Annotated in this window: 49 protein-coding genes and 6 pseudogenes (2 of these 55 running past the window's edge); 24 read left to right on the top strand and 31 right to left on the bottom strand. The window is 57.5% G+C overall.

Going from position 1 to position 57,671, the window contains the following annotated elements; all coding sequences use genetic code 11:
* On the top strand, positions 1 to 626 hold the 3' portion of the coding sequence (locus ACVIGB_RS41515; RefSeq protein WP_456718294.1) for a hypothetical protein. 1,057 nt of this gene lie to the left of the window's left edge; 626 of the gene's 1,683 nt are visible here — the last part of the coding sequence; its start codon lies beyond the left edge, outside the window; the stop codon is at positions 624 to 626.
* Between the two features lie 327 nt (positions 627 to 953).
* Here ACVIGB_RS41515 and ACVIGB_RS41510 read toward each other — a convergent pair whose 3' ends face one another.
* A complete protein-coding gene (locus ACVIGB_RS41510; RefSeq protein ID WP_456718295.1) occupies positions 954 to 3,464 on the bottom strand; it encodes a ComEC/Rec2 family competence protein in 2,511 nt (836 codons plus the stop codon).
* Between the two features lie 307 nt (positions 3,465 to 3,771).
* Positions 3,772 to 5,586 carry a hypothetical protein gene (locus ACVIGB_RS41505; protein WP_456718296.1) on the bottom strand — a complete coding sequence of 605 codons (1,815 nt, stop codon included), beginning with the start codon at positions 5,584 to 5,586 and terminating at the stop codon, positions 3,772 to 3,774.
* Between the two features lie 938 nt (positions 5,587 to 6,524).
* Here ACVIGB_RS41505 and ACVIGB_RS41500 point away from each other — a divergent pair.
* The 6 genes from ACVIGB_RS41500 to ACVIGB_RS41475 all read left to right on the top strand — a co-directional run bounded on the left by ACVIGB_RS41500 (position 6,525) and on the right by ACVIGB_RS41475 (position 13,169).
* Entirely contained in the window at positions 6,525 to 6,671 is a 147-nt protein-coding gene (locus tag ACVIGB_RS41500) for a hypothetical protein (RefSeq protein WP_456718297.1), read from the top strand.
* A complete protein-coding gene (locus tag ACVIGB_RS41495; protein ID WP_456749301.1) occupies positions 6,659 to 7,675 on the top strand; it encodes a patatin-like phospholipase family protein in 1,017 nt (338 codons plus the stop codon). Before ACVIGB_RS41500 ends, ACVIGB_RS41495 begins: the two co-directional genes overlap by 13 nt.
* Positions 7,676 to 7,924: 249 nt before the next feature.
* Positions 7,925 to 9,676 carry a peptidase M4 gene (locus tag ACVIGB_RS41490; protein WP_456718298.1) on the top strand — a complete coding sequence of 584 codons (1,752 nt, stop codon included), beginning with the start codon at positions 7,925 to 7,927 and terminating at the stop codon, positions 9,674 to 9,676.
* 2 nt (positions 9,677 to 9,678) lie between these two features.
* Positions 9,679 to 11,106, top strand: a complete 1,428-nt coding sequence (locus ACVIGB_RS41485) for an MBL fold metallo-hydrolase (protein WP_456718299.1) — start codon at positions 9,679 to 9,681, stop codon at positions 11,104 to 11,106.
* A 16-nt stretch (positions 11,107 to 11,122) separates the two neighbouring features.
* Positions 11,123 to 12,427 (top strand): hypothetical protein, encoded by a 1,305-nt coding sequence (locus tag ACVIGB_RS41480; RefSeq protein WP_456718300.1) that lies wholly within the window; start codon positions 11,123 to 11,125, stop codon positions 12,425 to 12,427.
* Between the two features lie 616 nt (positions 12,428 to 13,043).
* Positions 13,044 to 13,169, top strand: a complete 126-nt coding sequence (locus ACVIGB_RS41475; RefSeq protein WP_456718301.1) for a hypothetical protein — start codon at positions 13,044 to 13,046, stop codon at positions 13,167 to 13,169.
* A 75-nt stretch (positions 13,170 to 13,244) separates the two neighbouring features.
* On the opposite strand, the gene ACVIGB_RS41470 is transcribed toward ACVIGB_RS41475, so the two are convergent.
* The 3 genes from ACVIGB_RS41470 to ACVIGB_RS41460 all read right to left on the bottom strand — a co-directional run bounded on the left by ACVIGB_RS41470 (position 13,245) and on the right by ACVIGB_RS41460 (position 15,572).
* On the bottom strand, positions 13,245 to 14,126 hold the full coding sequence (locus ACVIGB_RS41470) for a hypothetical protein (protein WP_456718302.1): 882 nt from the start codon (positions 14,124 to 14,126) through the stop codon (positions 13,245 to 13,247).
* A 187-nt stretch (positions 14,127 to 14,313) separates the two neighbouring features.
* Complete coding sequence (locus tag ACVIGB_RS41465; protein ID WP_456718303.1) at positions 14,314 to 14,685, bottom strand: hypothetical protein; 372 nt, start codon at positions 14,683 to 14,685, stop codon at positions 14,314 to 14,316.
* A 68-nt stretch (positions 14,686 to 14,753) separates the two neighbouring features.
* Positions 14,754 to 15,572 (bottom strand): restriction endonuclease, encoded by an 819-nt coding sequence (locus ACVIGB_RS41460; protein WP_456718304.1) that lies wholly within the window; start codon positions 15,570 to 15,572, stop codon positions 14,754 to 14,756.
* A 437-nt stretch (positions 15,573 to 16,009) separates the two neighbouring features.
* On the opposite strand from ACVIGB_RS41460, the gene ACVIGB_RS41455 reads away from it, so the two are divergent.
* From ACVIGB_RS41455 to ACVIGB_RS41440, 4 genes are all read left to right on the top strand, one after another.
* Positions 16,010 to 16,327: a hypothetical protein gene (locus ACVIGB_RS41455; RefSeq protein WP_456718305.1), complete on the top strand. Its 318-nt coding sequence runs from the start codon at positions 16,010 to 16,012 to the stop codon at positions 16,325 to 16,327.
* Positions 16,328 to 16,629: 302 nt separating this feature from the next.
* On the top strand, positions 16,630 to 17,076 hold the full coding sequence (locus ACVIGB_RS41450; protein ID WP_456718306.1) for a hypothetical protein: 447 nt from the start codon (positions 16,630 to 16,632) through the stop codon (positions 17,074 to 17,076).
* Between the two features lie 552 nt (positions 17,077 to 17,628).
* Positions 17,629 to 17,907, top strand: a complete 279-nt coding sequence (locus ACVIGB_RS41445; RefSeq protein WP_456718307.1) for a type II toxin-antitoxin system HigB family toxin — start codon at positions 17,629 to 17,631, stop codon at positions 17,905 to 17,907.
* 10 nt (positions 17,908 to 17,917) lie between these two features.
* Complete coding sequence (locus ACVIGB_RS41440) at positions 17,918 to 18,298, top strand: helix-turn-helix domain-containing protein (protein ID WP_456718308.1); 381 nt, start codon at positions 17,918 to 17,920, stop codon at positions 18,296 to 18,298.
* Positions 18,299 to 18,390: 92 nt separating this feature from the next.
* Here the strand turns inward: ACVIGB_RS41440 and ACVIGB_RS41435 are convergent.
* From ACVIGB_RS41435 to ACVIGB_RS41425, 3 genes and pseudogenes are all read right to left on the bottom strand, one after another.
* Positions 18,391 to 18,650, bottom strand: a pseudogene (locus tag ACVIGB_RS41435) (integrase core domain-containing protein); the annotation flags it as partial.
* Positions 18,648 to 18,737, bottom strand: a pseudogene (locus ACVIGB_RS41430) (transposase); the annotation flags it as partial. The pseudogenes ACVIGB_RS41435 and ACVIGB_RS41430, both read right to left, overlap by 3 nt.
* A 174-nt stretch (positions 18,738 to 18,911) precedes the next feature.
* Positions 18,912 to 19,169 (bottom strand): hypothetical protein, encoded by a 258-nt coding sequence (locus tag ACVIGB_RS41425; RefSeq protein WP_456718309.1) that lies wholly within the window; start codon positions 19,167 to 19,169, stop codon positions 18,912 to 18,914.
* A 1,903-nt stretch (positions 19,170 to 21,072) separates the two neighbouring features.
* On the opposite strand from ACVIGB_RS41425, the gene ACVIGB_RS41420 reads away from it, so the two are divergent.
* A complete protein-coding gene (locus ACVIGB_RS41420; RefSeq protein ID WP_456718310.1) occupies positions 21,073 to 21,438 on the top strand; it encodes a hypothetical protein in 366 nt (121 codons plus the stop codon).
* A gap of 2,104 nt (positions 21,439 to 23,542) precedes the next feature.
* Here the strand turns inward: ACVIGB_RS41420 and ACVIGB_RS41415 are convergent.
* Together ACVIGB_RS41415 and ACVIGB_RS41410 are read right to left on the bottom strand one after the other, a co-directional pair.
* Positions 23,543 to 23,698: a winged helix-turn-helix transcriptional regulator gene (locus ACVIGB_RS41415; RefSeq protein WP_456724953.1), complete on the bottom strand. Its 156-nt coding sequence runs from the start codon at positions 23,696 to 23,698 to the stop codon at positions 23,543 to 23,545.
* A 42-nt stretch (positions 23,699 to 23,740) separates the two neighbouring features.
* Positions 23,741 to 24,406 carry a dethiobiotin synthase gene (locus ACVIGB_RS41410; protein WP_456718311.1) on the bottom strand — a complete coding sequence of 222 codons (666 nt, stop codon included), beginning with the start codon at positions 24,404 to 24,406 and terminating at the stop codon, positions 23,741 to 23,743.
* Positions 24,407 to 25,174: 768 nt separating this feature from the next.
* On the opposite strand from ACVIGB_RS41410, the gene ACVIGB_RS41405 reads away from it, so the two are divergent.
* The 4 genes from ACVIGB_RS41405 (at position 25,175) to ACVIGB_RS41390 (ending at position 32,342) form a co-directional block, all read left to right on the top strand.
* The gene (locus ACVIGB_RS41405; RefSeq protein WP_456718312.1) at positions 25,175 to 25,636 is read left to right on the top strand and encodes a Dabb family protein; all 462 of its coding nucleotides are present in this window, start codon (positions 25,175 to 25,177) and stop codon (positions 25,634 to 25,636) included.
* Positions 25,637 to 25,746: 110 nt separating this feature from the next.
* Positions 25,747 to 27,141, top strand: coding sequence for an aminodeoxychorismate synthase component I (pabB, locus tag ACVIGB_RS41400; protein WP_456718313.1), 1,395 nt, complete (start codon positions 25,747 to 25,749; stop codon positions 27,139 to 27,141).
* Entirely contained in the window at positions 27,138 to 27,722 is a 585-nt protein-coding gene (locus tag ACVIGB_RS41395; protein ID WP_456718314.1) for an anthranilate synthase component II, read from the top strand. The genes pabB and ACVIGB_RS41395 overlap by 4 nt, the downstream gene beginning before the upstream one ends.
* A 1,542-nt stretch (positions 27,723 to 29,264) precedes the next feature.
* Complete coding sequence (locus ACVIGB_RS41390) at positions 29,265 to 32,342, top strand: phosphorylase family protein (RefSeq protein ID WP_456718315.1); 3,078 nt, start codon at positions 29,265 to 29,267, stop codon at positions 32,340 to 32,342.
* A gap of 9 nt (positions 32,343 to 32,351) precedes the next feature.
* Here ACVIGB_RS41390 and ACVIGB_RS41385 read toward each other — a convergent pair whose 3' ends face one another.
* The 4 genes from ACVIGB_RS41385 to ACVIGB_RS41370 all read right to left on the bottom strand — a co-directional run bounded on the left by ACVIGB_RS41385 (position 32,352) and on the right by ACVIGB_RS41370 (position 35,851).
* Positions 32,352 to 32,603, bottom strand: coding sequence for a hypothetical protein (locus ACVIGB_RS41385; RefSeq protein WP_456718316.1), 252 nt, complete (start codon positions 32,601 to 32,603; stop codon positions 32,352 to 32,354).
* A 408-nt stretch (positions 32,604 to 33,011) separates the two neighbouring features.
* A complete protein-coding gene (locus tag ACVIGB_RS41380) occupies positions 33,012 to 33,293 on the bottom strand; it encodes a hypothetical protein (RefSeq protein WP_456718317.1) in 282 nt (93 codons plus the stop codon).
* A gap of 299 nt (positions 33,294 to 33,592) precedes the next feature.
* A complete protein-coding gene (locus tag ACVIGB_RS41375; RefSeq protein ID WP_456718318.1) occupies positions 33,593 to 34,264 on the bottom strand; it encodes an HAD family hydrolase in 672 nt (223 codons plus the stop codon).
* Between the two features lie 12 nt (positions 34,265 to 34,276).
* Positions 34,277 to 35,851: a hypothetical protein gene (locus ACVIGB_RS41370; protein WP_456718319.1), complete on the bottom strand. Its 1,575-nt coding sequence runs from the start codon at positions 35,849 to 35,851 to the stop codon at positions 34,277 to 34,279.
* Between the two features lie 172 nt (positions 35,852 to 36,023).
* Between ACVIGB_RS41370 and ACVIGB_RS41365 the strand changes: the two genes are divergently transcribed.
* Positions 36,024 to 36,455 (top strand): hypothetical protein, encoded by a 432-nt coding sequence (locus tag ACVIGB_RS41365; protein WP_456718320.1) that lies wholly within the window; start codon positions 36,024 to 36,026, stop codon positions 36,453 to 36,455.
* On the opposite strand, the gene ACVIGB_RS41360 is transcribed toward ACVIGB_RS41365, so the two are convergent.
* Both ACVIGB_RS41360 and ACVIGB_RS41355 read right to left on the bottom strand, forming a co-directional pair.
* Positions 36,452 to 37,009 (bottom strand): hypothetical protein, encoded by a 558-nt coding sequence (locus tag ACVIGB_RS41360; RefSeq protein WP_456718321.1) that lies wholly within the window; start codon positions 37,007 to 37,009, stop codon positions 36,452 to 36,454. The genes ACVIGB_RS41365 and ACVIGB_RS41360 overlap by 4 nt on opposite strands.
* A 780-nt stretch (positions 37,010 to 37,789) precedes the next feature.
* Positions 37,790 to 38,268, bottom strand: a pseudogene (locus ACVIGB_RS41355) (transposase); the annotation flags it as partial.
* Here ACVIGB_RS41355 and ACVIGB_RS41350 point away from each other — a divergent pair.
* Together ACVIGB_RS41350 and ACVIGB_RS41345 are read left to right on the top strand one after the other, a co-directional pair.
* Positions 38,260 to 38,930, top strand: a pseudogene (locus ACVIGB_RS41350) (transposase); the annotation flags it as partial. The pseudogenes ACVIGB_RS41355 and ACVIGB_RS41350 overlap by 9 nt on opposite strands.
* A complete protein-coding gene (locus ACVIGB_RS41345) occupies positions 38,927 to 39,400 on the top strand; it encodes a hypothetical protein (RefSeq protein WP_456718322.1) in 474 nt (157 codons plus the stop codon). The pseudogene ACVIGB_RS41350 and the gene ACVIGB_RS41345, both read left to right, overlap by 4 nt.
* A gap of 165 nt (positions 39,401 to 39,565) precedes the next feature.
* On the opposite strand, the gene ACVIGB_RS41340 is transcribed toward ACVIGB_RS41345, so the two are convergent.
* A complete protein-coding gene (locus ACVIGB_RS41340) occupies positions 39,566 to 39,943 on the bottom strand; it encodes a DUF5677 domain-containing protein (RefSeq protein ID WP_456749300.1) in 378 nt (125 codons plus the stop codon).
* Positions 39,944 to 40,131: 188 nt separating this feature from the next.
* On the opposite strand from ACVIGB_RS41340, the gene ACVIGB_RS41335 reads away from it, so the two are divergent.
* A complete protein-coding gene (locus ACVIGB_RS41335) occupies positions 40,132 to 40,341 on the top strand; it encodes a hypothetical protein (protein ID WP_456718323.1) in 210 nt (69 codons plus the stop codon).
* Here the strand turns inward: ACVIGB_RS41335 and ACVIGB_RS41330 are convergent.
* The 7 genes from ACVIGB_RS41330 to ACVIGB_RS41300 all read right to left on the bottom strand — a co-directional run bounded on the left by ACVIGB_RS41330 (position 40,306) and on the right by ACVIGB_RS41300 (position 45,845).
* Positions 40,306 to 41,103 carry a nucleotidyl transferase AbiEii/AbiGii toxin family protein gene (locus ACVIGB_RS41330; protein ID WP_456718324.1) on the bottom strand — a complete coding sequence of 266 codons (798 nt, stop codon included), beginning with the start codon at positions 41,101 to 41,103 and terminating at the stop codon, positions 40,306 to 40,308. The genes ACVIGB_RS41335 and ACVIGB_RS41330 overlap by 36 nt on opposite strands.
* A complete protein-coding gene (locus ACVIGB_RS41325) occupies positions 41,096 to 41,740 on the bottom strand; it encodes a type IV toxin-antitoxin system AbiEi family antitoxin domain-containing protein (RefSeq protein ID WP_456718325.1) in 645 nt (214 codons plus the stop codon). Before ACVIGB_RS41325 ends, ACVIGB_RS41330 begins: the two co-directional genes overlap by 8 nt.
* A 167-nt stretch (positions 41,741 to 41,907) precedes the next feature.
* Positions 41,908 to 42,273, bottom strand: coding sequence for a hypothetical protein (locus ACVIGB_RS41320; protein ID WP_456718326.1), 366 nt, complete (start codon positions 42,271 to 42,273; stop codon positions 41,908 to 41,910).
* Positions 42,225 to 43,139, bottom strand: coding sequence for a phospholipase effector Tle1 domain-containing protein (locus ACVIGB_RS41315; RefSeq protein ID WP_456718327.1), 915 nt, complete (start codon positions 43,137 to 43,139; stop codon positions 42,225 to 42,227). The genes ACVIGB_RS41320 and ACVIGB_RS41315 overlap by 49 nt, the downstream gene beginning before the upstream one ends.
* A gap of 217 nt (positions 43,140 to 43,356) precedes the next feature.
* Entirely contained in the window at positions 43,357 to 44,559 is a 1,203-nt protein-coding gene (locus ACVIGB_RS41310) for an ImmA/IrrE family metallo-endopeptidase (RefSeq protein ID WP_283805581.1), read from the bottom strand.
* Positions 44,560 to 44,570: 11 nt separating this feature from the next.
* On the bottom strand, positions 44,571 to 45,263 hold the full coding sequence (locus ACVIGB_RS41305) for a hypothetical protein (protein ID WP_456718328.1): 693 nt from the start codon (positions 45,261 to 45,263) through the stop codon (positions 44,571 to 44,573).
* 234 nt (positions 45,264 to 45,497) lie between these two features.
* The gene (locus tag ACVIGB_RS41300; protein ID WP_456718329.1) at positions 45,498 to 45,845 is read right to left on the bottom strand and encodes a hypothetical protein; all 348 of its coding nucleotides are present in this window, start codon (positions 45,843 to 45,845) and stop codon (positions 45,498 to 45,500) included.
* Here ACVIGB_RS41300 and ACVIGB_RS41295 point away from each other — a divergent pair.
* The 3 genes from ACVIGB_RS41295 (at position 45,844) to ACVIGB_RS41285 (ending at position 50,287) form a co-directional block, all read left to right on the top strand.
* Positions 45,844 to 46,611, top strand: coding sequence for a hypothetical protein (locus ACVIGB_RS41295; RefSeq protein ID WP_456718330.1), 768 nt, complete (start codon positions 45,844 to 45,846; stop codon positions 46,609 to 46,611). The two genes, ACVIGB_RS41300 and ACVIGB_RS41295, sit on opposite strands and share 2 nt — an antisense overlap.
* Before the next feature lie 349 nt (positions 46,612 to 46,960).
* Positions 46,961 to 49,318, top strand: a complete 2,358-nt coding sequence (locus tag ACVIGB_RS41290) for a hypothetical protein (RefSeq protein ID WP_456718331.1) — start codon at positions 46,961 to 46,963, stop codon at positions 49,316 to 49,318.
* A 234-nt stretch (positions 49,319 to 49,552) separates the two neighbouring features.
* Complete coding sequence (locus ACVIGB_RS41285) at positions 49,553 to 50,287, top strand: gasdermin (RefSeq protein WP_456718332.1); 735 nt, start codon at positions 49,553 to 49,555, stop codon at positions 50,285 to 50,287.
* Positions 50,288 to 51,170: 883 nt separating this feature from the next.
* Here ACVIGB_RS41285 and rplM read toward each other — a convergent pair.
* The 6 genes and pseudogenes from rplM to ACVIGB_RS41255 form a co-directional block, all read right to left on the bottom strand.
* Positions 51,171 to 51,629, bottom strand: a pseudogene (gene rplM / locus ACVIGB_RS41280) (50S ribosomal protein L13); the annotation flags it as partial.
* Positions 51,629 to 52,729 (bottom strand): CHAT domain-containing protein, encoded by a 1,101-nt coding sequence (locus tag ACVIGB_RS41275; protein ID WP_456718333.1) that lies wholly within the window; start codon positions 52,727 to 52,729, stop codon positions 51,629 to 51,631. The pseudogene rplM and the gene ACVIGB_RS41275, both read right to left, overlap by 1 nt.
* A 28-nt stretch (positions 52,730 to 52,757) precedes the next feature.
* Positions 52,758 to 54,008: a hypothetical protein gene (locus tag ACVIGB_RS41270; RefSeq protein WP_456718334.1), complete on the bottom strand. Its 1,251-nt coding sequence runs from the start codon at positions 54,006 to 54,008 to the stop codon at positions 52,758 to 52,760.
* A gap of 562 nt (positions 54,009 to 54,570) precedes the next feature.
* Positions 54,571 to 54,885, bottom strand: coding sequence for a helix-turn-helix domain-containing protein (locus tag ACVIGB_RS41265; RefSeq protein ID WP_456718335.1), 315 nt, complete (start codon positions 54,883 to 54,885; stop codon positions 54,571 to 54,573).
* Positions 54,886 to 55,296: 411 nt separating this feature from the next.
* Complete coding sequence (locus ACVIGB_RS41260) at positions 55,297 to 55,587, bottom strand: group II intron maturase-specific domain-containing protein (RefSeq protein ID WP_456718336.1); 291 nt, start codon at positions 55,585 to 55,587, stop codon at positions 55,297 to 55,299.
* 42 nt (positions 55,588 to 55,629) lie between these two features.
* Entirely contained in the window at positions 55,630 to 56,616 is a 987-nt protein-coding gene (locus ACVIGB_RS41255) for a reverse transcriptase domain-containing protein (RefSeq protein WP_456718337.1), read from the bottom strand.
* 485 nt (positions 56,617 to 57,101) lie between these two features.
* On the opposite strand from ACVIGB_RS41255, the pseudogene ACVIGB_RS41250 reads away from it, so the two are divergent.
* Positions 57,102 to 57,308: pseudogene (locus tag ACVIGB_RS41250) on the top strand (ATP-binding protein); the annotation flags it as partial.
* Between the two features lie 9 nt (positions 57,309 to 57,317).
* Here the strand turns inward: ACVIGB_RS41250 and ACVIGB_RS41245 are convergent.
* Positions 57,318 to 57,671 carry the end of a hypothetical protein gene (locus tag ACVIGB_RS41245; RefSeq protein ID WP_456718338.1) on the bottom strand. It continues 465 nt past the right edge of the window, so the window shows 354 of its 819 coding nt (coding positions 466-819); the start codon falls outside the window, past its right edge — the gene reads right to left on this strand; it ends in the stop codon at positions 57,318 to 57,320.

Below are 57,671 nucleotides of genomic sequence, written 5' to 3'. Positions count from 1 at the left end.
TAGACGTTTGGGCACACACCGCGGAGAATCAAATCGTGCCACGCGAACTGCAGGCGGTGGAGAAGGATCTCGGTGCAATGCAGGTCGCAGTGCGCAACCTCATGGGGCCCATTGACGTCGTCGCAGCAGGAAGGTCCGCTTCCGGCTGGATCGACCCGAACAGGGTCGTGATGGAAGCTATGAACACGGCAAGACACCTCGACCCGAGTATCCATGCGACCGCATCGTTCGGCAAAGTTCCAAAAATTCGTGTTGCGGAGTCCTTGCGCATGGTCCTCAGTCACATGGTCATCATAGGCACTCGTCATGGCGCATACGATTTTCATGGCACGTTGAAAGGATCCAACCTGGTCACAACGGTACGCGTCAAAAGCCCCGAAGAGCACGCGCAGCGCACGCCGTTCGAGGCGGTGTCGAGTTCCGGTCTTGGCTATTGTCGTTCAATTGTAGAAACCAACGGCGGAGCTTTCGAAGTACGGGAAGCCGGTTCGGGATCTGACACTATGATCGTCTTTTCTTGGCCTGTAGAGGGGACGATGACCCATCACGGAGGCAAGATAAAGTTCGGAGCAACGGCCAAGACGATCAAATTGCGCAAGCGCTCTGTTCGCGGAGCCATCGATTAGCCGCTGAGGCTGCGGCTCGATGATTGGCTTGAGCCTGCAATTTACCGGACCACGCCTTCAGGTCATCCAATCCATTGAGCTCATCTTTCTTCAACTCAATGAATGCCATTCTCGAGCTAGCCAGGCTTGACGAAACACCCTCGTTGCGCTCCTCATAATGAGATGCATGCAAGATACGAGATCGTTTCACTGTGGATCATTGCTCCAGGTTTCGCCTGACGAGCACTCGCTCCAGCGCGGAGACTTCGTTTAACTCCCGGATGGGAAGAGCGGAATAGCCGCAGCGATGGATCGTGCAGAAAAAGTCCGCCATCGGCACGCTGCCAGCTACCTAAATACCAAGTTCGATTTCCACTCGTCTGTCCACAAGGCGTTCACGTCCTTGTCAAAAGCTGAATGGATGAACGTGACTATATCCCTATAGCGTTGGCTGGTGTGTGAGACATGGCCTTTGTTCGAAAAGACATATGTATGCGCCGCGACCGCTGAGAGGAAGCGGTTCAAGTCGGCGCGCGGACTGGAGTGTTCTTTTGGAAACCACAGATGATGTGGCCATTTCAGATAGCCTGCAGACAGCGATCCCGGCGGCAGGGCAAGAAGCATCGTCCTCATCGTGCTTGCGCTTATATCGTCGGTCAAAAGCCAGCTCGTCCCCCTGTTCACGAGTTTGACCACGATCCCAGCATCGTTCGGCTCCTTGCTATCCGACACATGATGCAGGGTAATTGTCGTGTCGTTGCCGGGATAAAGCGTGAAGGTCTCAACTCCATCTCTTTCGACTACATTCTCCAGATTGATCCAAGGCGTTACGCCGTCGCGAACGAAGTGGCCGATTGAATCTGTCGACTGGTCGTTGTATCCCGCGCTCTTCAAGCGTTTTTGTAGATTGGCAATAACCCCATCGTCCGCCAAGTCTTGCATGGATTTGCCGACTAAAATCTCATCAATGCGGAACCCAGCATCGATGAGAGCGTCAAGCCCGCCGATATGGTCCTGATGCGAATGAGTAATGATCAATTTGATCTGCGGCTTCTCATTCCTGTAGTTCCGAACGAGAAACTTCCTCAATTGCTGGACGATGTCGCGGCTTCGTCCGGTATCGACTATGACGATGGATCCATCCTCCAGCTTAATCACGCCTGCATCGCCATTTCCGTCCAGCTCGAGTATGGAGACGTCGGTCGAGCGCTCTCCTGCCTTCGCTCTCTGCACGATCTCAACATCGGGCCTTTTGCCCGGCTTCCCTGTCGGCATTCGGACAGAACTTGCCGCGAGCCGCAATCTCGCGTTAACGAGGTTTTGAGCCTCGGCGCCGGCCGCGCTGAGCAACTCGTCCAGAGCGCCATCACTTCCGTCTGTGATGAATACGGCGGGACCGAAGCTTGACACGAAGCGGCCCCCGAATTCCTCTCGCGGTATCTTCCTTGTATTTAGCTTTCCATGATCATCGAACCACTGGAAACAAATATGAGTATCGTTGCTCGACACCTTCACCTTGCGCGATTTACCAAATTCGTCAGCGTAGAGATGCAGTTGACGAGCCAAAGCCTGCAGCGGAACAATCGATACGGCTGCAGCTTGTTCGTTGCGAACGAATAGCCTGCCGCCAAAAAGGCCTGCGGCTGCATCCTCCCGATCCAATTCAGCCGCGCATTGCAAGTCCTGCAGAAGATCGTATTCAACCTGGCCGCTTGCCACATCAAGCGGATTGAATCGCTGATAGGCTGCGATCCGAAGCGCCTTTGCGAAAGACTGACGGCCCTGGGTCCGGATGGCGTAAAACGACCGCAAAATGCCGGGCCCCGAGGCGAGACCGACCTCGCTCTCAGCAGAAAATATTCGAGAAGGTTGAAGCGCCCGAGCGCGATCCAGAGCCATCAGTCTGTTGACGCTTGCAAGCATCGAAAGAGTTTCGGGCTGATCGATGTCATTCGGCAAAGCGATTTCCGTGCCGATATCAGACATCACTCGCGAAAGCTGCTCTCCCTCAGAAGCTGGAACATTGCCGCCCTTCGCGAACGTTATCCAGTCGCCGCGATCGCGCGCCTTCAACACGCCGCCTCGGGGCGCAAAATCCGCTGCCACCAGGCGATCAACTGCGGCCCGAACTACAGGCAAATTCACTTTGGCGCCCGCCACGTCCGCACCGGACGATTGGTTTCCGAAGAAGCGCCACTCCAGCCCCTGCCTCACGTTCTCAATCCTATCGAGAGTCTCGTATGGATCTGGCGCCGATGCGACGACCGTCCTCATTACATCGAAGGTGCTGGAGACCCTCAGAACTCCTTCATTCCCCCTCCACTCCTGGGAGGCCTTGGCAACATCGTTGGCGTCGGTCCCAGCAATCGCCAAGCCCTGGACGTGGACCGCGTAGTCGTAACGACCATCAAGCGGGGTGATCGCAATTCTTATTGCAGATCCCTCTTTGCCCGCACCGTCTTGCCCCGAGACAGAGACCCAGGGCATTGGTCCCGAAATGGCATCGGCAAATGGCTTCTCTGCGATGAGCCGGCCCTTTTCGTACCATTGAATTCGGACGTCACCACTGAACGCCGTGATCGGGTGACCGCTGTTTGGTGCCGACCGCCCCTTGTCGATGCAGTAGGCGGGCATGCTGAAGGTCGAACGTCCGTCGCTATTGGCCGTGCGGTCCAGCCGCAGGTGCCCCGACGGGAGGTCGCCGCCTCCGCCACCCCCAATCCAATAGCTGCCGACCGGCAGCCTCATTCGTTGCGGCAGGTCGTCCGCGGATGCTGAGGTGCCTAAGAGCGGCAACGCTACAAGGATGGATAGAAACACCGCAAGTGACCCGAAACGGGCCGTGATCCGACCGAGCATATGGATTTCCTGAAATCGAGATAACAGACAAAATGGCTTAGTTTATGCTAGGTTGTGATGTACGCAAAAACAACCCTTGAACTGAATGTAATCGACTGAGGGTTACGCAGTCGCCACTCATCCGATGCTGGATTGCCATGGCCCGCGGTAGCAGGTTAGTGTAGCAGCGGCACTCTCCTCTGTTCTTTGGCCTCTACGACGCGACAGCAGACCAAGGCTTCTGGAATGCTCCAATCTGGAACGAGCCAAGGCTAAGTCGAAATGCAGCTTGACCATTTCATCATGTCGCTGAGGGGGATGCTGCTCTCTAATCCTGACAGACGACATAGCCGTGCGCATTCATTTCCGTGCAGGCTGAAAAAAACGACATCAGAAGCCAGTAGAGTTGAACAAAATACGGGTCCGCTGCGTGACCAGCCTTAACGCGCTCAAGAGCAGCTTCGACCGCACTTCGGCTGAGCGATGACGTCACGATAAAGACCCGGCGGATTGCATCGGGAGCAGTTCGCGCACGTGCGAATTCGGTGGCGAGCTGACCTGCGCTTCCCCGGAGGGTCCGCGGGATCTTGGTTGTTGCCCCGCCGTTGCTATAGTTCTTTTGCCACCTGCGGATTTTTGCTCCCATCACGTCTGCCGGCAAGCTCATGCGCTGCAAATTCTTGATAGCTTGACTGACCGAAATATGAAACTGACCGGCGCCCAGCGAAGGCTGCCCGTGTTTAGCATGATAAAAGGTGATGCGAGGTGGACTGCTGGAATTATTCAGCCCGATGAAGTCCGCCCATTCGTCGCCCAAATCGTCGCATACAAGAACTTCGTCTCCATCGGCGACACTTTTTTCGATAACTCCGAACGTTGAATCGGAATCAAACGTCGCATGTGCAGCCGTAAACTTTCCCTTCTCATCGACAACACCGCCGAGGAGAGTGTTCGCGCGCAAATAACGTAGCAAAGCCACGCCACCGTCGGTGAACCCCTCATCCCTGAATAGCGTGCCGTCTATATACGCCAGCGAGGGCGAGTCGAACAATACGATGAAATAATCCTCCCGTTCTACGTAACGTCGAAGCGAGATTCGATCTGGATCTTCGCCCAGCGGACGATCAGGATCTTCAATCTCAACGTCGGCGCTGAGAGGCAGGCGTAGGTCACGCAGCGCAATCCGACTCTGATTGATCGCTATGGCACCGAGCTTGCTGCTGGTGGCGCTATCGACCAGATCCAGCAGCTTACCTTGGCCGTCGATCTTTAGCACGCAGTCCAGCTCCGATAACACCTGGTCGACTTCGGGCTTTGAGAGGGCGACATAGTTCTGGTTGCTCTTCCGCACCAACCTGATATCGCCTCGCTCGTGGACGGCGTCTGTCAGGCTAGCTACGTCAACCGCAAACGCAGTCGGACTGACGCTTCCTTGGATGCTCGACAAGTCAATCGCACGGGCGAATGTACCGATGAATCTGGCTGGGGCTCCCTGAGCGTCGACCAGCTGATCAATTACGGAGGTCGCATAAACGATCAAATCCTCGTGGCCGACACGATCGGATCGTTGACCAATCCGGCCCGTGCGAGGGGTTGTCGAATAGTGGCCGGCATTCGATCGGACTGTGTAACCTTGTGGCACGTACCGGCTCGCCCCGGCCGGTCCCACAACGTTGCTTAGATCGTTAGCTTCAAATGTCTTGCTTCGCATCACGTCTTTTGAAATCGACATGTTGCGGAGCCGGATCTTTTCGAACACGGCGTCGTTACGCGCGATAGCGATATCCACTCGTTCGGACGGTACCCGCGCAAAGTATCGGGTCGAGAATTCCGCGGGGAGATCAAGCTTCGACCTGAATATGGCGACGTGGCCTCGGTGCTCGACCAGCAGGAGAAACCCACAAATCCGCTCCCGAATGCCGGCCTCCTCAGACATGAACGCGGCTGGGCGTTCGTAAAAAAACGAAATCGCTGACCAATAGGTCGCCCCTGCCAAAACGCGGCGATGGTGGAAAACATTCTGGGAGGCGGACGGCTGCCCGGCACGAATTCGCCGGAAAAGATCGTCAACCGCGGCGTTGCTGAGTGCTCGCTTTAGACTGTGAAAATTGGCTGTCTTTGCCACGCGAAGTGCATTGATCATCTAATCCCCGGGACTATCAAATAAATTTACTCAGTCTACTTGGCGTGGCAGATCCCACTCCCAACCGGCCAGGCCGGTAGTACGAAGGGTCTCGAACATTTCATTCGAGACCTCCACGGCGGCAATGCTTGCCTTGATATCCTTCTCGGTTCAGTTTGCAGCCGTGCTGAAGCAACGAGGCCAGGGCGCGGAAGGCCATATCCGCGATGAGAACCCCGAGAAGCGGTCGGCTGGCCAAAGGCGACCCTCGTCTCGAATAAGAAAAATCTAAACACCCGCCGCCCCTAAGAAGGTCCCCGCTGTACCGTTCTTCCCTGAATCGTCTTCAGCGCGAAACCGCCCAGTCCTCGCCTTCGCCAAGCGCTGCGATCCACGAGACAATCGTCTTTACTTTACATAATCTGACGCGCATGTCCTGAAACACAAATGCAGGCCGGCCCCCTAAGGCGACGCCACCACGAGCCTGCCGACGCGTTTAGTTCAGCCAGTCCAGTCGATTACCGCAAACCGACCATCCTCCACGCCAATTTTGCGAGTACTACCGAAAGTAGCCGAAGGCAGACGCAGCTTATCTGCTTTTTTTGACACGTATTGATTGAAAACCTCGAGGGACCTATGCAACACTATCGTTGTGGTTGAACCTTTGCGAAGCGTCGCATATAAGCAGTTTCATACGCCGACATAATTGATCGAGTCGCATTTGAACAGCGCTGGAGACACGGACGTGTGGCGGCGCTTGAGCCCTTGCGTCACACGTTTTCAGTGAACCATTCAGATGCCACGTCCATTCCGCAGTCGCTCCGATTTGTTCAGTCAATCACCCCCCGTGCAAGGCTCCCCAAGCCTTAGATCTGCTGAACGAAATCAAACCGGCGGTTGGACGTGATCGCTCGATTTGCGATTTGACCTTGCGAGAACGCCAGCAGCTGGGATCTCAAATGGAAGAAGAACTCATTGATCCGCATAAGCAATCTGTAGCCATCGAAGATGGGGTCGCCCTGTCGCTTTCGGGTGGCGGATATCGTGCCATGGTCTTTCATGAGCTCTTTACCGGCTCAACGAGATCGGGCTGTTGGGGAAGTTGAAGAGGATATCTAGCGTCTCGGGCGGGTCCATCACGGCAGGTGTGTTGGGATTGCTCTGGGACGAACTGCAATTTAGCAACGGTAAAACAGCAAAGTTCGGTCTGCTTGTTGACCGCATTCGCGCAATGGCAGACACCACAGTCGACGCCGGCGCTGTCATCGGTGGGATTTTCTCCTCAGTTTCGATTAGCGAAAAGGTCGCCCAGTCGTATGACGACGTACTATTCAAGGGTGCGAAGCTCAAGGACCTTCCCGATGATTCACAAAACAAGGCTCCACGCTTTGTGATCAATGCAACAAACGTCCAAAGCTCGGCACTCTGGCGCTTTTCGAGGCCGTACATGGGCGATTATCTCGTCGGCTTGGTTAAGGATCCAGACGTATCGCTTTGCACTGCGGTTGCAGCATCATCCGCCTTTCCGCCCATCCTCTCGCCCATGGTCCTGCCTATCGGGCAAAAGGTGGAGGCGCCGCCCGGCAGTCAGCTCAACCGCCCTCCATTCACGACACAGGCCGTACTCAGCGATGGCGGGGTCTATGACAATCTCGGCTTGGAAACGACCAAACGTTTCAAGACGCTGTTGGTGAGTGATGCCGGCCAAAAGATTGCGCCCGAAGAAGATCCGCATCACGATTGGGTACGCCACTCCATGCGTATCCTCGACACGATTGATAACCAGGTCCGCAGTCTTCGCAAGCGACACCTGATCGACGCTTTCAAGCGCGGTGACCACACCGGCGCGTTCTGGGGAATTCGCACCTCATTTTCAGATTACCAGCTCGCGACTGATCCACTGAAATGCGCGAGCAGACAGCCCGCTACTTTGGCTGCAGTCGCCACCCGTTTGGAACGGATGCCGTTGAAACTTCAAAATCAGCTCATGAATTGGGGCTACGCGATCTGCGACGCCGCACTGCGCAAGCATATCGCTCCCGGATTGCAGACGACGCTTGACATAAAGATTACTGATCCCACGGGCTTTCCGTTTCCCGATGAATACTAAGGATCAAGCGAGATAGCGGCAGCGCGCACCTGGCGCAGTGCCGCTTAGTCTCGCTCATTGTGAGGCAACATGATGAGGCGTCCGACTATTGTTTGCGAGGAAGTTCGCGATCGGGGCGACAATGGAAAGCAATCGCAGGTTTCGGCACCTCCCGACATCTATACGTCATCGGAGATAGCAACACCGAGCGAACGTCCGCTAAGCGTTTACGCATTTGATCCGAGCGCAGGTCGCCTTGTTGGAAACTACATGACCGCATCGGTACGTTATGAAGCGGCTCAACCAGGTCCGATCGGCGAACGATTCGCGGTGATCGACTACGACGGGGCAAACAAGACATTTTACCAGCCGGTCGATCTAAACGATCCGAGGCTCCTGATCCGCGGGGGCCTCGCACCAAGCGAGGCAGATCCTCGCTTTCACCAGCAGATGGTCTATGCGGTGGCGAGCGAAACGCTGCAGCGGTTCGAGTTCGCGCTGGGACGTCGGATTCATTGGCGGGGCACAAAGCGCTCGGCTAGCGCCGATCCAGTTCCGCGCGGCGCGTCTCGCTGCCTCAATCTATTTCCTCACGCCATGTGCCAGGCGAACGCGTTTTATAGTCCCGATGCACACGGAATCCTCTTCGGGTATTTCAGAGCCAGCCGCAGCAATCCGGGAAGCAATCTTCCCAAGCAGACCGTCTTCACGTGCCTGTCGCATGACATTATCGCGCACGAGACGACGCATGCGATCGTCGACGGTATACGCAGCTTCTTTACCGAACCAACCAATATCGACGTTCCGGCATTTCACGAGGCATTCGCAGATCTTGCCGCGTTGTTCTCGCACTTCTCACACAAGGAGTTCCTGCTTGACACCTTGGAAAAAACCGGCGGCCGATTGTTCGACTCGCACCTCAAACCAGAGCTAGCAATTTCGGCCGGATCGACTGGAGCGGGCATTCAGGCGCAGATTGGAAAAGCCAATCCCCTCGTCGCCCTCGCGACCCAGTTTGGAGAGGCAGTCGGTTTGCGCGGCGCGCTCCGCAGCGCGCTCGGCACACCGCCCAATTCAAACGACATTAACGTCAAGACGGAACCTCACGATCGCGGATCGATCCTGGTCGCTGCGGTGTTCGATGCGTACTTCACCATCTATATCCGCAGAACAGCGGATCTCTTTCGGATTCATCGCGCTGGTGGCGGCAATCTCGACCATGACGATCTGCCCGCGCCGCTCGCCGAACGCCCGGCAGCGGAGGCAAGTCATACGGCAGAGCAGTTTTTCGTCATTTGTGCACGAGCGCTTGACTACTGCCCGCCGGTCGACATCACCTTTGGAGATTTTTTGCGCGCCGTCCTGACTGCGGACCTCGATCTGCATCCAAACGATCCGGACGGTGTTCGCGACGCGCTGATGCAGGCATTCCGCCTGCGCGGAATCATTGCAGACGGAGCGTCTTCATTCTCTGAAGAATCCCTGTTCTGGCCGAAAGTCCGGCGCGATGCACTCCCGACCGTCGACGGACTTCAATTCGGCGATCCGAACGGATTGACCAAGTCCGAGAAGGACAATAACGGGGACGTTCTGCGCGCCTATGCGCAGAAGTACGGTGACCTGCTCGGGTTTGATAAGAATCTCGGCAAAATCCAGGCACTTTCGTTTCATCCCATGTTTCACATGGGCGAAGACGGTCGGCTGTTTGTGGATATGGTGGCTGAATTGGTCCAAACCGTGCGAACGCCGTTCGGTGATGCTGGCTCGGGTACTTTTCCAATGCGGAACGGCGTGACGCTGCTGATCTCTCAGGACCCGCCGCAAGCGGACAAGAGGCCGCCGCCGAGAATACGGTTTGTGATTGCAAAGCTTCACAGCGCTGAGCGCGAGGATCGCGTGCGGACATACTATGCCTCGAGCGGCCGCGCGATCAGCTCCAAGATTGAAAGTGGCGAGGTCGGCGAAGCAGGAGACGACGCACGCTTCCAGCTTGATTTCGGCTTACTGCACGCCGGAGCTTAATCATGGCATCCAAGAAAAAATCCACCCCCAAAGTTCGGAACAAGACGGCAAAGGCACCTGCCAGGAAGGCCGGCAAGGCCGCGAAGATGCCTCCGCGCGGGACGGACACGAGCTCGCCTTCGACCGATCCTTCTTCAAACGAGAGCGCCCGAGGGTTACGGGTACGAATGTTTCGAGTTGGTTTTGGCGATTTCTTTCTCTTGACTGTGCCGATGGCCGGCGGGGCGAGCGAGCATGTTCTGATAGACTGCGGCGTTCACGCGCAGGACCTCGGGAGCATCCGGGATGCGGTGCAGCAGATGGCTAACGATTGCGGCTCTAAGCTCGCGCTCGTCATCATGACGCATCGACATGCCGACCACATATCGGGCTTTGCGAGCTGTAGCGACATCTTCAGCGGCTTCACGGTCGAACGTGTTTGGATGCCTTGGTTCGAGGACCCAAAGAACGACAAAGCGATGGCCTTTCAGGCGAGCCTCACTGCGATCGCCGATAATCTTTCGGCGAAATTCGCCGCGCGAGGCGGCAGTGATTCGTCGATGCTCAAGGATATGGTCGACAATATCACCGGAGGGATGGCAGCCGCCGGCGGGGGGTCAAAAAATCAAAAGGCCTTGGACGTCCTTCACAGGGGCTTCAAGAACGAGGCGGACCATGATTACTACAAGGCCGGGGACCAGCCTATCTTGCCCAAGAGTCTCACTGATGCCGGTCTATCCGCCCAGATCCTCGGTCCGCCGATTGATCCCAAGCTCATCTCGCAAATGACCAAGGTGAACCAGCAGTATTTGTCTGACGAGATCGAGACAGATGACGAAGTGGTGCGACCGTTTCCCAAGGCATTTTGCACCGACAAGAACGGCTATCCCAGTGACGCTTTCAGGATTTATGACGATCAGACGATAATCCGCTTGATCGACGGCGCGCAGCCCGACGTCTTAGCGGCTCGCGCCAAGGCGGCGGATAACACCTTGAACAACCAAAGCCTCGTTGTCCTGTTCAGCTTTCGAGGAAGGCATTTGCTGTTTGCCGGTGACGCCCAGTGGGGCAACTGGGAAAACTTTCTGTACGGCGGGGCGTATGGAACCCCGGGCCATACCGAGCTGACCAAAAATGCCCAGTCGATCCTGGGGAAGATCGACTTCTACAAGGTAGGTCATCATGGCAGTGCAAATGCGACGCCCAAGGATGCGGTAGCAGCTATGAGGCTCGGCTGCGTTGGGATGTGCTCCACGCAGATCCACGCATACAACCAGGTTCCTCGAGAGCCCTTGCTGGACGCTTTGCGCGGGCGAATGGAAGGTCAATTGGCAAGGAGCGACCAAGTGGCCACGCAAGGGACGAAGGCTGAGAAGACGGCTGGCGAGCTCCCAGATCAGTTCAAGGTCCCAGCCACGGGCGAACTATTTATTGATTACGAGTTCAACTAGCGAGCCGGCATCCCCAATGAGACTGAACCACTTCTTCCTGCCTGAATGTGCTTTTAAGGTTCCCGGCAGAGTCTACGCACGACTGATCGAATGGAACCGATCAGAGTATGCGCTGTTTGATGCAGTCGACGCCGACTGGTTCGATGGTGAGAACGCCTCATCTCTGGGACCTCTGACCACTGGCCGTTGGCTTTCGCTCTCAACGGGGGCCCCGGTTTACGCGATCGAGATCAACTCACGGCTCGGCGAAGACCTCGCGGCCCTAGAATGGCTCGGCTTTTGGTCGGGCAGGCTTCCGACGTGGTTAGAGCTCCAAATATTCGAAGACGAACATGGCCCAGCTAATCTATTCGGAAACATAAACGGACCCGCCATGCGTGTGCGCTTCTCTCAAGAGGGTATCACACCGCATGTTCTAAGCAGCTTGAAGAGAGTAACCGACTTATCGCCCTACGCAAAATCAGGCGATGAACTCCGAGAAGCTCTGCCGACCGACAGTGTCGAGAGAGTTTTCGTTTTGGATGTCGGACAAGGCGCGGCCAACGCGCTGGTTACGAAATCGAAGAAGGTATTGGCTTATATTGATCTTGGAGCGGGCGTTCTGGCGGACACCGGCACATGGCCGGCTGCAATGACCGGGGTATGTCTTAAGGACGATCCAGTGGTGGTGCTTACTCATTGGCACTACGATCACTTTCATGCCGCCAACAAGTTTACGACAGCGCTCAACAGAACCTGGATCGCCCCTTTTCAGAGGATAGGACCCGGCCCGCAATCCGCTATGGCGAGCAGCATTGCTCAAAATGGAAACCTGTTGATCTGGAATGGAAAAGGCATTCTGAAGAAGGGAGCGATCGAGCTCGAGCGCTGCACGGGATCGACAGGGAACTTCAATCGTTCCGGGATCGCCGTATGGGTCAATGGGCCGAACCACCAGGACGATCCAATCTTGCTGCCCGGTGACGCCGGATACTCCGACATCCCGTCCTTGAAGCGCTCAGTGCGGTCGATCACGTCATTGGTCGTATCTCACCATGGCGGACGGGCTCCAGGCAAGGCGCCCGCAAAGCCAAACCTATCGACGGCCCGCGCTGCAATGTCTTTTGGAAACAAGAACAGCTATAAGCATCCGCTTGCACCGTCTATCGCAAAATTGCAGCGGGCCGGATGGCTGATCGGCTTTCCAAAGCCAGTACAGGACGATCGTCGTACAGAGGATCGAGGCTTGAAGGGTCTCGGTACAATCGATCTCCGCTGGAGTGGCTCGGTCATCGGCTCGTATCCCTGCAATTGTGGCTGCTCGATTGAGCCAACGCAGTAGGGATAGCTGTGCCGCCGCTCAGTGGTTGCAGTCGTTGGACCGACAGGTCACCTCGCCAGCCTCCCCCAGAGGGGGCAGCCATTTACCTTGCGGACGATCCTGTACCGGGCTCCATCGTAGTGGCTATTTCTCGCCGGAAGCTCGCTGGCGGGCAACAGCACTCTTCGACCAAACCGCCCTGAGAAGGTCGCACTGAGCCTGATTGCGTCCAGATGGCTCTCTTTGTACAGTCTCGCGAGCGGAGGCAAACCTTGCGCTCAAGTGGGGTCATATTCCCGCCGGAGGGCGATCGAGAACTGCAGGTAACGCATGACGTTTGAGTCAATTTCACTGGCTATCGGTCAAGCGGCGGGTCGCTCGACAATCCGTGTTGAAGAAAAGGGCTGTGACGGCGCACCCGGGAAAGCAACGACTTTCACATGGGAGAGTGCGGAGCCGCTCGGCTATGCCGAGCTGGTCGCTGCCGATCTTCATCACTGGCGCCAAGTGGGTTCAAGTTCCAAGCAGAGCCCTGCTAAGCCTATTAGCGGGAGACTTGTCCCCTGCTGAGTTTGCGGCATCATTTGGAGACGATGTGTGCCAAAATCCCTTCAAGCGGGCCGTCCTAGAGGGCAGAATGATCAGCCGCGCTCGCATCAAGCCTGCGGAGAACGATCAAGATGATTGGATCAGGATCGAGTTTGGCAGCCCGACGCTGCTGGTGTCTCCATTTGTGGTCAGGCAAGAGGACGACGACAAATAAGTTGCAATCGCCCCGCAGTCACGTTGGGGAGCAGACGCAAGGCACGTTGGAGATCAATCTGCGCCCAATGTCCCGCTATGTATTTGTCAGACCCGTATGGCCGACGACGACGCCCAGCCGCATTGGCGCCTTACTATGCTTGCGCCGGAATAGTTCCGCGTTCTGATCGTACGTGAAGCCGAGCTTCTCGAATACATGTCCTATCGTTTGCCTCGCATTTGATACTTGGCTTGGGTTGGACATGCAAAAAAGCATGATGCTATATGGCGGCCTTTGAACGCCGGGCTTCAGGTCCATCTCGCCGCCGACGCGCCATCCGCCCTTCTCAAAAAGTCCGGCGAGCGAGACCAGCGCGCCATGGAATGGCTCGAGTCCAAGAATGTACATGACTTGGCCCTTCGGGCCGTACCGGAGGGCGTCTAGAATCTCTTGAATCCGCTCGGCGCCGATGACCTCGAGCTCTTGGCTGCGCGCGGGGGGCTTCGGGGCAGCCGATCCGGCCGCATCTCGAAAGGCATCGACAATCGTGCTGATGAAGTCGCCAACATCTCGCGCTATTGAGGTGATCGCGACCATCGAACCAGCCCCGGCCGCCATCAGCAGCGCATCACGCGCCATTCGGTCGCTGATTGGTGCGCTGGCGGTCGCCGTGCTCTCGTGACGCCGCTTCATGTCCCTGAGTTGCTCAACCGCATATGCGCTGTCGTCGCCGTCGATGACATCGTGGTGGAAGCCGCAAAGCAGTATCAGGTTCTCAAACGATTGCCGGTCCGCCTCACTTTGCGCTGGATCGTACCGTGTCGCACCCGGCTTATTTCCCTGGATGTGGCAGATTTTACCGGTCACCGTCCCTGTCGACTCCACGACGGCCATCGGGTGCTGGCAATTCGGAAAAGCACAGCGATTTCCGGATATCGCGAAGAGTTGCTTGATCGTTCGTATGGTGGGCTCAGCCACGCTTCTCTCCAAAATCTACGGGTTCGGACGAACTGCACCAGCAGCCGCCTCCAGCAAAGTCACTGGCGCGGCGGCCGCACTTCTCGATCTTGGCCCGCCGCATTCGTAGCCTAAACACCGATCCCGCTATGTCGGCTTACTCTGAGCAAGTTGAGCCGCACGTTCGATCTCCTTTTGCCTTTCGTTCTCACGCTTCTGAGCGGCCTGGGCTTTCCTGAACACCGCGACCCGCTCGATAATCGCAAGCAGTTCCTCGGTATTCTTGACGTTCGGTTCGAAGAGAAACAAAGGACAGTGCCGCTTCGTTGTCTACGGGAAATCCCACGGCGCACGGCTCATTGAAGAACTCTCTACGCAGCGTTCGCCGGTCACCCGGCTCGTCGAGCCCATCGGGCTCGAGCCGCAGCCAATAGTCGTCAATCTCGTCCTTGTCGTCGGTAAGGGCAGAGCGTTCGGTAAGTGACATTCGAGGGCAATCCGAACTGCACACATCCTGCATTTCGGAGAGCAGTTGATCCGCAATCGGCATTAGAAGGAATTGTTGGATGTGCTCCGGCATCTCTTCGGCTTTTCCACGGAAGACCGCATCTGTGACAAGTTGCGCTATATCCTGCGCAGGGAGCACATCTAGCGCGGCGAGAATGAGGTAGGCGAAAGCCCGGCAAACAGGTTTGAGGTCAACTCCCGCCGATACGCTTCGCACATCAGGTAGGAAATATTCACAAGTCCAGTTCGCAAAACGGCCGCGAGCGACGGAGCGTTCAGAAATGCGCCCCAAGGTCGATGGGTGATGCTGCCGTTCGCGAACTCATTCACGACAGCCGCAAACAACCCCATGCCGGTCAATTCAAGCTCGCGACGAACTTTCCAAAGATCAGCGAGCGCTCTTGGTGTTACAAATTCCAGCTTATTCCAGAACTGCGTTTCCATGGCCTGAAAGCGCCCCTGTGAACTCAGCGCCTCAGAGTATAGTCTGAGAACGACGTCCGGGTGGCGCGATAGATACCGCTCAATCTGGCTATGATCCCATAGCTTGACCTTTGGACGGGGATGTTTTGATTGCCACTCCTTCACCCAATCGCGCGTCGGATTCGAGAATTGAGTGTTCGTGGCAATCACCACGTAGTCGAGCCCCTCGGTCGCAAGAGCGTTGTTCACGGCGGATTTCACCTCGCTGGATTCGACGGTGCTCGCACGCCCCTTGCACTCGATCCACCATTTCTGCGATTCAATTTCTCCATTTGCTCCTGGCGTGTAGAAGTGCGCCTCAAGATCGCGTCCACCATCGGCTGCACCGTCACCACTGCCGCCCGTGCGCCATTCCAAATCTTTCGCGCCCATGGCGTCTAGGAGCCAGTAAACGCACTCCTCAAGGTCACGCCGCTTCAAACTCTCAAACGGAATAGAAGCCGGTAGCACCCATTCTATGTTAGCTTCTTTAGACATTGCTCCCGCCGCCCCCGGGACGGATCACTGGTTCTTCGGATAAAACTAGTTTGTCGTGATTGGCCGGGCAAGGCTCCGTTGGCCAGCCGGCCTCGGCTAACGACCGGCCGAAGCCATTGGGGTGCGCGGCCGCGCGCCCCTCGCGGGAGCAAGAATCTTCGCCGGGCGATCCGGCGCCGCGTTGCATCGCACAGCCAAGAAATCTTGCGGCGGAGGCACGCGGCCGAGGGATCGGCCACACGGGCTATTATGCGCTGATATCCTTGTTGGCCATCGCGCGGGCTACTGTTGAAGCTGAACCCGCATTCCCGAATCCTTGCCCGGAACCCCAGCTGTTGTTAGCGACAGATGCCCCTGCCCTCTGGCCTTGTTGATGCCTTGTCCAGCTATGTTGCCGTTCACATTGGCGCAATGAACCCATATGTCTGGTAGACGACTTGGCGGACGGAACGGGTTTCGACTACAAAAGATACGAGAACGATCTGCTCCGTCAGAATATCGAACTGAAGCTCCATTTGTCGGAGCACTGGGCTACGTCATCCCTTGACGAGAAACTCAGGGTCGCAGGTTGGATCGTGAAAGATTGGGGAGGCATCAACAACAACAGCGAGATGACGATCCTCGGCTACGTCATCAAGCCGATGCCGAGCGTCCTGCAACGCCGTTTTTCGGCATTGCTAGCTACAGCAAGATCTTGGAAATCAAGGCCCCTCAGAAGTACGCCATTTTCGATGCCCGGGTCGCTGCCAGTTTGAACGCTCCTTTGGCGGGCCGGAAGGATCTACACGTCCAGCCTGCTCGCTTTCTTCGTGCCGCCCGGGCAAAATGCCTCCGTCAAAGAGTTTGCACCGGCGGCCCTTCCAAACACTTTAGCGCAACCAGGCTTTACTTCTGTTGCTCGTGACGCGACCTACGCTACCTACCTGGCGGTCATTCTCGCAATCGGCAGAAATGTTGGAATATCCGTTCTAAAGGTCGAGATGCTGCTCTTCGCTCAGGCCCACGCGCTTTGTACCGAGGCACTCCCTCTCGTCCGCAGTCAGCGGAGGTTGCCGCGATGCTGACCGAGATCGAGGAGTCCTTCGCCTCGCCGAGGCTTAACAACGGACAAGAACTCGTCAAACGCGCAGACTTTCTCATCGAGGAAGAATTCAAAGCGATGGCCGCCGCCGAGCGCGGGCGCGCGGTGCTCGAAGGTCTTGCCAGCCTGGGATATGGGGTATCGGAGGGAATGGCGACCGCCTGGGTCCAGAATGGCCAGATCGTCCCGCGGAAGGCGGCCAATCCTGGCTACAGAGTAGAACTCTTGGGTGGATCGAGATCGGATCTCCTCCAGGTGCGCGCCGCAGGTATCGGCAGCTCGGCCGAAGCTCGCGATGCGAACCGTGACCGCGACATAGAAACGATCTGGTGCGGCGAGTTCGATCGCCTCAAGGCGCTGGTCGCTAAGCAGGCGGCAACGTTGCGATGGAGTTCGCAAGGCCCGTCTGTCAATTCCCGCTGAAGATCGTCTCAGATCCGGGTGTAAGCCACCAAGCAGGAGTCGCCATACGAGCACAACGAAAACTGCCTCTCAACCGCCGCGCTTAGCAACTTGCGATGCTCGAGCAGGGATTACTTTGAAATGGAGCAAAATGCCGATTTTTCCAAGAATCGGATCAACCAGCTAAAATTGCGGCTGCGTCGCTGACGGGCAATGCCGGCTCAGTTCAAACAAGGTACATTTCAGATTCTGCCGCGGCTGTCCGGCAGCGAACAGCCCGGCGGCCTAACCGGGCTCTCATGAGGCCCGCCGCCTGGCTCGGTCAGTCGCGCCCATTCAGACATCGTCGGCGTGCTCAAGTTCCGCCCCGCGAGGTGGGTTGAGGTGACATCGTATTGATCCGTTCGTGTTACGCGCGGCAGAGTAAGCGAGAAAACATATTCTTTTCAATTAGTTACAGACAACGATGCAATCGAAAACCGCTTCGATAATTTGCCCATTCAAATATCAGATTGACAAGCGTTCCCAAAAAGGGAACATTCTTCAGGCATGAGAATTATCGCTTGGAGCACCTTGGCAGCCTACGCGGCGAAGCATCCGGAGACGAAAACCTCCCTTACGCGGTTCAAGAACCTAGTTGAAGCCGCCAATTGGACGTCGATGGATGAGGTCCGGCAGGCCGCGCCCCATGCGGTGATCTTGAATGCTCAGCGTGCAAGGTTTGAGATCGCGGGCGGTAACTATCGGCTGATCGTAATGATCCATTTCCGGAGACAAATCGCCTACGTGAATTTCATCGGGACCCATGCCGAATACGACAAGATTGACGCTTTGACGGTTTCGATGTTTTAGAGGACGCAATATGGAAATTCGCCTGATCAAGAACGATGAGGACCATGCCGCAGCGCTCGCGGAGATCGCGAAGCTTTGGAATGCTGTCGAAGGTTCGGAGGATGACGACAAGCTCGATCTTCTCGCGACACTGGTCAGCCGCTACGAGGCGACACGCTGGCCGACCGATAGCAACATGGATCCCATCGAGCTTATCCAATTTGCCATCGATGAACTCGGACACACCCAAGCCGAACTCGCGGAGCTGCTCGGATCGCGATCGCGTGCATCAGAGATTTTGAATCGGAAGCGCGCTCTCTCGATCGATATGATCCGGAGGATCAACGAAGCTTGGAAGCTTCCTCTTGAGCTCCTGATCAAGCCGTACTCATTGCAGTCGGCCGCCGCCTGAGCGACGACCCGCTCGCGCAGCCTGGCTGGGCGCGCCCCCCCCCTCCCAACGCCGAAGGAGCGATCGATCTCCTTTGACCTGCCACTGAACTTTCATCCAGCGGCGGTTAGAGTCTCGGGGTCTTGTCCGCCACGTGGCGCGGTGGAGCAACGGACGATCGGCGGAGCTGGTCAGGGTTGCGTAGCCGGTCGTCCGTTGCGGTGAGGTGGGCGGCGTCGGCCGCAGGGGTGAGGTATTTCAGGGACGAGTGAGGCCTCAGAATGTTGTAGTCGGCAACCCAGGTGGCAAGCTTGGCACGGACGTCATCCAGATCGAAGAACAGGGTCTCGTTGAGCAGCGCACCGCGCATCCGGCGAGCCAGGTCAGCCGTCTTCGCCCCAGCCTCATGCTCCTTCAATACCGCGATAATCTGCTCTTCCGTGAACCTTGCTCGCTTCATCTGTCAATCCTTCTTCGGGCCGGACTCTAACTCCATCTTGAGGACATACGCAGCGGCAGGTCACCTTGCGAAACGCCGGGAGCGCTCGCTCCCGCCGATCTTTTCCGCTAGACGTTCAGCGAACAGTTATAACTCGCTGACGCCGGCGAAATGGAGACAGCGACATCAAAGATATTACGCTGCCAACGGATAATGCTCACCGGAATAGCAGGAAAAGGCTTTTGCAGAAGCGACAAGCTCCGCATCGCTGATGCCGAATTGATGTGCGAACTCTTTCTGCAAGGACGGCTCAACTTCACCAAAGAAAACTGCCATGTGTCCAGGGACAGTCTTAGCGGTAGCTGGATCGTTTAGACAAAAAACGAGCGTCTGCGCGTCCAGCTGTTTGCCGTGAGGCGCATTGATAGTGGCCAGAACTATAGCGATCTTCATACGTGATCCTTATACCCTTATACCGCCGAAAGCGCGCGTATTGCCAATCAGCAACGCAAACATTCACCATTTAATTCGAGTCCAACTAAATCACCGAAGATTCGTTCATCCGTGCGTCAGGGTTGGCGCCCTGTTCTGCTTGGCTTACAGCTTTAGAAGAACCTTTTGTCGAACCAATGGCAGCAGCGAGGTTGGCTGCGATCGCTCAAACCAACTGGTGTTTCGCAGGCTACCTGAACTCCGCGACACATGCCATCGATAGAGCTCCCAGATCGTCGCGTTAACGCTCAAATTCCTCAGTTGAGCGCAATTTTTAGCGAATTTCGCCAGCGGCATTGTGCGAAGTTGCGTGCCCATCTGGCGACACCAATCAACGATTTGAAGAAGAATGGCGAACTACAAGTACGGAAGCTATCTTGAGCACACTAACAACGAGACTTTCGACCAAGATCACGGCCCCGGCGTCGCAGCTCCCTACGCCGGAATCTATCGATGTATGGGCTGTCATCGTGAGATCGGCATTGCTGCAGACCACGTCTTGCCGCCACAAGGACATCATGCGCACACAGCGGCGCAAGGATCGATCCGATGGCGACTGCTTGTTTACGCAGACCATCAACCGAAATGATCGCTCAAGTCCGACGAGAGCCGGACTTCTATCCGGTACCTCCAGATGCAGCGGCGTGGCCGGAGAGGCCTTCTTTTGGTCTCATCAAATTAATTTGCGCGCACGGCAGTTGGGTGACCGCAAAATGGGGACATTTAGGCGTCAAGGGCAGTCGGTTCATTGGTGGTTTGCGACGACGACAGCACCGAAGACGGCGATTTCTTGGCCCTGAGCTCAAATCGGCTCGCCTACATTATTCATGCAAAGGCAGCCAGGAAGGTTCATTCTGCCAGCATTACCGCCATCGCTCAAAATCTTTCCGTTGGAGAAAGAAATCGACGATGCCGTGCAAGGACTCGCCCTGCACGCGCGATGGGAGCCTATCCCAAAGGGCCGAGACGCGGCTTCGCGGCCGGGCAGCGAAGCGAATGCTGAGGCGGCCGCAGACTGGCGCCAGTGAGAACCGGCCACTTTGTCGACTGTGATCGTCCTGTGGCTTGGTTCGTGCAGGACGGTTATGGCTGGGGATTTCAGCGTCCCAGTTCAGGAAGAAACCGCCGCCGGGCGTGTATTTTTGAAACCGGCGGCGTCTTTTCTTGGGACAGAGCTTTACCTCATCGCTTGCCAGCCGAGGACGAAGCCGCTTCGGCCGCGAACGACTCCTGCCATGACGCGGGAGCCTCCTGGCCGCGCAGACGAGCAGGACCAGCATCTCGTCCCGCCATCCGGCTGATTCCCATCCCAGGAGATCGTTGCTTGCGCCCGAGCCAATTGTCGTAAGCCTGCTGCTGCGAAATTCCCTTTTTTCGTGCCGTGCGCCGTATGTTGCGCATTGCATTCGGCTAGGCATGTTCACGCCTGTCTCGTCCTTGTGCGCCTTGTTGACGGCGATCATTACAAAGAACATCAGGACAAGCTAAACGAAGCCGAGGATCGCATCTTCTCACCCGCGAAAGAAGGCTGAAAGCGCGCGTGATTCCGTAGTTCACGTGATCACAAGAGTTTTGTGGGGCAGCCGTGCGATAAGGGGCTTCAGTGAAAATCAGCTCTCTCCACTTAACGAACGGCCGGCAATGGCAATAGCTAATGCGATGAGCAATGCCGACCACCGAAGTGGCGGGTATTCGTAACCAAGCTGCTGATTAATGGCATCGCGAATTACGCCACAGGCAGAGGCGTCTCATCGGCGATCGAGCCCACTACTTTCGGCTATCCGGGTATCCACGGACTTGCTCTCCACCAGTAGTTGCGCTTAGTAGCGGGCGACTGGGGAGGCTTTTGATGAGAAATTTTGGAATGGTGGCGCTCGCCGCCGCCTTGGGTGGTTGTGCGTCATCGGCGGCGGATATCACGCCGAACTACATTTCACCGGTGATGTATCAGTCCTATACCTGCCAACAGCTAGCTCTGGAGGCGCAGGGCGTATCTGCGCGCGCAGCTGCCCTCTCGGGTGCTCAGGACAGTCAGCGCACAAAGGATACAATAGCGACGACAGCCGCAGTCATCGTTTTCTGGCCCGCAGCGTTCCTGGTTGGCGGCGACAAGCAGACCGCAGCCGAACTCGGTCAGATGAAGGGTCAGATGGTCGCAATCGAACAAGCCTCGATCGCCAAGAAGTGCAATATCCAGTTTCAGAATAAGCCGCCGCCGGGAGCAACCTAACGCAGTCCGTTTTTTTTCGACACTCCATGCGGAGCACCCGCCGAGTTAAGCGCCGCGCCATGACCATCCCGCTCCTCTCCGCCATTGCCCTATTGCTTTGTGTCGCGAGCCCGGCAGCCGCCGAGTGCGGAGAACGGGGCGGCCCCGGCTATCGTGGCCCGAATGGCAAATGCGTCGGATGGGCTGAGTTGGGCCGCATATGCGGCAATCCGCCCGCAACTCGATGTAGGCCTGAGGCAGTTGCGCCGCACGCAGATGATGCAGCTGGCCACGGCGCAAAGATTGAAGAGCTGCGCCAGCCGCAGAAGAAGTAACGGCTTCCCGCGCGACCAAGTAGGAGAAGTGCTGCCGGGGTCTGCCTGGGTTTGGACTTAGACCTCGCCGATTTCGATCAACGTCCTAATGGTCCGGGTTAGAGCCCAGCCAGTGTCCTGAGCAGTTGCTCGGCTTGTTGTCCTTCAATGACATCTAAATTCATGCCCTCGAGAATGCATGACGTAAAAATTGGGGCGCGCATCCCGCCTATAGAGCGCGAGGCGCAGAGTGCGCATGATCCATGATGCACCACACAATCTCGACTATCGGCACGCGCGCAAACAAGCCGACTTGCTCGGCCGCGCCGGGGCAATCCGCCGGCTGGTCATTGCCCTGCCAGGGGCAGTGCGGCAAAAGCCAAGGCGAATGCGCCAGCGATGCAATCAGCAATCTGCCGCCAATTTAAGGTCTCGCCAGCCGCAAGCGCCCCCTCGTCAAGATCGGAGGAATTCCAGAAGGTGCGATGCCGCGGAACCGGAAATGAAACCATTGAGCTGATCTATAGCTTAGCTGAACAAATGTGGAGGGTAATTTGGCCCTGCACTTCAGCCGCGTCGACACTGGTGATCTGGATCGCAAGCAGCGACGACTATTCATTCGCTATCAGCAACGAGAGCCGAAGCGGACCAGCTTGGGTGGAGAACCGGGCTTTGTTGCGTCATATCGCCTAGACTTTCTGAATAAGCCCGCGGCGGCTCAGGTGCCGGATTGCCCTTCGGAGCATTCGCTGAGGCCGAACCTGCCTGCAATGCGTTCCTCGGCCACCTAATTATTGAGCGATGACGACCCGAGGCAGGTCGAGTGCGGTCCAAAAAGGCCGCGTTGTGCATGCATGCGACAAGCCTGCGATCGGGCCGTTAGAGGCGCGCGCCCACGCTAAGCGCTGCGGATATTGTTGACTGCCGATGATGGAAGGGATCAATCGGATCCGCCGGCTGTGTGAAGAGCAGCCGAGCAGGAAAGCGTTGCCGATAGGCCCGGGAAAGCCCAAAAAGAGCGAAGTAAGGCAAGATTGCTGATTGAATCTGGCCTCCCTCGGCGCATAGTTACGCAATGATCGAGCAACGACCAGCTTTCATGGCTTGTAAAAACCCCGGCTCCGGCTGGAGGATCGATATTCTGTGGGCCGATGGCGAAACTGAAGTCATCAGGGGGTTTGTCACGGAGCATGACGCGACAAAGTGGATTTCTGAGCATTCGCTGACGTGCCCAGAAAACACGAGCCAACAGCGCTAGCGGCGCGGCCAAGTTTCTGAGCGATCTCGCGCTGCGTGAGTTCGGCTTCGCGGATCATTTTTAGCGGGCGCTGTTCTTCCTCTTCCACCACAAGTTAGCAAGGCGTTCTCCAAATTGTTTGGTTCTGGAAATACCACGCCGCTGACGCGACGGAGGCAAAGCCGAGCGGACGGCCATCAGCGGTGGGCGCCCTGATGCAACTGCTTTTCGCTTGGCGCAAAGCCAGCAGCTGTTGCAGCGGATAATGATCATGTAGCTGTGGTGCAAGAGGCGCTCCAGAGTCGACGGCAACCTCGGATCGGCGAACACGGTGCCTCATTCGGCAACTCTGCGGTTCCATGTGATCAGCATGGCGCCGGTTTCGTGGGGGCGGCCAACCAGCTGGAAGAACAGATGCGCCGCGTCGGGCGCTGGCTTCACTCAACAGTAAGTCAGTGGCCTGGAGATTGGCCGACGTAATTCAGCGCGCAGCTTTGACGGGCTTCTTAAACCTATCAATGATATCAGAATGCTCCCGCTCCATCGTCACCAGTGCAAGCATTTGGATGGGTCTTCAAAGCCCTTGGCAAACGATCGAAATATCGGCCTCGACGACGCCTTCCGAGCGCAGCCTCTTCAACCGGCGTTGACACGCGGTTGCAGAAAGCCCCGCTGTTTCGCCGATCACCCCCGACTTCAGACGATTGTTCTTTTGCACCATTTCGAGGATGCAAACGTCTAAGGCACCCTACACGATGCGCATCGCGCATCATCACTTGAAATCATCGCGCAAGAAAGAGGCCTTGAACGCAGTTTCCAGTCTGTCTGCCGACAGAGGCGCAATCCAGGGCAGTCGCCCTAACCACCGCACCCGTCCAATCTCGCAAATCGCTCTCACGGCATCCGGGTTCTTTTCGCCAATCAAGGCGGCTCCAAGAATGTCGATCTGGCGCCTTCGGAGTGCCTCTATGGAGAGCAATGAACAATTAATTGTGCTCGCAGTTGTACTGGTGCACAGCACTACAGGAATTCGCCACCTCTCCAAGAGGTCAATGTAAAGCGAACCACAATTTAGCGGCTCCATGAGTCCCCCGGTCCCCTCGATCACGAGCGGCTGTCCTCCGGTGTCCGGCACGTCCAGCAATTCGGGCTTAATGCGAGCCTCGTCGATTTCGGCGGAACAGTGCGGCCAAGCGGCCGTTTGCAGTCGGTACCCTTCAGGCACGATGCGATCCGGCGGAAGACTGGCAAGCCGAGCGACGCACTCGGTGTCCGTCTCTCCTTCGAGGCCGGCCTGAATCGGCTTCCAGAACTTTGCGCCAAGGAGATTGACGAGCCCTGCGCAGAACACGGTCTTTCCGACGCCGGCGCCGGTAGCCGTGACCACGATCCGCTGCTGCCTCGCCGATCTTGATCTCTTGTCAAGCGTCGTGCCCAACTCATTCTCCATTATATGCAGCGGGCGCCGGCGCAAAGACCGCTCACTCTTCGCAAGTCGTTGACGCCGGTGCCCTCAATTTCCGGATCTACCAACGGCCGCTCATCGACGCTGCTGCGTGCATCGCCTACCCGCTCAACGCCGAACAGCAGCGCGATATACGCGATATGCCCGTCGTGATTGGCGTCCGCCGACCCGTCTCAAAAAGCTTCGAATGCGAACTATTAGATCGAGCTATAGACGGTCGGCCGGCACGATTGTCCCCCTCCTAGAGTTGCGCTTGATGCCTTGTGGCAGGTTAAGATTGTTATCGGCGCGGAAATATTGTCCGGACTGGACGGAGAGGTTCACGGACCGCTTGGTGTATCCGAATAGATACAGAACAGTCCGCTTCGAGCGACAGCTGTGCGATTGTGGGTGATTTCACCTGATCTGTCGGAAAATAGCCGATCGGGGCATATTAGCCGTCACTCTAGGAGGATTTTGCGGGTTTGACTTGAGCACGCGAGTTTATCGATGGCGGGCAGCCCCGGCAGATTTTTGCGCAATCAATCACGATGATCCTGCAAATAACACATCGACGCCTCGCTGGGTGTTGGTTGTTACGCACCTAGTGTCTCTTTTCCAACGGAACGAATCCCGACATTGTTCGATGTTGAGGTCACGAGCAGCGCCCTTGCAAGAGCTCAGAGCGCGCTACCTCGATAACCTTTATACGTAAGCTACGCGCAGACCATTGGGCATGACAATTCTCAGATCCTGCTATCGATGTCAAAGACCGCTCCGGCTATCGAAGCCCGTCAGCATTGCCTCGGGCTAAATCCCGAGATAAGAACGGGACCAAATTGCGGCGTCACTTTTGCGGCCACCATGATCCGTCATATCGTCTTCTTCACAGCCAAGGAAAAAGCCGATCTCGACCGAATCATCGAAGGTCTATCGGTTCTCACCTCGATCACCTATGCGCGCCGGCTCGAGATTGCCCGCAACCGCAAGAGCGACCAGCTCGGCAATGATATCGATGTCGTGGTGTATGGTGAATTCGACAGCGAGGCGGATCTCGCTGCGTACAAGGCGCACCATTTATATCAAGAGGCGATCCGGTGCGTACGGCCACTCCGGGAGTTGCGCTTTGCCGCTGACTATGAGTTGTCGACAGACGTGCATTTCGCTGGAACGGCAGGCCTGGGACAAGTCGCTCGGCGCGGCGGACCAGTTGGTCGTGAGTAGCTCGATGATCAGTCCCAGGACTTTGTACGTGTCGGGCGGAAATAGCCCTCGTTGGGATGGCAATTGGGGCGCGGACCTCACGGCCTGCCGGCCGTCGTAGCGGATAGCCTATGCACGTCTGCGAGTTGCCATGGATTGAGCCTATCAAGGCTCTGCGATGCCTTGCGCAGCGGCCGCACCTTACCTTTCTCGATAGCGCAGCCGAGCATGAGCTGCTCGGACGTTACTCATACCTGGCTTGCGAGCCGTTCGGCACATATTTGGTCGCCGATGGACAGGCAAGCTGGAATGGACAGGCACTTATGGGGAATCCATGGGAGGCCCTCCGCGAGCTTCTTGCCAGATACAAAGAAGCGCATCGCCCGGATCTCCCCCCATTCCAGGGCGGCGCAGCCGGCTTTCTTGCCTACGATCTGAACCGAACACTGGAGGGGCTGCCGGCACCGTCAATTCCGGGTCTCCGGTTACCCCAGTCAATACTGCATTTTTACGATGTGGTGGTCAGCTTCGATCACCGCGATGAGAAGTGTTGGATCGTCTCGACCGGCTGGCCGGAGCAGGAGCCCACTCGACGGGCCGAGCGCGCACGTCGTCGCGCCGCCGAGTTTGCAGCACTGCTTGCCAAGCCAAAGTCGCAGCGGATCATAATCCCCAGCACCGCGGGCCAATGGCATTCAAATTTTAGCCGTGAAGGGTTCAAAGCGGCCGTCCGGCGTGTCATCGATTTGATCCTGGCTGGAGATATATTCCAGGCAAACATCGCGCAACGATTCAGTGCCAAGGTCGCCCCCCTGTTCGATCCGCTCACCTTTTATTGCCAGCTCCGCTCTTTGAACCCAGCCCCGTTTGCAGCCCTCCTGCAATATGACGCGCTGACGATCGCATCGAGCTCTCCTGAGCGATTTCTGAGGCTTGAGGGCCGGCAGGTCGAAACCCGGCCGATCAAGGGCACAATCGCGCGCTCCGCTGATTCTGCGGAAGATGGGCTCCGGGCGGAGCTCCTTTTGGCCTCCGGAAAGGATCGCGCGGAGAACATTATGATCGTCGACCTGCTGCGCAACGATCTCTCACGCGTTTGTACAGACGATTCGGTCGAAGTTTCAGCTCTTTGCAACTTGGAATCCTATGCCTCCGTGCACCATCTTGTGTCGGTGGTCGCAGGCGCGCTTGGCGCAGACCAAGACGCCGTCAGTCTGCTTCGCGCCTGCTTTCCGGGCGGCTCCGTGACCGGCGTTCCAAAGGTGCGAGCAATGGAAATCATTGCGGACATCGAGAAAGTAGCACGAGAGGTCTACTGCGGGGCGATCGGCTTCATCGGTTTCGATGGATACATGGACACGAACATTGCGATCCGCACTGTTGTGATCGACGGTGACGTGGCTGTGTTTCATGCGGGCGGCGGAATAACGGCGATGTCGGATCCTGAAGCCGAATATGAAGAGACACTTGCTAAGGCAAAACGACTGTTCCAAGCCTTCGGTGTCGATCCAACCGGTGCATTTTGATTGTCATCATCGACAATTACGATTCCTTCGTATTCAATATTGCGCGCTATCTCCGTAAGCTTGGTGCAGAGACGGAAGTGGTCCGAAACGACGCGATCAGCGTGGCTGATCTCGTTGGGCTCCAGCCTAGTGCAATCGTGATATCGCCCGGGCCCTGCACGCCAACGGAGGCTGGCATATCGAACGCAGTTGTCCGGGAACTCTCGGGACGCGTCCCAATCCTTGGTATCTGTCTTGGTCATCAGTGTATTGGAAGCGTTTTCGGCGGAAGGGTGGTACGTGCACATCGTCCCGTGCACGGCCAAGCCTCGCCGATAAGCCACGATGGTCGTGGGTTGTTCAACGAACTCCCGTCGCCATTTTGTGTCGGACGCTACCATTCTCTAGCGGTCGAACTCGATGAATCGATCGCATCGGATCTCACGGTGACAGCCCGCTCAGATGAAGGAGAGATCATGGGTTTGTCCCATCGGGATCATCCAACCCATGGCGTGCAGTTCCATCCGGAGTCAGTCCTTACTAAACAAGGGCCCGTGCTGTTTAGGAATTTCTTGCGACTAGCCGCCAATTTCGCAGGGTGACGTCGGAGACTTCGTCGAACGTGGAGCAGCGTATTCCTGAATCGCTTGGCAGAGCCGTCTTGCGTAACGAGATAGAGGAAATAGCGTAATCAGTACGATGCGTACGCAAGTTTCTCTTTTGGTAGCGCCTCAATTGGATTACTTGGTGCCGCATCGATCTTCGCATCACATCCATTCGATGAGTCGGGATCTTCTTCTGGCTTCCTCGTGAACCGTTTATTCCAGATCCGCCAAGAGATTGGCGGTGCCTAGGCGGTAGCTTCGCTATCGCCGCCCTCACACGGGCGTTTCCTCCCTTGACTTGGCCGCCGGTCCTATTGGATCGGCGGTTCCGTTCGATATCGAGTCAGCGCTTTCATGATTGAGGAATCCCTACAGCAATCTACGGCTCGCCGACGCTGTAGCTGCAACGTTTTGTCATCGTGGTTGAATGCATTCATGGAACATAGAGGTGTCCAATTCAGCATGCGAGAAGCGCTCCCGGGCGAGTGGCGCTACAGTTTTGAGATCGATAACAAGAGGATCAATGGCAAGACCCGAACGAGGCTGCAACTTCTTGCAGTCCGTCGGGTCAAGGATCGGATTAATCGTGAACTGCATCGCAGCACAGAAAATGAGAGTTGATAGGATCGGGCGGCCTATTACGGGATGCGAAGCTGCTTTACGGTAAAGGGCCGCGGGTTTGAATCCCAACCCTTCCGCAAGAACATGCAGGTAATCCTCTGATTTAATTTAGAGTTGCATGCAGCCCAGCTCTACCGGCAGCAAGCAACTTTTCTCTCGCTCGTTGAGAGCCAACCCGCTCATCCCGCTATGAGCGCAAGACTTCAGCGAGCATTTGAGCGCGGTCAGACGGACTATCGTGAAGGCCAGATAGCCCTGCCTACCAAGTTCGCGGCAAAATGCAGAATGGATATAAGGGCACGAGTGCGAGCACGAGGCCATGTGGACTGAGGTGGAGCTCTGCTATTTCAGATTCCTCGATGCAGAATTCAATGTCTATCAACTCGCTTATTGAAGCTGCCTTCCTTTCGGCTTGGCGATGTACCTAGCACAACATAAAGCTTGGACGGATCCTAAGTGGGCGCCTGGCGAGACGCGTTAGCGTAGTGGCGACGTCAATGAGCCTACAGCACGTCGGTCATTTCGACTTAGCACTTCGAGCGTGCCGAAGTGCGCGCATTGCCTCGTGCGCTGACAAATGCCAGAAATGGAAAGCGTACGTGGGTGGCTCGCTCGTGGGGACGACGCAAACTCGTCTTCCATCGAGCGCCCCCCGAGGGCGGCGCCCCATATCTCCGCGCACCTGGTTCGCAAGGCCGTGGCAGGTCGGCCGGGCCGAGACTCGGCTGGACTGGAGGTGATTAATCTCTAGGAAGGCGTTCCCTAATAGAGAATTGCGTCTAAAGCCTGGGTTGCCCTCGCGCCATAGTTGCGCTTGAATGCTCCTGCACCGCGCGTCGCGTCGATGATTCTGAGTCGAGAATTTGTCCGGGACGGCAGTCGAATTATCCAACTCACTTGGTCCTGAAGCACACATAGATGATTAAGAAGTTTGTAGATATTGGCTTTATTATTCCGTTGCAGGAAGAGTTTGCCAGCTTTGAACGGATTTTTCGACGGGTTCAGCAACACGTCGAAGGCGTGCAATTTCACACCGAGGTCGATCTCAGCGAGAGCGGGCTTACTGGCGTCGCGTTTCTGCAAGATGACATGGGCAAAGCTGCAAATGGTCGCGCGGCCGACCGGATGCTTTGTCAGTACGATGTGGGCTTGATAATCGTGTTGGGCATTGCTGGCGGCCTGAGTTCTGATCTCGCCATCGGAGACGTCTGCTTCACCGGCGCCATTATCGACGTTCTAGAGAACGCGAAGGTAAGTGACGAAAAGGGAACCGCCAAGTCAAAATTCAGTTCCAAGTTTTACACTACTGATCCACGGCTTTCCTTCTCATTGAAGTATGCTCGTATCGGCTCTGACACTAAACCCGACTTTGAACGATGGCAGCTCGAGCAGTATTACGATGCAGCAGCAAAAATCCCCGGCGCGTTCATCGGAAAAGAAAGCGTCAACGAGACGATAAGAATTCCCGATATATTCGAAGGGAACACCGCGTGCGGTTCGGTCTCAAAGAGCGACATTTATAATGACGACTTTCGACATATCGATCGCAAGATCTTAGCAATTGAAACTGAGTCGGGCGGCGGCTTTCATAGCGCCACGCTGGCTCATGTGCCGATCGTAAGCATTCGGGGCATTTCTGACTATGCTGACAAAAACAAGAATCGTTTCGAACGTGAAACCAACGGCAAAGCTCGCGAAATCGCTGCACTCAATGCGGCATCATTCGTAAAGCTGCAGCTTCGGAATCCGCAATTTCAGCAATTCCTTGCTGGCCGGAGGGCGGCCAAATCCTCTGTAGCCGACACTCAGCAAAATAGTGGCGATGTCGAGCCCATATTGATGGCGGTAAAGGAGTCCATTCACCAGCAACTGAATCAACTTTCACCCGAATATAGAGGCAAGCCATTGGGATATCGCTTGCCACTTCCACGAATGCGCATTTCGTCGAGCACGACACATCTTTCGTCTACGCCCGCCGACCAAGAATACTACGATCCTGTATCTGCGCTCGAAGCAATTACTTCGCACCGATTAGTAATAACAAGTGTGCCGAGAAATTATCCTGACAACAGCTTGCCATGGATAATTGCCGCCGAACTATCCCGGATAAAGATCGGGAGTAAGCAAGTCGTTCCCTGCGTGTTGCGAGGGAGCACTCTAAGGCCGCCTGAGCACACCATCTCGTCGCAATGCGCTCAAGCGGAAAGGAACGCGCTTGGACGAACCGACCTGAAGATGATCTTCATCATCACAGATTTTCCTTTCGATTCCCGGCCACGCGTCGATTTTCTAAGAAAGGAGATCGCGAGATATCCGGAAGCTCACTTTGTGATCGTGAACAAGGCGGAAAGGAATTTGCCATCGGGGATTGATGGTGTTCTCACACTTGGCGCTGAATCATTTGACGTTTGTGATATTTCTTTCATCGAGATCTCAGAGTTTCTACAGCGAACATTCGAGATGCCCGACGAAGAAGCGGGGGTCGTTGCTCTAAGATTGCAGACCATGTTCAGGCGTTTTGATCTTCCCGCGCACCCGAGCTATTTCGCGGGCGTGGCTGGGGAGGTTCTAACCTCGCTGCTAAGAGCAAACAGACGAGCCGAGCTTCTGCAATTGGCGGTCAGCGGCTTTCTGAGTTTTGTCGTTGCATCGGATAAGGACTCCGTCGTGCTGAGCAGAACCACGCGCGAAGAGTTCTTGCGTCAGTTGGCATTTGAGCAAAAGGTGAACAAAAGAAGGTTCTCTCAATCATCGCTGGTGAAATTTGTTCGCGATTTTGCAGCGAGCCGAGACTACGAAATCGACCCGATCAGCTTCGTATCGGCGTTTCAGGAACGTGGAATTATCCACTTCGAGAACGATATTGCGATCATTTCTTTGCCATTCATCGAGAGCTATCTACTGGCGACCGAATTGGCAAAAAAGCCGCAGGAAGCGCGCAAGTACTTTGACCTTGCGGACGAAAATTTCGATCAGACAACATTCGATATCTATGCTGAAATTGAGCCGTCTGCGGAACTCGTTGAGTTGGTCACGAATGAGGCTGACAAGATGGTACGCGAGCTAGGCTCGGAAGCGTCGGGTCAGACGCACATCCTCATAACTAATGAGATTCGACCTTCGATTTTAGATAAACCGGGAAGGCTGCGAGCGCTCCAAGATCGGCTCGATCGGGCTTTCGAGGATGTTCGGTTCAATCGCCCGCAGAGCATCGAGAAGCAGCGCATACTCGATATAGCAACGAGGGTCGATGCAGAAGTTCGAGACGAGAGAGAGCGCGCTCTTGAGAGGATCGTTGGCGACGAAAGTTGGTCGCGATTGGAACACGCCGCCAGAATCTGGGGTGTTAGCATTATCTTGCTTGGTTCTGGTTCAGAGCGTTTAGATAAGGACGCGAAGCGTCAGCTTTCTCTTAGAATCGTCCAACTGACCAGCAGGATCTTGGACATGATCCTACGGTCATTCCCTCTCGTCGAGTTCGCCGCATTAAAGGAGGAGCTGACAATCGAGAGGCGGGTCAAAGAAATTTTTCGAGTTCCAGATGAGGAAGTCCCGCACGTGGTGGAACTCGTCCGCTCAATGATCGATATCTTCGAATTCCAAACACTCAATATGCCAATTCGGGTGTTCTTGGATCACTTAGGGAATGCCGCCGGCCAACCTGTCCTTAGACCCAGTATCGCTAGTGTCGAGTCAGAGCACACAATAGAAAATCTTATCGCTCGCATTTGGGAAGCGGAGATTGACGCTGAACGGGGACGTTCTCCCCTTCTTGGAGCAATCAAACAGCTGCCCCCAAACGGGTTTCTGAGGTGCACGATTTCGACGTTCTTTATGACGCGTGTCTATTGGAACCACTGGGAGCAGAAAAAGCGGCTGGCACTCCTCGACGCCGCAGCCGAATGCTTAAAGCCTTTTGGTGGACAAGCGATCGATCGCGGAAGACTCATGCGGATCATCCAGAAGGATGATCAAGCGAAAAGCCAGGGTGACTAGGTAATGTGCTTAGGCGATCTCGCTGAGCGGAGGCGATAGATAGCTAGGCTTAGATTTGGTTTGTAAAATTTCGATCACCTGGGAGGCGCCGGCTAAGCGGAAATTTTGGGCCTCCCTTGGATCACCTTTCCAATGTTGCGCAAAATACTGGCACGCCTCGTCCTGACTCTGAAAAAGCACGTCGCACCAAATTTGACCTCTGGAATTGACTATCGCAAAGCCAGTCTGCACGGACGGGACACCAGCAATATCGAGGTTCATGATCGGCTCCGTAAGTCGTCTGACGTGGGAGAACCAGGTTGTGTCTTAACACATCCTCAATCGGTTCAATATTCGGGTTAATACTTAGTTAAAGTCCACTAAACTGTCCGTGATATCGGTCACATTCCGCGGTTGAGCCGAAGGGCCAACGCACCCCCCTCAGGCTTCCGCGTGGTGGGAGCCCGGGTGGCGAAAAGCGGGGCCGCGCCCGACGTGACTGGTGTGATAGTCTTGCAGATGAGACCAACCATCGATCCTCGGGGTTTGGTTCACGGAGGTCTGCAAAGACGTCTCGTACGGGCAGTCGAATGAGCGCGGTTCCGTCCTCTCGACCGAGATCTTCAAGCTCGGCGAGTGAAGCGGTCCTGGCGCGACGGTGATGCCGGCGGAGATCGACGTCGAACAACGTCATGCGCCGAAACCCGATTGGCATGAGATGAGCTGCGAGATCGGGCTATTTCGAGAACCGTCATCGACCATGAGAGCGGCGACGGCGTTGAACATGATGTCGACCTGCGTGCCGCTGTTTGTCCGGCTGACGCTAGTCTGAGGATCCGAGCCGGAAGCCGCATTGTAGATATTCACGACGACGTTGCCGGAGGCGCAGTTGTCGTTCGCGGCGGCGCCGCCGCCGCCGATCCCGCCGGCGGAGACGCCGAGCCGGCCATCTGGACCGCGCCGCAGCGGCATCAAGGCCGGAAAGAGTGTTGGCCGGGTCACGACGCCGCAGCGCGCGAATCCGCGGCATTGGATCGCATACACATTTGTGTGTGTCACACATTGCGCACGCCTGGTATCACTTGATTCACTCAACCTTCGGATTAAGTCCGATTGAAGGATCTCAAACGAGAGCGCGTAAGTCGACCTACTATCGCGCCTCATGAGTTTTCTGAGCAGGTGAGCGGAAGTACGAAATCGTGCAGCGAAGGCCTACTCCTTCTCGCCACCGGCTTAAGCGCAATGTCTCGCGTTCGCGCATGGCATGTATCTTAGAAAAAGCCGTGCGCCCGCACGATTGGCAATAGCTCGTGGTAGTTGTGGATAATGTGGTCCGGATTCGCAGCCCTTAAGCGTGTCTCAGAAACAAATCCGCCGGTAATGGCTACGCTGATCAGTCCAAGACTTCGGGCAATATCGGTTTCTACTGGCATATCCCCGATAATGAAGGTCGACTCCGGCTTTAGATCGTTTTGCTCCATATATCGTCGAAGTCGCTCCCCTTTGCTCATCGTCTTATACTGCGTGACACGGCTTTCATAGGCCAGGACGTCGTTGAAGCAGCGATCGATGCCGAGCCTTTGCAATTGAGCAACAAGAGGTGCGACTATATGGTTGCTCACGATGATGGACGAAGCCGCTTCCTGGCGAACCCATTCCAGCATTGTGCGCGCCCCCACGCGTAGATCTGCTTTATCGGCTAGCGGCTCGTAAGTGTCATGGAAGATTGCACTGCCATCGCGATCTACGGCTGCGACTTCCGATTCTGACATCCCGATGTTTCGGAAAAGAATGGACAGTGGGACATCGCAATGATCCCGAAAGGTGTCTAAATCGATCGCCGGGCGACCGAAACGTTCCAGGATAGCATTCGTCGTTTGGAGTAGTGCGCTGGCATCGTCAAGCAACGTGCCATTCCAATCAAAAACAAGAACCGGCCTCATGATATTCAGCCCTCAGGCAGCGCTCTGGTAGTCAGCGACAAGGTTATGCAGATCTCTGTTTGCGCGACTTCGACCTGCAGGAGTTGGCATTTCGAATGTGAAGGGTGATAAATCCACTCCCTCGCTCCCGCGCGGCAGCAACGAGGACAATCGGGAGAAGGGCAAATAAGTCACAGTTGCCGCGTTGATCGCGGCGGCGATTCTTCTATCAATCGATTGGAGAACATGCGGCTCGATGTCTTTGAACAGCAGGCTTCGCTTCTGCTGTTGGGCGGGCAGCCGTTTCCACGCCTGCCAAAAGGCCAGTTCATCGATGGCCTCAATATCCACGCCGTAGTAATTCGGAGCCACGATAGGTGGCGAACCGATTCCCCAATGGACAGCTTTGACGCCCGCAGCAAGGAGCATATTCGTTATGGTCCGGCTGGTATCGCCACGAATGAGGGCTTCATCGGCAATGAGTATCGTGCGTCTGCCAACGTCAGTCGAAGCCAGCCGATACTTGCGAGCGATACGATGCTTGCGCTCACTGGTTGGGCCGATGAGAGTTCGCTCAGAGAGCTGCGTCTCGATGACTTCACGTCGTTCGACGTTAACGCCGCGTGCTAACAGAGATGAAAATAAGCCGTCAGCATAGGGCCCTCCGGTATGAGGCATGGACGAGACGACGACGGGATCTCGGTCCTGCTCTGCGCAGATCCGTTGCGCAATAAGATCACCTAGCGAGAAACCGATATTGTAGCGGGTTTTGCGGTGAGTTTGGCCATCGATGGACGTATCCGGGTTTCCGAGGTAAAGGGTCTCATAAACGCATAGCTTGGCGGTTTCTTGAGAAACACTGACGCGATGATCGAGGCAATGCCCCCGTTTGCCATCCACATATTTGATGTAGCCCGGCCGGATTTGACCTGACTCGCCTCGAAGGCCGGCAAAGGCGCAATTTTCCGAGGCAAAGAGCAAAACTCCATCGTCCGTCTGCATGAACTCCAATGGACGCAAACCATATCTATTGCGGAACGCGACCAGATTTCCCTCTGGGTCCAACAAGAGCGCACTGATAGCACCATCAATGCGCTCATCGATTTCACGGAAAACGTTCTCATACTTGACCCGCAAGCCTTGCCGCCAATAATCCCTCTCACAAATTTCCTCAATCAGCTTGAGCAACAGCTCAGCATCCGTCCGACCAACCCGGGTGTAACCTTGGGCAATCAGTTCTGCCCTCACCTCGTGGCCATTTGCTAACGCTCCGTCTACCGACACTGTCAGTTGACGGGACGAGGCCGTGCGCTTGGGATTTGGATGATCGTCGTTCCTATCCTGTCTGCAAACTCGGCCGCTGATAAGAGCGATCGCAACGTGCGGACTGACCTCCGAATCTCGCCTATTCTTGCGAATGGAAGACAGTTCGTGTGATGGCTGAGACACGCTTCCACCTCGAACGCCTTTGTTGTGCGTGAAGGCGGTGACGGCGACTTCTGCTTGTCCGCGAAGTGCGAGCTTTGGAAGCATGTGCTGGAGCCGATCATAAACCGTCTGATGGGAACTACTCCAAGGCAATAGAAAAGCGGCAGCGATACCTGACATGCTCCACCGATCCGAGAGGACATGATCCTGCCCTTAAGCAAGCTTCGTACCAGCGCATAGCAATTCACTCGGGCCGTCAAACCCGCTTAGGTAACGATTCACGCTCTCTCTATGGCCAGATACCTGAGCTGGTGGTTTCGCGACAATCTGTCTGAAGCGCGCCGAACCTTGTGTGAAAAATGGCAAGCTCAAGCGTGCTATCATTCGTGTCGCCGCGCGCGACGATGCGCGACTTGCCATCGCAGTGGTCGATACACGCGGTGTAGACGGCAGTGCAGTGCGTCCGGATATTCTTGCTCATCTCGAGTACGAGTGCGCGGTAAACCTTTGCTCCAAGTGGGGCAGCGCTCCGGATCCAAGCGCTCAGAACCTTCTGACACACATCTCCCAGTCCAACGCGGACTCGTCCCTGCTCGATCGCGTCGCCATCGTCGCCCGTGCACGCGCCGCCGATGCACTTTCGATGCCTCATCATTCCGGCGAAAGCGCCGAGGATGCGCTGCAAGGCTACGACATAAAGCTCGGACACGTTGAAGACGCGCTGCAGACGATCGGCATGCCGGGTGTCAATATCTTTGCCTGCGATGAAACACGACCGGCTTAGCACCCCCGGGCGAAGGATTGGCTAATCCAAGGCTGAAAGCGGCCGAGCTTCAGCCGCTCGGCCGAAAGCGCGTCATAGGCAGCGAAATCCTGCGCCTTTATCGCAGCGTTCATTTTGTCCGCGAGTTCATTGTAGGCCGTCACATCGGCGTCCTGAATCACGTATGGAGGGATGTAGAGCGGTATCCGGTGTACGAGCGCGTGCCGAAGATTGGCGAGAAACTTAAGCCACTCATTAAGCCCCGTAAGATAGGCCCGGCACTCCGCCGAAAGAATCTGATGCACGCTTTTGTTATCGGGACCAAGACCGACATGCGTGTCGCGAATGGGCGTTCCGTCGCTGCGTTTCTGTCCTTTCTCGGAAACCCATATCCGCGCAAGATTATCGAGTGCGCCATAGGCGTCGGACACAAAGCCCTGGATATTGATAGTCGCGTCCGATAGTTCATCCGCCGTCGGAAGCTCCTGACGTGCCGGAGAATGAGCGAGAACACGTTTTTGATGCAACTTGCCATGGTTTTGATCCGCCGCGGGAAGCCCCCGATGCGAATTCACGCGCTCTCGGCTTGCTCAATTGAGGGCCGACGTAGGTTTCAACGAGCTTGTTCGGTTTCCCGTCGAGCGCCCATCAGCAAGGCTTTTAATGCTTCTTTCGAACAGTACATCGAACTCCCCATCCAGACTGATATTTTTTGCCGCACTTCGATAGCGGGGCCTGCTTGCTTCCCGTCTGTCGAGCGTTGCCTATCCTTGCTTGCCCTACCGCTCCGGCTTCAACAACTCACGTATTGGCGTCGTCGGGATGACACATTCGCCTTCCGGCGCTCGCCGATGTTCTTCCTCGCTCGCGTAGGCGTCCGATTCGCCGAGGATCGGCCCGGGATCGCCGAGCCAGCCGCATTTTTCACAAGTCGGACGCTCCCATTCGATGTCCGGCAAACTAAGACGGACGGGCGCGCTTTGGGGCGTCGCCCTGACCGGCCAGCGCTCTGGCGCTTTAACGAAGCTCGAGACGAGCCGGCTCTTCCCCGCTCATAAGCAGTAGCGCAAGCTAAAAGGATGGAAGATCGCCAATTGGACGATTCTGTTGAAAAAGGCCGCAGTTGCGACTCAGAGGTAGCGGTGATTCAGTCTGTCTAATCGGCAGGACTGAAGATCATGATGGGACATCGGCAAGTCGAACAGGCTGCTTTGTTCTACGAGTTCTCGCTCGAGAGGCACGTGCCTTCCGACCACTTGCTTCGCTCGATCGATAGATTTGTCGATCTTGAACAGATTAGGCAGGACCTGGCGCCCTTTTACAGTGCGATCGGCCGGCCTTCGATTGATCCCGAAGGCTTGACCGCCGTGGGCTCCCGTCCAGCGCGCCGCCGGATCGGAGGGCGACACGAACTTCGGGGTGACCTCGGTCGCTGCTCCGAAAGCGGCATCATCGAGGACGGCCAGGTATTCGTTTCGCTCGGCTTGCCGCCTCCGGTGGGAGTTCCCTTGTCGCCTTCAATTCCTTTTTGCCGATTGGCGTCGGCCTTGATCAGGCTCGCATCGACGGCAAATCCTTCACCGCCGACCAGCTGTTCCTCGATACAACGGTGCAAGACGTTCTCGAACACGCAGCGGAAGAGATCGCCTTCTCGGAAATGACCAGGTCTGTTCTTAGAGAACGTCGAGTGATCTGGCACCGCACCGTCCAAGCCGAGCCGGCAAAACCAGCGGTAAGCCAAATTGAGATGAACCTCATCGCACAAACGTCGCTCCGATCGGATACCGAAGCAATAGCCGATCAAGAGCATCCGTATCATCAGCTCTTCGCCTATTCGACGAATTACCTGATCGACGTCGAGAATGCGATCGTCGTGGAGGTCGAAGCGACAACAGCAATCCGGCAGGCTGAGGTCTTAGCCGCCAAGCGCATGATTGAGCGCTCGCTCGAACGATTCGATCTCTATCCGTGCCGGCTCCTCGGCGACAGTGGCTATGGCTCGGCCGAGATGCTCGCCTGGCTAGTCTATGAGCACGGCATCGAGCCGCACGTTACAGTCTTCGACAAGTCGGCCCGGACAGACGGGATCTTTTCGCGCGACGACTTCACCTATGACCATACCGGAGACGCCTATCGTTGCCCCGGTGGCAAAGTTCTTACCACCACCGGAACGCTGGTGAATGACGGTGCCACCATGCTTTACCTCGCCAGCAAGCACGATGTGATCGGTGCGCACTGAAATCCCGGTGTTGTCCCAAGCAGCCTTCCTGAAGGGTACCGCGCTCAATCTATGAGGGCGCTCGCGACATGGCCGGTCAGATCGCATCGTGGGAAGGAGACACCTCGCGCCGGCTCCGCAAAAAGATCGAGATGCTGTTCGCGCACCTCAAGCGGATTCTCAAGCTCGACCGTCTACGACTACGCGGCCCAAACGGCGCGCGCGACGAGTTCACGCTCGCGGCCCCCGCTCCCGCGGGTGACACCCACACGGCATGATGGGTCAGGTAAATGTAGAGCGGCCGGCCTTCGATCTTCTGGGCGAAGTGGTGGTGGAATGTGTAGCCGCACCGCGCGCTGCCGCCACTCTCAGCAATCTTGCGCGCGATGTTACGAAAGCAATCGGTGGGCTGAGCCCATGGCTCGGGCTGATGGGCTACCAGCTCGATAGCCTGCTGGCTTACTTCCTTGCCAATCGCGGCAAGGATCGCATCGGGGAGCGATCTGACGAGCATGGGGATCACGCGGCCTTCAGCGGCATGTCTGGAAACGCTCCCGGCAAGGTCGCGAAGCGCTGTAACTCTTGCCTGATCCTGGCGGTGATGTCGGGGCGCCCGGTGCTTTCAGCAAAGGGATCGGCCGCCCAGAGAAACAGGAGGCAGGCCGCGCTCAGCGTTTCCACCAGGCCTTCCGGCCCCGGCGCGGACTTGAAAGACGTGATCTGCCCGTTGGCGTCAGCCAACACGTAGCGGTCCAGGGTATTGAGGGTCGTATGCGAGCGTCGGATGACAGCGAGCGATACATCAACTGGTAGAGGTCGGGGCAGGATTTGAGTGCGACATCGGCCCAGTTGATATCCTTCAGCTTCGCCCCCGTTGCTTTTTCCATGTCGTCCACCGACGCGACCACGACCTTCATAACGGCGTTATCGGCGGCCTTGTAGCGGCAAGATAGGCGGGATTGTCGAGAAGCACGCGCGCGGCCTTGCGCTGGTTGTAGTGGTGGGCCTCGATCAGCCTGTCGATGAAAGCGGCATCGGAGTGCAGCGCATAGATCGCGATGGTCCCCTCGACGCCTGATCTTAGAACCGTTCGCGCATCACCGGCGAGCCCGCGCTCTGCGAGCAGGAGTGCCGACTGGAATGATTGGTGAACCGGCACAAACAGCCCGTGTATGGCGAAGGCTGCGCTTTCGGACTGCGCGGTGGTCGCGTTCCGAAGCAGATCAAACCCGATACGGTTTAGGTCGAGCGCATAGGCGAACCATGCCTTGGTCGGCGTGGTGGTGCCCACCGCGCGCTGAAACCGCTCAAGCTCGGGCGAGAAAAATCCATCAATGACATTCGAGGCTCCGGACCGATGTAACTCCTCTAGTTAGGGCGACGAGGTGCGCCTTCAGGGTCCGGCCGCGGGGATCTTGACGGTCATGCCGGGAGACCGATAATGGACATGTCGGCAGCGACCAGCAGCGGCTGGTACTGATGACGCTACCGATGATGATGCTGATGATCTTGACGCCGATCGCGCTGCTGATGCTGCTGGTCATCATGGCGATGATCGGCATGACCATCATGGTCATCCCGGCATGGTCGCTTTCTCCCCGTCCTTCAGGGACAGAGCTTCTTTCGACTCCGCAAGGGTTTGCGCCACGTCCGTCAGCGGGCCCGGATCGACCGCGACCTGCTTGGTGAACGCCGCCCACTGATCTTCTTGCCGGCGTCCTCAGTAAAGGCCGGGGTGAAGGCGTCCGGCAGTGCCGTCGGAATCTCGGTCTTGCGGCGCGCGAACGTCGCCTTGATGGCGCGAGCCAGCGTGTCGCCCTCGAACTTGTAGGAGCGGATCAGGACCCAGACATCGTAGAAGTCTTTGAGACGTGTGTTGGCGAGGCCGAGCGCGACCATCGCCTGAAATTTTTCGGCGACGACGGCCTCGCGCGGATAAGAGCGCAGCTTCGGCGCCGGAAAATCCAACAGCACCGGAAGGTCGGTTTCCTGCACACCGGGCTCAATGGCGTCGCCGAATGCGATATCGATCACGACGCGAACGCGGGCGTTGTCGACCGTGGCATTGCCCTTGATCCGGACGCCACCGTATTCGTTCTCGTCGCGGATGCGGTCGACGGTGAAACTGGCCGGGTCGAAGATGACGCCGTCGGCGGCATCGACGGCAGCGATCTCCTTGAATATCGCCAGGAGCGCGTCCGGGTCCGGATTGCCCGAGCCGAGAAGGTCGAGGTCGCGGGTCGGCCGGAACTGGTTATCGACCCAGGTAGCGAGCAGCATCGCGCCCTTGAGAACGAAGCGATTGCGATAGTCTGTCGAGCCGAGGCGGTAAAGCAGCCGTTCCAGCACGTAGCGGGTGAGGAGAAGTTCAAAGGGCTGATTGCGCTCCTTGGAGAGCGTGAGCAATCGCGCGCGGACCGAGGCGGCAACATTCTTGGGTGGGTTAGCCATTGGCGGTCATCGCGTCCATATATGGTTGCATCGCCTTCCAAACCCCGGCTTTGCGCGCGAAATCCGCGATCTCCGAAGGCTTAGCCTTGCGTGTTCTAAGGGCCTCGCGCAGGCCTTCGAGCGCGAGGTTAAGGCCGGTGCTGTGACGATAGCGTGTCCCGGCACTCTGTCGGTAGCGAAAAAGATCGACGACGGTTTTGGCGGGGCTGAAGATCTTCACGGGGCAACCTTCGATGGTATGGGTCTCCACGCCCTCGTGAAGCCGCTCCGGGCTGAAGCGTACGAACTGCATGGGTGGGTTGGTCGGAAGCGGTTGCCGGTCTTTGGGACCAATGGCGAGCCAGACCATCGAGGGGATGGTATCGGTCAGGTCATGAAAGGCGAGCGCCGAGGTCAGCGCGACGACCCCTTTAGGCACGCGCTTGGCAGCTTCGGCGAGGGAATGGTGCGTGTCGATAGGCGCGTCGGGCAGTTGGTAGAGGCCGCGTCCGAGTTGGACAACGAGACCCTTCTCCTTCATGCGGGCGATGGTCGCCGCCGTGACGCCTGCTGTGGCAAGCTCGGACGGACGCGCAATGCCGCGCTTCCTGAGGAGTTCAATGGCACGGTCCTGTTGTGTTGAAATTGACTTGGCCATGGCTCTTGATCTTATTTGTCGGATATAGCTGATTTATATCCTACATTTCATATCACAACTATCGCTAACAACCGGTAAAATCAGCCGCCAACCATTTATAGGTATATATTCCTAGGAAATCGATAGGACAAAATGAAACGAGATCGAAGTCGCGCCGCCGGCTCCGTTCAAGGAGGCATCGTATTTGAAGGAGAGTTCAGTTCGGCAGGTGAGCTCTTGTTCTCATCCGAAGGCGGCGGTTCAAAGAACGCCTTAGCCTTCTGATGTCTCTGTAATGCCACCGGACGATACGGACCGAAGCTTGTGAAATTGCGCACCGATTTCATCGAAAGCCGCTGATAGACCGTCTCATGCAGTTGAGCCGTGTCCGGAACAGCACGGACTGCTTTTGACCAGTGCAGCGAGGTGCCGCCCATGCCGACCACGCACTCGTCGTGCATCATGCCATCGGCGGACGGGTATAACCGCAGCATGCCTTTATCGACTAATACGCGGGCCGCTTCCGGTATCTTCTCGGTGATGAATTCAGCCATCCAGGCAAGCGTGATGTCCGACAAGCGCGACTCGTTTTCCGGATAGCTGCGCCAATATTCGCGTGGTTGCCAGCGAACCAGATCTGATCGAATTGCTCCGGTTCGCCCTGCCTGTCGGGCCACTTCACGGTTCCACTGCCACCCCACGGCACTCGTTTGAAGTCTTTCCGGCCTTCGTCGATCGACCGCAGATGCCGCGCGCATTGGATGTCTGAGGCGAAGCGCCGGTCGTAGGCCCAATCCGGGAAGAAGCGTTGCCACCCAATGGCTGCCACCGCATCCCATATTCCGATGAAATACGCAGATGCACCCGCGGCGCGTCCGACTTCCGACCTGTATGCGTTGCGGAAATTTTCTACCCGCTTCTCGATCTCGGCGCCGTCCCGCGGCATCCCGAGCCAGTAGACGCAGGAGACAGCCTCCTTAGCGACGCGCCGCAGCGACTTCGGATCGAGGCTGATGGCATCGCCGTTCGGCTCGTTTCTTGGAATACCGCAGACCTCAAGGACGTGCGCGAGGCACCTGGCCGTGTAGGCTCCGCGGCTGAAGCCGAAGAGATAGACGCGGTCGCCTGGCTCCCGCACGCCAATCAGGGCGACGTAACAATCGACAATCTTCTTGGTGATGCCGAATCCAAACATCTGCTGGACCGTCTCCTTGAGGCGGCTCCAACGACTGCTATGCCCCGGTGCTGGCGTCCCAATGCCTGAAACATAGAGCGCCAACTGCTGCTCGGGGTCGATAATGGAATCGGGACCGGTCCGCGTCGCCCGATACAGCTTGTAAACATTGGTGCGGCTTTCGTCGGGCAAGAGACCGCCCTCGTTCCCCGTACCGTCCGCGAACACCAGAATGTTCTTGGCCATAGAGGCCCTCCAAAGTACCTAAAATCGAGAACAGCGTCAGCAACGTCGCGCTGCTGCATAGCCTCGGCTTCCCCACGCGAGCGCGAAGCGGTCAAGCGCTCCGTACCTTGCTAACAGTTGACGGATCAGGTCGTCACGTCACGGATGGCGACGACGCGCGCTTTCCTGAAGATCCTCAAATCTCTCCTGCAAGCGTCTGACTGGTCGTCGATTTCTACTACCGCCGCCTCGACTGCGGAAATTCGATCACCTCGCCACTTTCGATATCCGTTGCCTTAAGCGCTGGCCGCTTGGCAATGGCCAGGCCATGAACCTCTGCCGCTGGCCGGAAGAAGCCGGGCTCCAAGCCTGCAATCTGCTCGATTTCCTTCTCGGGCAGGTTCAAAGCGGCCTTGATCGCAGCCTTGCTCGTGCCGAGTTCGAGCACGACCCTCACTCCGCGGCGGATCATCCTCGGTCGTTCGATTGCCATATCGGATGGGTCGTCAAACGGTTCCTGCAACGGCCCACGCCAGCCTCTTCGCGTGAGATTTCGGTAAAGCACACTCCTTTCCTGCTCATCGATCATGCCGAGGTCGAAAGCTCGATAGATCATCGCAGCAATTGACATGCCCCATCTCTTTTTGAGGGCACAGAAATAGTCCAGCGTCGGATGCATCACTTCGAACCGAAATGCTTCTCGGGGAAAGAGAAATGCGCCGGCAAATCGATGAGCCTGCTGTTCGATCTGTTTATTCAGCGACGGATCGCGCAACTGTTGAAGCGTGACGGCGCGATGAAGCACGGCGTGACCGAGTTCATGGGCGACGTCATACCTAGCACGGGCAGAACTGATATGGAGTGAGTTGATGCCAACAAACGGACGTCCCAACGTCTCCGATTGAAAGCAAAAGCCATCCTGTTTTTCGGACGTGATGTCGAGGTTAACCACGGGAATGCCGGCATTTTCGAGCGCCAGGCACGCGTCCGGTACGGGCAGTTCCCGAAGCTTCCAATGCTTCCTCACCGCTTCAGCGGCCGCTTCGATCAGAGCAGGCGTGAGAGCTCGAAAATCCGGCAGCTTGAGGTTCGGCAAGTTCAAGGCGGGAAAATTCACATCTCGCTCGAGATAAGAGAACAGTTCGCATGTCCAGATCATGCGCTGCTCAGTCATGTCTCGTGCGTACTTGGTCTCGGCGGAGCGCGAGCGCCAATGTACGATCTGAGGCCGTTCCGGCCATTCGGGCTGGAGAAAAAACTCGATCGGAAAGTTCAAATGCTTTGCGATCGCCGCAATTCGATCCTGCGGCGGCTTGTCAACGTCATCCTCATAGCGCGAAATTGCGGTGCCGGTGATACCAAGCAGATCACCTAGCGCGTTCATGTAGAGACCGCGGGCAAGTCTCGCCTCTCGCAGACGCCTTCCTCGGAAGGCTTGCATCCCAACGCGCATCAACCGAATTCCGCTGTATCATTTCGCCGCTTCGGCGTAACCACGACTTGATCCTCTTGAGTGACCTCGGCCTCGATCTCTTCCTCAATCGGCACGGTCCTGCCGAACATGGCGATTTCTTGCAGGTCGAGGCGCGTAATCCAATGTGTGTAAGCTGCGTCCGGAACCGCCAACATTACGCGCCCAAGCGACTTGTTCTCCGGGTTGAATTTGGGACCAGCGGCGCCGTGAAGCAGAACCGCGAGCACGCAACCGGACCAATCGCGGATCCGATCCGGCATATCTCCGAGATCGAGTTCAAGTTGCCGAACAAAACCGTGCACGTCCGCCAACGCGACCTTGTAGTCGGCAGTAGCTGGATGATCCCGAAGAGTTTCGATCGGCTCCTGAATCAAAATGACCCGGCCCGCCTTCGCGAGCAGCTTTTTCTGGCCATTGCAGGCTAGACGATGGTACTCGAAAGGAATTCCATTCTGCTGACACGCCCTCGCGATCGCGTGCCTTGCGCAATCAGCCCTGCGGCGGTTGAATTCTTCTTCCTTCAGATAATCCGGCAGCGTCGGATCGGCCGCGAGTTGCTCATAAAGCGAGTGATATTGCCATCCTAACTCGACCGCGATCTTCTCAATGAAGTCGGGATCAAGCTCCCGCAACAGAATATTGCGCGCCTGGTCGAGTAACGGCTGCTTCAAGGGATCCCCCTCATCTGGTTTAACCACCCAAGTAATGCGTCGTTATCGCCAAAAAAGTCAAGTTTTGAGTTGAGCAATTACGCTTTCTTTCGTCTTTTCAATAGGTTGAAACCTGTATCCCGATTGCACATTCATGCTTGCTGCTGACTGAAAATGCACACTTTCGCGAATCGCCGCATCCGGTGAATAGCGTCGCCAACGCGTTGCAGCCGCGCTTGGCGTACGGCGTGCTAGTCATGAAAGTTGGAATGGCGGTCTTTCGAAGGTGTGTTTAAGACAGCGGAGAGGTCGAAAGCCTTCGAGGATGCCCTCGATCCGTTGTTCCCAAACCATGGCAGCAACCAATGCGATGGCCTCGTTCTGATCGACCGTAAAGCGGACCTCACGCGACCTCTGAACCACGGCATCAAGAAAAGACGGTGGGCTTGCGTTGTGATGGCGAAGTGTCGATACCGCCACCTCCGCAAGATAGGACGCCAGATCCGCACCTGACGTCGTGCTTGAATCGGTCCCGATGTCTGCCCGCGGATTAATCGCGTCTTGTAGCTGCGCACTTTGTCGCTTGGCGTCCATCGCGAGCATGAACACAGCGTCCGCCAGCTGTTCGCGCGGCAGATGCATCCTGAGTTACCGTATCTTCAGCCAGCGCAATGACCGCCTCTCGATCGCCTCGCTCGCTGCCATCTACGACAAGGAGTGGATGCCGCCGTCCGCGCGCGAATGTTTCGAAGATGCCTGCAACCAGCTGGCCGAGCACCTCGACAGTCCTGCGACCGTGACCTTCCCCAACGGCTATATGCGCGCGATCAATCCAAGTCGCTTCTTAGATTTGGAGGCCTACCGGCGGCGGCGCCTCGACCGCTTCGAGATCTGGCTAAACGACCTGACGCCAACGATGTACACCGATGTTCTCTCGCCCGCCAACCTCATCCTTCTGAGGCTTTGTCAGTGCGTCGAGGACATCCGTTTCGTACAGAGGCAGCTCAAGAGCGTCACACCGCGAGCCGGCGGCTACGACGTGCGCTTCGCCGGCCGCCGCAAGACGACCTTCGAACGCGTGGCAACTCGCTATGGGACGTCTCACGACGAGGCAACGCGCAAAATATTGGGTAAGCCACCTCGCAAGATGCACTTCGGCGATCAACTGCTCGAACCGCCCATCGTGATCGAAGAAAGTGAAGTTGACGAAGCCGGCACCGGCATCATGCGGCGTAAGGACGCTGCGTTCTCGACGATCTCGCGCGCGTCCGCGGCTTCCCTCAAGTCTCGTGGCATTCAACAAGCTCCCTGCTGTCCAAGCTCCTCTACGTCCGCGCACTGTTGGTACCCCAAATCGGGGAGCAATTGACGAATCCCATCTATTCCGACCCGCAAGGATGGTTGAGCCGTCGTTTGAAGCGAGGAAGCCGCGTCACCTACCTGCATTCGGACGGCCTGAATCTGTAGCGGGTCTAGCGTGAGCGGACGTGCTCTTCGCAGCGTCCCGCCTCCGTCCCGGGCACGCCCCTGCTACCCGCAACTGCGAAATCGTGACCGGCTCTTCGCCGGCAGTTCGCGTTGCAACGACGGGCGATCCGACCGTCACGATATTTTTGCAGTTGTGAACTAGGTAACAATCTAAGGTTGGAACCCGCCCTTATCGTTAACCGCGCGCACACGCGCGGCTGCTCGGGCGGCAGCCTTTCTTGGGGGCACACATGACAGTCCTTGATCTCAGCTACAATTTTGCGAATCTGTCGGTTCACGACCTGCTCGAAGCGCGCGACACCTATCACTATCACTTGCTGAGCAAGGCCAATGTTGTCGGCACCGCAATTGGCCTTTACCTTATCCGCAAGGACGAAGCCTGGCCCACCCGCAAGGGCGAAGGCAAGGCGCCGCCGAACAAGAAGACCTATGCGCGCACGTTGTCGAACTCCGAGGTGCGCGACTATTCCTGGCCGTGCATTCTGGCCTTCGTGCGCTCATGGGCTAACGAGGACGCGTTCGGTCCGGCCGGACGATACGACCCGGCGCAGATCGTTCCAAAGACGCTCTACCTGGCCGATGGCCGCGCCGTTCCGGTGTGCGTCGTCCAGGCGGACCAGGCCGGATCCGATACGAACGCGACATACTCGCCACCAGGCATCCTTCCCGCCCACAAGCTGGGCGGCGGCTCGCCGATCATCGTACGGGTGCAAGGCGCCGAATATTCCGCCACCGCCGGCTGTCTGGTCAGCGACGGGCATCTGACCTACGCGCTGACGGCGCGCCATGCCTGCGGCGAAGCTGACACGCGTATCTTTAGCCATCTGCGTAGCGGCGAGGTCGAAATCGGAGCGAGCTCGGCAAACCAGCTGGCGCGCAAGCCGTTTTCGGAAGTCTATTCCGATTTCCCGGGGCGACGGTCTTATGTGGCGCTCGATGTCGGCCTGGTCCGCCTCGATCAGGTCGATGATTGGACGAGCAACACCTATGGCCTCCCGCCGGTCGGCCCGCTCGGTGACGTTCACGAAAAGAATCTCTCACTCAGGCTGATCGACCAACCCGTGCTCGGCCGCGGCGCAACATCCGGCCTCGTGCGCGGGACCATCAAGGCCCTGTTCTACCGCTACCGGTCCGTCGGCGGCTACGACTATGTCGGTGACTTCCTGATCAGCCCGGCGGAAGGTTCAGCCACCCGACATGGTGACTCAGGCATGGTCTGGCACCTTGACGCCACGACCGAGGATGATGCGGCCAATCCAAAGCCTTTGCCGAAACGCGATTTGAGGCCGCTCGCGGTCGCGTGGGGCGGTCAGGTTTTCGAGGAAAGCGGCGTACGATCCGCCTTCTCGATCGCGACCAGCCTCAGCAATGTGTGCAAGCTGCTCGACGTCGAGCTGGTCACGGACCAGTCGCGCGGCGTCTCGGGCTATTGGGGCCGGACCGGCCACTACAGCATCGCCGCCTTTGCCGTCGCCCTGGTCGGCGACACTGACTTGCGCGACTTTCTCAAACGCAATCTTGGCATTCTGAGCTTCGATCTCGACACGATCGCCGAGAAGGGCTTTGACAAATCGGTCGGTCAGCTCGGCGACAATTTCGTTCCGCTGGCGGACGTTCCCGACGAGATCTGGAAGAAGCTGGACCACGGCAAGAACGGCCGCGAGGGCGGCCGCGACGTTTCGGCCGGACCGCACGGCAGTGACGGACCCGAGCATCCCAACCATTATGCCGACATCGACGGGGAAATCGGACCGCACAAGACCTTCCGTGCCGCCTGTCTTGCGGACGACAGTAATCTCACGGTCGATGCCTGGCTGCAGTATTACGAGACCATGGCAGCCAAAGCGAAAGCCGATGGCGACGAGGACGGCGCCAGACGACATCGCAACAAGCTCAAGCAAGGGCTCCTCCCCTTCAGGGTCTGGCAGTTCTTCGACGCCATGGTCGCGTTTGTGGAAAACAAGGACGTGGTCGGCTTCCTCACGGCGGCGGGAGCCGCGGCTCACTACATGGGTGACGCCTCCCAGCCGCTGCACGGCTCGGTCTACTCCGACGGAGACGCCTCGCGCACGGTCACGCGCCATCATCCCAGGACCGGTGAGGACGAAGAGGTCTCCTACGGCAGCGGCGTCCATTCGGCTTTCGAGACTGCCATGATCGCCGACAAGGCCGCCCAGCTGTTTCCCCTGATCAAGCAGGAGCTGAGCGGGCCCGGCGGCCACGCCCTGCCGCTTCTGACCAGCGGCAAGGCGATGGCGAAGGCCACCGTCGAGCTCATGGACAAGGTTGCGGGGATCCTCGAACCGATGCGGATCCTGGACAGTTACGAACAGGCTGGCGCGGGCACGCGCAAGGCGACGCTCGATGGAATGTGGAAGGACCTCGGCGACGATACGGCGCAAGTGATGGCGCTCGGCGCGCGATATCTGGCGATGCTGTGGGAATCCGCCTGGGTGCACGGCAAAGGCTCCGACATTCCGGTCCGCAATCTGACGGACCAGAATCCGCAGGAGGTACGCGCCCGCTATATCCAGACGTCATTCGTCCCCTCGCTGACCCTCGACAAGATCGGAGACGAGTTGACCTGAGCCGACGTGGCCGAACAACGCGCCTCCCCGCGACGAGCATTTCGAGCGTGTTTCCGTGCGGCCGGATATCCGCACCCGCGATGCCAGTCGGAAAAGCCGGCCAGCGCTCTGCAATCTTTACAGATACAGCTGCGTTTCTGTATGTGAGGTTGAGTATCGTTTTTTTCAGAGCGCTTTTGAGGCACGATCATGAATTGCTCCCGAGACACTGGCGACGAGTTGATGGCGGCTCTCTTGGCCGAGGGCATCAACTTGATATTGCCGCCGCGAGACAACATTGCGCCCGGCGATCTCATCATTGCGGACCAACAAGGCGGCGCCAGACTTGGCGGCTGGCACGAGGTCTTCAATCTTCAACTTAGCCCGGAGGTCGCCACCGATCCCGGTTTCAAGTCCTTCCAGTTCAAGGCCAGCAGCATCCTGCAGGTCGGTGTCGCGGCGTCGGTGATGGGAAGAGTGCTGCAGGCGCTGGGTTTGGGCAGCGGGTCTTTCTCCAGCGCCTTTTCATCGAGCAATGCGGACACCATTCAGCTCTCGATCGTTGCGCCGGCCAACAAGGAGCTGACAAATTTTGACGCCGTGTTGGTTCAGATGAACGAAGCAAAGGCCGAACCCGCGCAAGGCTATACCGATCGTAACTTCTTCGTCGTCACCAAGGTGTGGCGGGCGAGAGGAATTCGGATTTCGGTCGCCGACAAGTCCAAGAAGCAAGTCGACCTATCCGCAAAAGCCGTGGAGGAGCTGACCGCCAAGGCGAAGATGGAGCTGAAGCGCGAGGACACCGGGAGCTATGCGTTCCTGGCCGCAAGCCAGCTGATCTTCGGCCTCACGCTGCGCGAGGTGACCTACAAGGACGGCGCCATCGTTGATGTGGCACCCACAGGGCCTCTCAAGTTCAGAGGAAAGGGACCGGGTGACCCCTTTGCGTTCATCGGTGATGACGCCTTCGTTGATCTTCTCGAGAGCTGAACGTCGGCGGGAACAACGACTCGTAGTCGAACACTTCGCGCGAATATGTACGCTCACCATTCCTGAAGTTCAGGATGACCTTGCCATGGACTGCGGATTCCTCGTCGCCGGCTAATTTGACCTGCACGCCAGCGAGCTGACCGTCGAGTAGGTTCTTGTCGTCCACGGCGCGAACACTGAGTGCCTTGGCTCCGACGATGCCGTCCACCGCCAGATTGCTTTGCAGTTTGGAGCCGTCCTTGCCGGCGAGTTGCGGACGAACGCCATTCAACAGGAAGGGAACGCGATCCCACAGGCGCGCGTCGATCACGGTCGCTTCCTTGCCCACCTCCGTGTTGATGGTGAAGAAAGAGTAGACACGGTTCAGCATGAAAACCTGCTCGAGATCGGCCAGCGCACGCTTCTCGTCCAGAGTCGTATTCCTATAGCGGTCCGGATAGAGCGCTGCGACCAACGCCAGGGCCGCTCTCTTGGCCGCCCCAGCCACCGAGAGGTTCTCGGTCAGAGCGGTCATCAACCGGTCCGGGATCGGGAACAATGTCTTCCGAAGTTCCGCATCCTTTAGACAGCGATCGAGATCGAGCCGCGGGATCAGCAACCCGAGCTCGAGCAGCGCGTTTTCGACGCGCGTGGTATCGGGGTTGTCCAATTCGAGGAGCAGCCCCTGAATTTGGCGATCGATCTCGCTCACATTCATCGCTCGGACCACTTCGGTGAGCTGCTTGAGGCGGAAAAAGGAGGGAACCCGAAGGCCGCCTTTCTCACCCCTTATGTAGTCAAGAATCTTGGCGAAGTTTGGTTTCGATCTGGTTTCCGAGCCGCCCCGCCCGCGCGCCTGGTCAATTTCATCTTTGCCGACATTGCTTCTCATTTCTTTCCGAGGCGCCGGGGCATTCTTTCTGTTCATTGCCGCGATTTCAAGCTTCTCCGGCTGCTGCGCCTCATGAGGGTGCTGGGGGCCAGGATAGACCCGCAAATTGCCCATCTGGACGCGGCCCAACGGCCCGCGCGGGATCATCCGCTCGATTGCCTTTTCGAGCACGCGCTCCGGATAGCGCCCCTCCAGGATCTGTCGGGCGGTCCGCTCCTTGACGTGGCCGACATAGCCTGTGTGCTTGTGATAGGTCTTCTGCTCGCGCTTGCGACCGGTGAGCACCGCGTGCGCGGCGTTGACGATGATGATGTTGTCGCCGCAATCGACGTTCGGCGTATAGGTGGGCAGATGCTTGCCGCGCAGCCGCATGGCGACAATCGTTGCGAGCCGGCCGACCACCAGACCCTTGGCATCGATCAGTACCCACTTCTTGGTGACCTCGGCCGGTTTAGCGGAGAAGGTTTTCATCACGCCACCAATCTGGTCCGGAGAGCCGCGCTCGGCCGTCCAATGTAAGCATACAACAGGGCTGACAGGTTGGGATGCGTCTCGTCCAGCATGGCGCGTCGTGCTGTCAGGATCGACTGCGCGGCTGTCTGCCCGCCACACAATGCGCGATAGAAATGGGCCGCCCATCGCGTGCCATATGCATCTTCGATGTTTCCCGTGGTGGCCACCACGGCCTCGACGCGCTTGCTCCTGAACTCAGTCGCCACCGTTTCCTGGACATCGTGTCGCATCGTGTGGCTGCTGCAACAATTCAGCACGATGATCGAACTCTCGTTGAGGTCGAGTTCGGCAATGCTTTGCTTGTCGATCTTGAAGACCTTCGTCACGAAGATCGCGCCTTCCGATTTCGCTGGAATATCGGGATCGGCGTGACAATTGAAATGCGTCAAATGCTCGGATGCGACCATGAAATTATGCAGCTGGTCGCGCGACGCCTTGCTGTCGGACAGCGTCGGAAGGCTGATGATATTCACCCCGAGCCTTTCGAAAATGGCCCGCTCTGCCCCCGAGATCGCCGAAGGCAAACGTGAATCCTCCGCATACCGAAACTCGACTGCCAGCTCGCCTGGCAAACGCGTCAGCGGTCCGCGATCGGCTGACAGAGATGACGGAGATGACCGCTTGTTAGATCTGCTTTCGAAGTGCTTGCCCACGACTGCATTGGACCCGAAGAAATCGCGAACCGAGGCTGGTCCGTCGACGGTCCCCAGATATAGGAACTCCCAGGGCAGATGGTGATCGGACCGGGCCGTCAAATGGCGGGCGCGCGATAAAATAGCGATCAACTCTTCGCGCGGTCGAGCGCCCGCCAGGGCGGTCAGCAACTTGGCCCCATGCTGGCGCAAATCATCGAGCACTTTGTCGCGCTCGTCTTGACCGCGATATTCCCAGTCATAAGTCGCATCAGACAGCCGCTGGACGGCCGCAAGGAGACTGGTACGCTCAGCACTCATGGCCCCCTCGTTTGGATAGAAGAAGCCGAACCCCTCGTTCTCTTCGAGATCGATGAACTCCAGCCGCCCTCCGGACGGCCCGATGACCTGTAATCTTTCCAGCATTTGCCCCCGCCGTACAGTATCAATGTGCTCAAAGATGTCGCTCGGCCGCCGAATTTTTGGCGTCAAGCCGTATGCTCAGATGCAGGTCAAAACCGTCCGCCATGACCGCGCGCACGCTCAAATCGTGGCGCCGTCGCTCCTCAGCGCGACCGATGAATGTTACGAAATCAGATGGACGGACAATCCATGGCGGTTCGAACGCGATGGTTTCTGACGAGGCCTGGATGGCTTCAACCTGGCCTCGCGGCTCCGTCTGATCGTCGATCCACAAGAGAGCGCGGATCTCGTCGACGACGCCGGCGGTCACCGCCAGCTGCCTACCAACGAAACGCGTCGATGCGACTAGACGCCGACTGGGCGACTGCAAGCCGACCAGCGCCTTGATCAGCGCCTGGTCCGTAATCTGCACCGATCCATAGTGGCGATAAACCGCCGTCGTCGACGGTCCTGCAAGGACGGCCGGTACGTCGAGATGATCAAGCCCGATGGCAAAGCCGCAGACGCGCTCAACCGAAAAACCGATTGACGATGCCCGTCGCCCCTCGCCCTCTTCGAAGCCCGGAAGGTCGAGTTGTTCGCCAGCGAGTACGCTTTCGCCAGTGTCGTGCGCGGTCCGAAGGTAGTGAAACAGGCCGGCGCTTTGCGAATTCAACTGTGCAAGGCGGTAGTTGAGCCGTGCTTGCAGCCGCCAGTCATCCCCGCCCGACTGGCGGTACGCTTGAGCCAGCGCGTCCGCATAAATGCGATGGAAGAGTGCGCGCACCATGGGATGGACTTCCGAGCCCAGCCGGACCGCCCACGTACCGAGGGTCGATAGTCGCGCGGGCTTCGATGCGTACTGCTCGAGCCTGAACAGGATTTCTTCCAGGTTCGACCTGGCGTTTTCCGTTCTAAACTCGGCTCTCGAGGCATCTCGCCATCGGGCGGGACGCGACGAAATCACCATCATCTCTGTGACGTCCGTTCGTGACGACGATGCAATTCGCTCCGTCAAACTGGCGGAGAACGCCGCGATGTCCTTGACGAGAAGACGTCCCTGCTCCGGTCCGAAGAGCAGGAAGTCGCCGCTGCGATCTCTCAGAAGAAGCAGATCCGACTGATCGACAACGGACGTGCCGTCCAGCGAGTTCACAAAGGCATAATGGTGGCGTTCCGAAATGACGATCGGCTTCTCGGCCGCAACGATCCAAAGGCGCGCCTGGCGGGCTTTCGGTCCCTGTTCAGCCCCCGAGAACAACCCGAGTTGAACGTGGCTGCCGGGCGAACGTCCGTCGATCATCGAGCCTACCTTCGAATCAGGACGCAGCCGTGGACATCCGGCCCGCGGACATTGGACCGCTGGAAGTTTCCTTCTCGCATTTTCATTGATTCCGCCGCCCCGCGCCACGAAAGCAAGGTGGCCCGTCCGTCCGGACCTGGGTGCTTCCACAGCTTTGTTGGGCCAGGGACCACGATGGGCGGAGGGAATGAATGCGTGCGGTCGAAGACCTTTGAAACGGGCAAACATACGCAGGACTTAATGATTGACTTGGGAAAACCGGCAATGCAACTTATGCTAGATTTTTACGCAATGTTCAGGCGACGTCAAGCGGCATGGTGGCCCCAGCTTATGGGGCGTGGTTACGCTCTGCCCCCGATGAGGCACGTCCGCTGACGTTCTTGCTCACTGCGCCCGATTGTGACGAAGTCATCAATCACCCCTTCGCGCGGCCGGCAATCCGCGAGCCGGCCCCGGACCAGCATGTCAATGGTTGCACACCCGGCGGACGGAATTCTCCGCACGCGCGCCTATTGTCTTCTGTGATCCAAGACCCCGCGTCATCAAGGGCTGGCTGGATCGGTCAGTGGGATGGTGGTTTGAGGGGGTGTCCCCGCCTTTTCTTGGTAGGCCGCCGGACCGCCGATTTCGCCCTCTGCGCGAACACGGTGCCTTGTGGCAGCACAAGCTCTGCGACCTGGATGCCGAGCGCGGACGCGATCTTGTGTAGCGATAGCCGTGTCGGACTGGCCTTTCCGGCTTCGATCTCGCTGACCAGCGCCTGGCGCAAGCCCGTTTCATCTGCCGGATCGTACTGCGTCCATGATTTGTGCAGCCGACGTTCCCGCACGTTTCGCGCAGGCAATCGCTGGGTATGTGTCGGAGTCCGACGCCTCATCCGACATGATGATGCATTTCGAAAGCTCCGACAAAACACGCTATAGCGTCTGAAATACGCTATAGCGTTTTCTATGCACCGATTTTCCGACGTCCCTTGGCCTAATTTACCAACGTCCCGACCGCGCCTTCTTCGCCCCGAGACTGGGACGCCACAGAATGTCCACCGCAGGCAACCTTTGGATTCGTCCGGCTCGCTCGCCACGCCCGCCCACTGGTCGCGGTTGACCTCGTCAACCGCCTCGAGACCGAGGTAGAGTCGAGATGTGGCGCGGTGGCTTTAGGCTGCACATATCTGTTTCCGCCTCTTTCGTCTGGCGGTGCCTTAGTGGTGCTGCCGTGGCTCCGTTACCACATCCCGCTCGTCGAACCGGACAGGCAGATCTCCCGCATCCGGCTCTCGGACAAGACCTCACGCCTTCACCCACGGCTGGTCGCGACCAAGCGCGGTTAGACGTACGAGCCCGAAGTGCCCGTAGAGGTGCGAGAGTGGATAGGTTCCGCCCCTCCGTCGCCTGACCTTGTGCTTGCTGCGTAACCGCACAGCGGTGTAGTTGTCGATCGCTCGGTACGCCTTGGTGACGGTGCCTACATTGAAGTAGTTCGCCCATCCGCGCAGCGTGCGGTTCAACTTCGCCACCAACTCTGTGGTGTCTTGCCCTAACCCAGTTCGAGCCGTCAGTACATGGATGGTTTCCACCATGCGCTTGATGCTTTTCTTCGATGGCCGATACCCCAGGCGCGCCTAGCCGGTTCTCGCTGAATACATCCGCCCGAACGAGTATCCCAGGAAGTCAAACTCTCCTTCCGGCACCTTACAGATTCGTGTCTTCTCCTCATTGACCGTCAGCTTCAGCTTTCCCATGATCACGCGCAATTGTCGCAAGGCTTCTTCGGCCTTGCCCCGCCTGCACAGGATTACGAGGTCGTCGGCATAGGTCACGATACGAGAGCCGAGGCTTCGCTCCAGCCCGCGCATCTTCCATCCCAGTACAAACCGGCGCATGTAGAGGTTCGCCCGCAGTGGTGAGATCGGTGAGCCTTGCGGGATGCCTCTCCGCTTGTCCCGGGCCTCGGTCGTCCGTGTCTTCCTTCCTCGATCGTCGGTTTCTTCCACGGGACATTCCAGCCACATCTTGATCAGATGCGGCACGCGCCGATCAACGATCCGGCGCGCCACCGACTTAAGAAGGTCGGCATGCGGAATGCTCCCGAAGTAGTCCGCGAGGTCGGCGTCTACGACTTCCGGGTGACCACGGAACAGCTGCGCTTCCACCTCGACCACCGCCTGTTGGGCATTTCGCCCCGGACGGTACGCGTACTGTTCGGGTGGAAGGTCGGCCTCAAAGATCGGTTCTAGCACCAGCATCGCTGCCGTCATGCAGACTCGATCTCGCAAGGTTGAGATGCCCAATGGCCTGAGTTTGCCCTTGGCCTTCGGTATGTACACTCTTCTGATAGGGTCCGGTCGATACGTCTCCTGCCTGAGCGCAAGCGCCAGTTCGCCAAGCCACCGCTGCATCCCGTACGCTTCGACGTCCGCGAAGTCCTGGCCGTCCACGCCCGGGGCGCCCTTGTTGGAGCGGCATTGAGCGTAGGCATGCGCCAGAATGTCCTCACGGCTGATCTTGTCGTACAGGGCATAGAAGCGGTAGCCGGCATCTGCCTTCGCTTTCGCGTGCAACGCCGTCTGCAGTTTCTGAACACTCTTCGGAGTTGATAGGTTGCCCAATCTCCAGGTCCCTCACTACGTCTTGCGTTCGTCTTGAACTGAGGTCCCTTCCCTCCGCCGGCGTTACCCGGCTTCACCGGTACTACGAACCCCTCCGCATCCCCACGGCGCCCGGCCTGTCCCTCGCGGGCGTCCGGTTGGTCATCCCTGACCACGGTGGGGCCTCCCGTGTTGCGTACGCTTTCCTTGTGTACATGCTGTCGCCACTACCCCGGCGCAGCGGCTGGGCGTATTACTTCGCTCATTCCCCCAGCCGTATCAGCCTTCCCCGAAAGGGTCGTCGGGTCGGCCTGCGCATCGTCCTTTTCGAGGCTTGCTCGGCGTTCACTCGCGTTACTGCCTGCACACTCGCGCTGTCACCAATTCGTGACACGCTAATCGAAGGCTTCAGCCACTTCGTTACCTCCATGACTGCTCCGATTGCTTCCGGCTGGAGCGTTTGCCGGGTGGGGCTTGCACCCACTGGAAAGCGCCGCCTTGTCACGGCGCACACCCGCAGCGGACGTCAGGGCCGGCTTGCCGAGCATCTGACCCAGATCGACTTCATCGTCCTGGATGAACTCGGCTATCTGCCCTTCGTCCAGTCCGATGGACAGCTTCTGTTCCACCTCGTCAGCCGGCTCTATGAGCGCGCCTCCGTCATCGTCACGACCAATCTCGCCTTCGGCGAATGGCCGAGCGTGTTCGGCGAGCCGATGACTTCATGATGCCTCCTTCTTCGAACGCTTGGTACGTCGTACCCGCTTGCGCAGCTGATTGATTTGTTCGTCGGAGAGCTCGATCTGCCACGGCTGGCCTTTGGCTAACTGACGACCTGCCAGCAATCCGCGCGCAAGATAATCGAACACCGTTTGCGGGGTTATTCCAAGCTCGGCCGCGGCGCCCTGAATCGAGAAGCTACCGTCGGGCCAGCGCATCGGATTCTTGTCCACGCCGTTGATTTTGACGGTGGGAATGCCCCAGCGGGTGCGCAACAGCCAGACATTCTCGCCTTGGAAGGCGCAGCCTCGGGCCGCGACGAAGCCTTCCTGATTGAGTATTGCCGCGATCTCGCC

Source organism: Bradyrhizobium sp. USDA 4341 (assembly GCF_054063755.1).
This window is presented reverse-complemented; position numbering and strand designations above follow the sequence as displayed.

Bases quoted from the DNA above. Each gene is read 5' to 3' on its own strand.
- ACVIGB_RS41295 (WP_456718330.1), top strand. From the start codon at position 45,844: ATGAACACAGCGTCCGCCAGCTGTTCGCGCGGCAGATGCATCCTGAGT.
- ACVIGB_RS41275 (WP_456718333.1), bottom strand. From the start codon at position 52,729: ATGCTGGAAAGATTACAGGTCATCGGGCCGTCCGGAGGGCGGCTGGAG.
- ACVIGB_RS41315 (WP_456718327.1), bottom strand. From the start codon at position 43,139: ATGGCCAAGAACATTCTGGTGTTCGCGGACGGTACGGGGAACGAGGGC.
- ACVIGB_RS41420 (WP_456718310.1), top strand. From the start codon at position 21,073: ATGGTGGCGCTCGCCGCCGCCTTGGGTGGTTGTGCGTCATCGGCGGCG.
- ACVIGB_RS41300 (WP_456718329.1), bottom strand. From the start codon at position 45,845: ATGCTCGCGATGGACGCCAAGCGACAAAGTGCGCAGCTACAAGACGCG.
- ACVIGB_RS41505 (WP_456718296.1), bottom strand. From the start codon at position 5,586: ATGATCAATGCACTTCGCGTGGCAAAGACAGCCAATTTTCACAGTCTA.
- ACVIGB_RS41475 (WP_456718301.1), top strand. From the start codon at position 13,044: ATGATCAGCCGCGCTCGCATCAAGCCTGCGGAGAACGATCAAGATGAT.
- pabB (WP_456718313.1), top strand. From the start codon at position 25,747: ATGCACGTCTGCGAGTTGCCATGGATTGAGCCTATCAAGGCTCTGCGA.
- ACVIGB_RS41380 (WP_456718317.1), bottom strand. From the start codon at position 33,293: ATGCCGCTGCGGCGCGGTCCAGATGGCCGGCTCGGCGTCTCCGCCGGC.
- ACVIGB_RS41260 (WP_456718336.1), bottom strand. From the start codon at position 55,587: ATGGTGGAAACCATCCATGTACTGACGGCTCGAACTGGGTTAGGGCAA.
- ACVIGB_RS41330 (WP_456718324.1), bottom strand. From the start codon at position 41,103: ATGGCTAACCCACCCAAGAATGTTGCCGCCTCGGTCCGCGCGCGATTG.
- ACVIGB_RS41335 (WP_456718323.1), top strand. From the start codon at position 40,132: ATGACGCTACCGATGATGATGCTGATGATCTTGACGCCGATCGCGCTG.
- ACVIGB_RS41310 (WP_283805581.1), bottom strand. From the start codon at position 44,559: ATGCAAGCCTTCCGAGGAAGGCGTCTGCGAGAGGCGAGACTTGCCCGC.
- ACVIGB_RS41390 (WP_456718315.1), top strand. From the start codon at position 29,265: ATGATTAAGAAGTTTGTAGATATTGGCTTTATTATTCCGTTGCAGGAA.
- ACVIGB_RS41465 (WP_456718303.1), bottom strand. From the start codon at position 14,685: ATGCCGGAGCACATCCAACAATTCCTTCTAATGCCGATTGCGGATCAA.
- ACVIGB_RS41490 (WP_456718298.1), top strand. From the start codon at position 7,925: ATGACCGCATCGGTACGTTATGAAGCGGCTCAACCAGGTCCGATCGGC.
- ACVIGB_RS41320 (WP_456718326.1), bottom strand. From the start codon at position 42,273: ATGGCTGAATTCATCACCGAGAAGATACCGGAAGCGGCCCGCGTATTA.
- ACVIGB_RS41460 (WP_456718304.1), bottom strand. From the start codon at position 15,572: ATGTCTAAAGAAGCTAACATAGAATGGGTGCTACCGGCTTCTATTCCG.
- ACVIGB_RS41440 (WP_456718308.1), top strand. From the start codon at position 17,918: ATGGAAATTCGCCTGATCAAGAACGATGAGGACCATGCCGCAGCGCTC.
- ACVIGB_RS41290 (WP_456718331.1), top strand. From the start codon at position 46,961: ATGACAGTCCTTGATCTCAGCTACAATTTTGCGAATCTGTCGGTTCAC.
- ACVIGB_RS41325 (WP_456718325.1), bottom strand. From the start codon at position 41,740: ATGGCCAAGTCAATTTCAACACAACAGGACCGTGCCATTGAACTCCTC.
- ACVIGB_RS41425 (WP_456718309.1), bottom strand. From the start codon at position 19,169: ATGAAGATCGCTATAGTTCTGGCCACTATCAATGCGCCTCACGGCAAA.
- ACVIGB_RS41510 (WP_456718295.1), bottom strand. From the start codon at position 3,464: ATGCTCGGTCGGATCACGGCCCGTTTCGGGTCACTTGCGGTGTTTCTA.
- ACVIGB_RS41385 (WP_456718316.1), bottom strand. From the start codon at position 32,603: ATGAACCTCGATATTGCTGGTGTCCCGTCCGTGCAGACTGGCTTTGCG.
- ACVIGB_RS41370 (WP_456718319.1), bottom strand. From the start codon at position 35,851: ATGTCAGGTATCGCTGCCGCTTTTCTATTGCCTTGGAGTAGTTCCCAT.
- ACVIGB_RS41450 (WP_456718306.1), top strand. From the start codon at position 16,630: ATGCTGACCGAGATCGAGGAGTCCTTCGCCTCGCCGAGGCTTAACAAC.
- ACVIGB_RS41485 (WP_456718299.1), top strand. From the start codon at position 9,679: ATGGCATCCAAGAAAAAATCCACCCCCAAAGTTCGGAACAAGACGGCA.
- ACVIGB_RS41265 (WP_456718335.1), bottom strand. From the start codon at position 54,885: ATGAGGCGTCGGACTCCGACACATACCCAGCGATTGCCTGCGCGAAAC.
- ACVIGB_RS41375 (WP_456718318.1), bottom strand. From the start codon at position 34,264: ATGAGGCCGGTTCTTGTTTTTGATTGGAATGGCACGTTGCTTGACGAT.
- ACVIGB_RS41270 (WP_456718334.1), bottom strand. From the start codon at position 54,008: ATGATCGACGGACGTTCGCCCGGCAGCCACGTTCAACTCGGGTTGTTC.
- ACVIGB_RS41405 (WP_456718312.1), top strand. From the start codon at position 25,175: ATGTCAAAGACCGCTCCGGCTATCGAAGCCCGTCAGCATTGCCTCGGG.
- ACVIGB_RS41345 (WP_456718322.1), top strand. From the start codon at position 38,927: ATGATGGGTCAGGTAAATGTAGAGCGGCCGGCCTTCGATCTTCTGGGC.
- ACVIGB_RS41480 (WP_456718300.1), top strand. From the start codon at position 11,123: ATGAGACTGAACCACTTCTTCCTGCCTGAATGTGCTTTTAAGGTTCCC.
- ACVIGB_RS41500 (WP_456718297.1), top strand. From the start codon at position 6,525: ATGGAAGAAGAACTCATTGATCCGCATAAGCAATCTGTAGCCATCGAA.